Below are 57,671 nucleotides of genomic sequence, written 5' to 3' on the forward strand. Positions count from 1 at the left end.
GTACAAGGAGCCCTTGCCGTGGACGACCTCGTCGTGGCTGATCGGCAGGACGAAGTGCTCGGAGTACGCGTAGACCATCGAGAAGGTGATCTCGTGGTGGTGGTACCGGCGGTTGATCGGCTCCTCGCGCAGGTAGCGCAGGGTGTCGTTCATCCAGCCCATGTTCCACTTCAGGCCGAAGCCCAGGCCCTGCGCGGAGGTCGGCGCGGTGACACCCGGCCACGCGGTCGACTCCTCGGCGATCATCATGATGCCCGGCGTGCGGCGGTAGGCCGTCGCGTTCGCCTCCTGGAGGAACGAGATCGCGTCCAGGTTCTCCCGCCCGCCGTGCTCGTTGGGACGCCACTGACCCGGTTGGCGCGAGTAGTCGAGGTAGAGCATCGACGCGACCGCGTCGACGCGCAGGCCGTCCACGTGGAACTCCTCGAGCCAGTACGTGGCGTTCGCGACGAGGAAGTTGCGCACCTCGGGGCGGCCGAAGTTGAAGACGTACGTCCCCCAGTCGGGGTGCTCGCCCAGCAACGGGTCCGGGTGCTCGTAGAGCGCCGTGCCGTCGAAGTGGGCCAGGGCCCACTCGTCCTTCGGGAAGTGCGCGGGGACCCAGTCGACGATGACGCCGATCCCGGCGCGGTGCAGGCAGTCGACCAGGTACCGGAAGTCGTCGGGGTGACCGAACCGCGCGGTCGGCGCGTAGTACGACGAGACCTGGTAGCCCCACGACCCGCCGAAGGGGTGCTCCGCCACGGGCATCAGCTCGACGTGCGTGAACCCGAGCTCGAGCACGTACTCCGTCAGCTGGTGGGCCAGGTCCCGGTACGACAGCCCCTGCCGCCACGAGCCGAGGTGCACCTCGTAGACGCTCATCGGGCCGGCGTGAGGGTCGCGCTGCGCACGGGCGGTCATCCACGCCTCGTCGGACCACGAGTACGTGGTCTCGACGACGACCGAGGCCGTCGCAGGGGGGACCTCGGTGCCCTTGGCGAGCGGGTCGGCCTTCTGGCGCCACGAGCCGTCCGCGGCGAGGATCTCGAACTTGTAGCGCGCACCGGCGTCCACGCCGGGCGCGTACAGCTCCCAGATCCCGCTGGCACCCAGCGAGCGCATCGCGTGCGTCGCGCCCTGCCAGTGGTTGAAGTCGCCGATGACCCGCACGGCGCGCGCGTTCGGGGCCCACACGGCGAACGACGTGCCGCGGACCTCGCCGAGCTGGCCGGGGTAGGTGCGGACGTTGGCGCCGAGCACCTGCCACAGCTGCTCGTGCCGTCCCTCACGCACCAGGTGGCGGTCCAGCTCCTGCACGGTGGGCAGGAAGCGGTAGGGGTCGTCGACGACGCTCGTGATGCCGGCGTACGTGACCTCGAGACGGTAGTCGGGGACGGTCGCGCCCGGGACCAGCGCGTACCAGATGCCGTCCAGCTCGTGCTGGGCCTCGAAGCTGCCCTCGGCGGTCACGACGGCGACCCGGTCCGCGAGCGGACGCAGGGTCCGCACGGTGACCGCGCCGTCGCCGACGTGCGGGCCGAGGACGGTGTGGGGGTCGTAGTAGGCGCCCGCAGCGACGGAGCGCAGCGTGTCGGCGTCGACGGGCACGGGGGATGGTGCAACCGCTGTCATGCCCCTACCCAATCACCCTTGGGGTGTCGCCGCAGGTGGTCACGCACGACGCGCGACGTGAGGGATCAGGCGCTCAACGGGGACGACACAGGGCCGAGTCGTCCCGGGTGAGGAGCGACACATCACCCGGACCGCCAGCCCCGTCTCGTCGGCGACACCGAACGCAGCGACGGCCATGACGTCGTTGTCGAACACGAGGGCAGGGCCAGCTCCCGGCCCCCGACCACGACGGTGGGGATCGCCAGCTCGCGCAGGACCGCCAGGCGGGGGTCCGCGTCGACGAGGTTGACGAGCACGACGGCGTCGACGCGGTGGCCCTGGCCCCAGCGCCGGTAGGCGGCGATCTCGGCGTCGTGGTCGGGAACCACGTGCAGCAGCAGCGACCGGTCGGCGCTCGACAGCGCCTCCTCCATGCCGCCGATGAGCTCCTTGAAGAAGGGCTCGAGACGCAGGAGCCGAGCCGGACGTGCCAGCACCAGTCCGATCGCGTCGGCGCCCGCGGCGGTCAGCGTGGCGGCCGGTGTCGCCACGCCCTCGGGTCGACGACTCGGGCGCGCGGCGTTGCGCGGCGGGTCTGCGGGACCTGGAGCCGAGGGACACTGTTTGTGTCCCGAACTAAGTAGGTCAACATCGTAGGGTGGGCTCGATCCCCTGGAGGTGAGCGGTGCCCCTGCGTCCCGACGACGAGACGACCACCACGACGAGCGCCCGACCGGACCATGCCCCGCCCGGGGTACCCGCGGACCTGCTGCACCTGCGTGCCGCCGGTGTCAGCCTCGTCCTCGACCTCGCGGGACTGCCCCGCGTCCTGCACTGGGGCGCCGACCTCGGCGACCTCGACGAGACAGGGCTGGCCGACCTGCGGCGTGCCGCACGTCCCGCAGGCATGGGCTCCCCGGTGGAGGGCGGGGTCGGGCACACCGTCCTGCCCCCCCAGGCGGATGGGTGGCTCGGGACCCCGGGCCTCACCGGCTCGCGCGCGGGCCGTGCCTGGTCCGCCGCGTTCGTGTCCGGTGCTCCGGCGCTCACGCGGACCACCGACGGCGGCTCGGTCCTCGTCGTCCCCGCGGCCGATCCCGCGGCCGGGCTGCAGCTCGAGCTCGTGCTCGAGCTGACCCCGCAGGGGCTCGTGCGGCAGCGCGCCACGCTCACCAACACCGGCGACGACGTGTACGAGGTCGGGAGCCTCACGCTGACCCTCCCGGTGCCCGCGCGCGCGACCACGCTCCTGGACTTCGGCGGGCACTGGGCGCGAGAGCGCGCGCCGATGCGCACGGCCTTCACGCACGGCACGCGGTTGCGGGAGAACCGGCGGGGGCGCACCGGGTTCGACACCCCGTACGTGCTCGTCGCCGGCACCGACGACCTCGCGCACCGTCGGGGGGAGGCCTGGGGCTGGCACGTCGCGTGGTCCGGCAACCACCGCAGCCTCGCCGAGCGCCACCACGACCACCCCGGCCTGCTCGGCGGGGGCGAGCTGCTCGCCCCCGGCGAGGTGCGGCTCGCGCCGGGGGAGGCGTACACGAGCCCCTGGGTCTACGCGTCGTACGGCGAGCAGGGCCTCGACGCGCTCGCGGACCGCTTCCACGCCTGGCTGCGCGCCCGCCCGCAGCACCCGAGCAGCCCGCGGCCCGTCACGCTCAACACCTGGGAGGCCGTGTACTTCCACCACGACCTCGCCCGGCTCGTCGAGCTCGCCGACGCGGCCGCGGCCGTCGGTGCCGAGCGGTTCGTCCTCGACGACGGCTGGTTCGGCTCGCGCCGCGACGACACGAGCGGGCTGGGGGACTGGTTCGTGTCCGACGAGGTCTGGCCCGACGGACTGCACCCGCTGATCGACCACGTCACGGGCCTCGGGATGCAGTTCGGGCTCTGGGTCGAGCCCGAGATGGTCAACCCGGACTCCGACCTGGCACGGGCACACCCGGACTGGATGCTGCAGCTGCCCGACCGCCTGCCGCGGCCGGTGCGGCACCAGCAGGTGCTCGACCTCGCGCGGCCCGAGGCCTACGCGTACGTGCTCGGGCGCCTCGACGCGCTGCTCACCGAGAACGACATCGCGTACCTCAAGTGGGACCACAACCGGGACCTCGTCGACGCGGGGCACGGACCCGACGGCGTCCCCGGGGTCCACGGGCAGACGCTCGCGGTGTACCGGCTGCTCGACGACCTGCGCGCACGCCACCCGCGGATCGAGATCGAGTCCTGCTCGTCGGGGGGTGCACGGATCGACCTCGAGATCCTGCAGCGGACCGACCGCGTGTGGGCGTCGGACTGCATCGACGCGCTCGAGCGCCGGTCCATCCAGCCGTGGACCAACCTGCTCATCCCGCTCGAGCTCATCGGCGCCCACATCGGCTCCGGCACCGCGCACAGCACGGGCCGCAGCGCGTCCCTCGGGTTCCGCGCCGGCACCGCGCTGTTCGGGCACCTCGGGATCGAGTGGGACCTGCGGGAGGCCGACGACGCGCAGCGCGTCGAGCTCGCCGCGTGGGTCGCCCTCTACAAGGAGGTGCGCGGCCTGCTCCACACCGGCGTGAGCGTCCACGCCGACACCACGGACCCCGCGATCCAGGTGCACGGCGTCGTCGCGCAGGACGGCTCGGACGCCTTGTTCGCCGTCGCGGCCCTCGGCTCGTCGGCGCAGATGCCGCCGGACGCCGTCCTGCTGCCCGGGCTCGACCCCGACGCGACGTACCACCTGCGCCCGCAGGCGCCGGGCGACGTCGTCACGCACGGGCAGCCCGTGCCGTGGTGGGGACCGGAGGGGATCAGGGCCACCGGGCGCGTGCTCGGCCGCCTCGGCGTGCGGCCGCCGCAGCTGTCGCCCGAGCGGCTCGTGCTGCTGCGCGCGACACGCGTCGGGTGAACCTGCGGCGGGCGGGCGGCAGCGGGACCCGCCGCCCTCCCGCCGGGTCGCCGTCGTCAGGCTCGGCAGGTCGCCCCCCGGTGGACCGCACGTCGACGGGAGCAGCAGTGAACGCAGGCACGCACGGCTCCGGCGTGGCGCGCACGAGCAGCCGCAGCGCGGTCCTCGACGTCAGCGCGTGACGATCCCCTCGCAGGCCTCTGCGGCCGCCGCGGTGGGCGGCGCGGCGCTCGTGCTGCAGGCCGAGCTCTCGCCCCGGCAGGCGGGCCTGCGGATGGTCGTCGACACGCTGACGGAGGCCCCTGCGGGCTCGGGCGTCGCCTGAGGCTCAGCGCAGCAGACGTTCCAGCCCGGCCTGCGGGATGGGCGCCCACGCGGGACGGTTGCGCGCCTCGTACACCGCCTCGTACAGCGTCTTGTCGAGCTCGAGCGCGCGCAGCAGCAGGGTGCTCGTCGGGTCGTCCAGCACGCCGTAGCCGGCCAGCAGGCCCGCACGCGCGTCGGCGGTCCAGGCCGCCGCGGCGTCACCCGTGAGCCCCCCGACCGCCGCCGCGTAGTCGAACGACCGCAGCAGTCCCGCGACGTCGCGCAGCGCCAGGTCCGGCAGCACGCGGGCCGCAAGCGGCGCCAGGGGCTCACCCTCGAAGTCGATGACGAACCAGCGGCCCGTCGACCGCAGCACCTGGCCCAGGTGCAGGTCACCGTGCACGCGCTGGCGCGGCGGCGTGGTCGCCAGGCCGGCGACCTCGTCGGCCAAGGCGCGTACGGCGTCCGCGTAGCCGCCGAGCGACGGCACGCCGGCGGTGGCCCACGCGAGCCGGTCGACGAGGGAGCGGGCCAGCACGGCGCCGCCGTCCGTCACGGCGTCCGCACCGAACGCCTGCACCAGGGCGGTGTGCATGCCCGCGACGGTGGCACCCAGCTCGGCGGCCGGCTCCCGGAACGCGCGGCCCTCGCCGGCCCAGGTGCAGGCGAGCTCGAAGCCGTCCTGGGCGCCGGGCACGAAGGCGCTGAGCACCCCGAGGTAGCCGAGCTCCGGGGCCCCCGTCGGTGACGTCCACCGCGCCTGCGACCACGCGAGCGGCGCCGGGACGCCGTCCCAGCCGGCCTCGACGAGGCGACGCGGCACGTCGATGTCGGGGTTCTCGCCGCCCGCGACCGTCCGCAGGACCTTGAGGATCGCCGTCGGGGCCCCGTCCGCGCCCGGCAGGACGACGGAGGTGTTCGACTGCTCGCCCGTCACCACGCGCGCGGACGACACGTCGACGTCGGCGCCCGGTCCGTCCGCGGCCGCGAGCCACGCCGCGAGGAAGCGCGGATCACCCGTGGCGTCGAGCACGCTGCGGCCCCCGACCTCCCCGACGACGGCCGCGGGGTCCGTGCCGGCGGGCGCCGTGCCCGCGAGCAGCCGCACGGGCACCTGCAGCACGACGTCCACGGCGTCCGTGCGCGCCCGGACCAGCAGCACACGCACGTCGTCGGCCAGGTGCAGCGTCCCGACCGGCGTGAGCTCGGCGTCCGCGCCCTTGGCCGGGTACCAGCGTCGCTGCGGCAGCCAGGTGCCGAGCAGCCCCACCACCTCGCGGTCGACGTCGTCCGGTGCGAGCGCGTCCAGGATCACGGTGCCGTCAGCTCCAGCCAGTAGAACTCACGCGACCCGAGCGTGAACGTCAGGGTCTCGTCGCCGCGGACGTCCGGGAAGTGGGCGCCGCCGAACACGTCGCGCGTGGACCAGCCCGCCCGTCCCGGCAGCGTCACCGTCGCCGCGCGGGCCGTCGCCGCGAGGTTCGCCACGACGAGGATCGTCTCGTCGTCGGTGCGCCGCAGGAACGTCAGCACCGACTCGTTGTCGCACGGCACGACCTCGAAGACGCCCAGCCCGAGCGCGGGGTGCTGCCGGCGCACCGCGAGCATGCCGTGCACCCAGTGCAGCAGCGACGTCGGCTGCGCCAGCTGCGACTCCACGTTGACGTTGCCGTAGTGGTACACGAGCGACTGCACGAGCGGCAGGTAGAGCTTGCCCGGGTCCGCCGTCGAGAAGCCCGCGTTGCGGTCCGGCGTCCACTGCATCGGCGTGCGGACGGCGTCGCGGTCGGCGAGCCAGATGTTGTCGCCCATGCCGATCTCGTCGCCGTAGTACAGGCAGGGGCTGCCCGGGAGCGACAGGAGCAGCGCGTGCGAGAGCTCGATCTCCTTGCGCGAGTTGTCGAGCAGCGGAGCCAGCCGCCGCCGGATGCCGACGTTGGCGCGCATCCGGGAGTCGGGGGCGTACCACCCGTACATCGACGCGCGCTCCTCCGTCGAGACCATCTCGAGCGTGAGCTCGTCGTGGTTGCGCAGGAAGGTGCTCCACTGTCCGCTCGCGGGGATGGGCGGCGTGTCCGCGAGGATGTCGATGATCTGCGTCGCCCGCTGGTCCCGCAGCGCGTAGTAGATGCGGGGCATCACCGGGAAGTGGAAGCACATGTGGCACTCGGGCTCGTCGTCCGTGCCGAAGTAGTGGACGACGTCCTCGGGCCACTGGTTGGCCTCGGCCAGCATGATGCGGCCGGGGAACTCCTCGTCGATGACCCGGCGGACCTTGCGCAGGAACTCGTGGGTCTCCGGCAGGTTCTCGCAGTTCGTCCCCTCGGCCTCGAAGAGGTACGGCACCGCGTCCAGCCGGAAGCCGTCCACGCCCAGGTGCAGCCAGAACCGTGCGACGTCGAGCATCGCGTCGACCACGCGCGGGTTCTCGAAGTTCAGGTCCGGCTGGTGGCTGAAGAACCGGTGCCAGAAGTACTGGCGCCGGACGGGGTCGAACGTCCAGTTGGACGTCTCGGTGTCGACGAAGATGATGCGCGCGTCCTGGTAGCGCGTGTTGTCGTCGCTCCACACGTAGAAGTCGCCGTACGGGCCGTCGGGGTCGGACCGCGAGGCCTGGAACCACGGGTGCTGGTCGCTCGTGTGGTTCATCACGAGGTCGACGACGATGCGCATGCCGCGGCGGTGGCACTCGGTGACGAGCGTGCGGAAGTCGTCGAGCGTGCCGTACTGCGGGGCGACCGCCGTGTAGTCGGACACGTCGTACCCGCCGTCGCGCAGCGGCGAGGGGTAGAACGGCGGCAGCCACAGGCAGTCCACGCCCAGCCACTGCAGGTAGTCCAGCCGCTGGATGAGGCCCGGCAGGTCGCCGCTGCCGCTGCCGGCCGAGTCGGCGAACGTGCGCAGCATGACCTCGTAGAACACGGCCGTGCGGTACCACTCCGCGTCGGCGTCACGCCCCCCCGAGCTCAGGGGGACGGGGACGTCGGGCCGGCGCCGCTCGGGCAGGCCGCGCAGCGCGATCGCGGCCGTCGTCGGCGGGGGCTCGCGGTGAGACGCCCCCGACGCCGAGGACGGGACCCCTGGCACCGCGTCGGGGGACGGGGACGACCCCGGCGGCGGCGTCCCCGGGGGGGAGCCGGTCGACGGGGTGCCCAGCTGGGGCGTGGCCGGCGCGCGGACGTCACCTGCTGCGGAGGAGTCGTCCCCCGCAGACGGGAAGGGCCGCCTCATCGTGCACCCGGGGCGTGCTCGAGGTGCACGACGTGCGCGACGCGGACCTGCGGGTCGAGGCGGACGTACACCTCGTCGGACCACCCGTACGACTCGCCCGAGAGCACGTCGTGCGCCACCACCCCGCGGTCCGGGGGCAGCCCGAACGCCGTGAGGTCCAGGTGCACGGCACCCTCGCGCGCTGCGAAGGGGTCGATGTTGACGATGACGACGACGGTGTCCGCCCGGCCCGTGGGGGAGTGCTCCGCGTCCAGGTGCCGCGAGAAGGCGACGAGCGCGTCGTCCGTCGTGGGGTGGACCCGGACGTTGCTCAGCTGCTGCAGCGCCGGGTGCGCGCGCCGGATCTCGTTGAGCCGGCCGATGAGCAGGGCGATCCCCAGCTCGTCCGCGCGGGCCCAGTCCCGCGGCCGGAACTCGTACTTCTCGTTGTCGATCTGCTCCTCGACGCCCGGCCGCGGCACGCTCTCCGCGAGCTCGTACCCGGAGTAGACGCCCCACGTCGGGGACCCCGTCGCCGCGAGCACCGCGCGGACCGCGAAGGCGCTGGGGCCGCCCTGCTGCAGGTAGGGCGGCAGGATGTCGTGCGTCGTCGGCCAGAAGCTCGGACGCAGCCACGGCGCTTCGTCGCCGCCGACCCGGGCCAGGTACTCCTCGAGCTCCGACTTGGTGTTGCGCCACGTGAAGTACGTGTACGACTGGTGGAAGCCGATCTTGGCGAGCGTGAGCATCATCGCCGGCCGCGTGAACGCCTCCGACAGGAAGATGACCTCCGGGTGGGCGGCGTGCACCTCGGCCAGCAGGCGCTGCCAGAACGACAGCGGCTTGGTGTGCGGGTTGTCGACCCGGAACGCCGTGACCCCGTGGTCGATCCACACCTGCAGGACGCGGCGGATCTCCGTGTAGATGCCCTCGGGGTCGTTGTCGAAGTTCAGGGGGTAGATGTCCTGGTACTTCTTCGGCGGGTTCTCGGCGTACGCGATGGTCCCGTCGGCGCGCGTCGTGAACCACTCGGGGTGCTCGGTGACCCACGGGTGGTCGGGCGAGGCCTGCAGCGCGAGGTCCAGCGCGACCTCCATGCCGAGCGAGCGGGCTCGTGCGACGAACGCGTCGAAGTCGTCGAACGTGCCCAGCGACGGCTCGATGGCGTCGTGCCCGCCGTCGGGCGAGCCGATCGCGTACGGCGAGCCGGGGTCCCCGGGCAGGGCCGTCAGCGCGTTGTTGCGGCCCTTGCGGTACGTGGTGCCGATCGGGTGGATCGGCGTGAGGTAGACGACGTCGAAGCCCATCGCGGCGATGCGCGGCAGCTGCGTCGCGGCGGTCCGCAGGGTCCCCGACGTCCACCGCTGGGTGGCCTCGTCGAACGTCGCGCCGTGCGAGCGCGGGAACATCTCGTACCAGGAGCCGGCCAGCGCCAGGCGCCGGTGCACGACCAGGGGGTACGTGCGCGAGGTCGTGACGAGGTCGCGCAGCGGCGAGCGCTCGAGGACCTCGCGGACCTGCTCGGACAGGGCCGCCGCGAGCCGTGCCAGGGGCGGTCGGGACGTGTCGCGCAGAGCGGCGACCGCGTCGAGCACGACGCGTGCGTCGCGCCCCGGCATCGCGTCGTCGCCCGTGCGCGCCGCGGCACGCTCGAGCACGAGCGTGCCCTCCGTGAGCATGAGCTCGACGTCCAGCCCGGCCTCGACCTTGATCGCGGCGTCGTGGGCCCACGTGCCGTACGGGTCCGACCAGCCCTCGACGCGGAACGACCAGTCGCCCTCGGCGTCGGGCACGAGACGCGCCTCGTACCTGTCGAGCCCGGGGGCGACGTCGACCATGCGCGCCGACGCGTGCACCGAGCCGTCCGGGCGCAGCAGCACCGCGGTCGCGCCCAGCGCGTCGTGGCCCTCGCGGATGACCGTCGCGCGGATACGCACGGCCTCGCCGACGGTCGCCTTGGCGGGGAATCGGCCCTCCTCCGCGACGGGGAAGACGTCGAGCACGGGGATGCGGCCCACGGGCAGCGCCGGGACGGCGGAGGCAGGGGCCGCGGGCGGTGCCGCGGCGGCGGGCACCGACGGTGCCGCGGCGGCGGGGGGCACCGGCGGTGCCGCGGCGGCGGGGGGTGCCGCGGGAGCTCCGGGGGTGGCGGTCGGCTGCTCCGGCGCGGGCACGGGGACATCGGCACGTGGGCGGCCCGGGGTGCTGGCCGGTGACGTGCGACGAGGGCGGCGGGGAGTCGTCACGGTCCCGAACCTATCCGCCCGGAAGGGGTGGTGGCATCCGCTGGCGGCGCGTCGGGCGACGCGCCCCGGGCCGCCCTCGTCCGGTCCGGCAGGGATCAGGACGATCGTCCGGATCTCGACGCTGAGGAGGGCTGTGGGACGCGTCCGTTCTGCGTAGTCTGCGCCCGTGAGAGCGATCCGTCGATTCACCGTCCGCACCGTCCTGCCGCCGTCCCTCGAGGGTCTCGACGAGCTCGCGCACAACCTGCGCTGGTCGTGGCACCCGAGCACCCGGGCGGTCTTCGAGGAACTCGACACGGCCGTCTGGGAGCAGGTCGGCGGCGACCCCGTGGCGTTCCTCGGGGCGCTGGGCCGGGAACGTCTCGACGAGCTCGCGGCCGACGCCTCCCACGTCGCGCGCGTGCGCGCCGCCACCGCTGACCTGCGGGGGTACTGCGAGCAGCCGCGCTGGTACCAGCGGCAGACCGCGCCGACGATGCCCGCGTCGATCGCGTACTTCTCGCCCGAGTTCGGCGTCGCGGCGGCGCTGCCGCAGTACTCGGGCGGCCTCGGGGTGCTCGCCGGTGACCACCTGAAGGCCGCCTCCGACCTCGGCGTGCCGGTCGTCGGCGTCGGCCTGCTGTACCGCGCCGGCTACTTCCGCCAGGCGCTCGACCGCTCCGGACGTCAGGTCGAGACGTACCACGCGCTCGACCCGGACGGTCTGCCACTGTCGCTGCTGCGGGAGCCCGACGGCTCGCCCGCGGTGGTCGAGCTCGCGCTTCCCGGTGGTCGCGCACTGCACGCCCAGGTCTGGGTCGCGCAGGTCGGGCGGGTCCCGCTGCTGCTCCTCGACTCCGACGTGCCGGCAAACGACGACGCCGCGCGCGCCGTCACGGACCGCCTCTACGGCGGCGCCGGCACGCACCGGCTCGAGCAGGAGCTCCTCCTGGGCGTGGGCGGCGTGCGCGCGCTGCGCACCCACGCTCGCCTCACGGCAGGCGCCGCCCCCGACGTCTTCCACACCAACGAGGGGCACGCCTGCTTCCTCGGCGTCGAGCGGATCCGTGAGCTCGTCGCCGACGGTGCGACCTTCGCGACCGCGCTCGAGCTGGTGCGCGCGACCACCGTCTTCACGACGCACACGCCCGTGCCCGCCGGCATCGACCGGTTCGAGCGGCGGGACGTCGAGCAGTACGTCGACGCCCTCGCCGACTCCGCCACGCTCCCCGTCGCCGACGTCCTCGCGCTCGGTACCGAGGACCACCCCGGCGGGGACCCGCGCCTGTTCAACATGGCGGTGATGGGCCTGCGCCTCGCGGGCCGCGCCAACGGCGTCTCGCGGCTGCACGGGCGCGTCTCGCGCGAGATGTTCGCCGGGCTCTGGCCGGGGTTCGACCCCCAGGAGGTACCGATCGGGTCGATCACCAACGGTGTGCACGCACCCACGTGGGTCGCGCCCGAGGTGACCGCGCTCGCGGCCCGGCGGATGACCGCGCACGACCTGGCGACCGGGGCCGGCTGGGAAGCGGGCGGGACGATCGGCGACCGCGAGCTCTGGGAGCTGCGCCGGCGCCTGCGGTCCCGGCTCGTCGAGGACGCGCGTCGACGCGTGCGCGCGTCGTGGCTGCGGCGCGGTGCGCGGCCCGGGGACCTGCGCTGGGTCGACGACGCGCTGTCGCCCGACGTGCTGACGATCGGGTTCGCGCGGCGCGTGCCGACGTACAAGCGGCTGACGCTCATGCTCACGGACCCGGACCGGTTCGCGGCGCTGCTGCTGGACCCGCAGCGGCCCGTGCAGGTCGTCGTCGCGGGCAAGGCGCACCCCGACGACGAGCCCGGCAAGCGGCTCGTCGCCGAGCTGGTCGCGTTCGCCGACCGGCACGACGTGCGCCACCGCGTCGTCTTCCTGCCCGACCACGACATGGGCATGGCCGCGACGCTCTACCCGGGGTGCGACGTGTGGCTCAACAACCCGTTGCGCCCGCTCGAGGCCTGCGGGACCTCCGGCATGAAGGTCGCGCTCAACGGCGGTCTCAACCTGTCGGTCCTGGACGGCTGGTGGGACGAGTGGCACGACGACGACAACGGCTGGGTCATCCCCAGCGCGGGCGGCTGCGACGACCCCGACGTGCGCGACGAGGTGGAGGCCGCCGGCCTGTACGACGTGCTCGAGCAGCAGGTCGTCCCGACCTTCTACGACCGGGACAGCGAGGACGTCCCGCGCCGGTGGCTCGCCATGGTGCGGCACACCCTCGTGACGCTGGGGCCGAAGGTGCAGGCGACGCGCATGGTCGCGGACTACGTCGCGCACCTCTACGTGCCGGCGGCCGCCGCAGGTGCGGCGCTCGCGGCGGACGACCTCGCCGGTGCGACCGCGCTCGCGGACTGGCGGGCCCGGGTGCACAAGGCGTGGCCCCAGGTGGGCGTCGACCACGTCGACTCCGGCGGGATGGGGCCGTCGCCGCAGGTCGGCGACCGGCTTCACGTGCAGGCGTGGGTGGCCCTGGGCGACCTGACGCCCGACGACGTCCAGGTGCAGGTCCTGCACGGACCCGTCGGCCCCGACGACGAGCTCGTGGAGCTCCACGTCACCGAGCTGGTCCTGGACGACACGTACGAGGCGGACCGCTACGGGTACGGGGGCGATGTCGAGCTCACCGCGACGGGCCCGTTCGGCTACACGGTCCGCGTCGTGCCGCGGCACGAGGCCCTGACGTCGGTGGCGTCGACGGGCCTGGTGGCGACGGCTTCCTGACCCCGGGGCGGCGAACGCGGCCTTCTGCCGCCACAGGGATCTTCGGAGCGGAGGAAGGCCGCGTTCGACGGAGGGTCACCTCCTTCCGTGAGCCGACCACGGCTCGGGTGAGTGCGGCCGTGTCCACACGCGGCTGGGCGGCGCGGGCCGTGGGCTCTCCGGGGCGCTGGGATGGTGCGGTGCGCCGCCCCGGACCGGTCCCCGATGCGCTGCTGCAGCTCGCCCGCGTGCAGGAGGGGCTCGTGTCGACGCAGCAGTGCGACGCCGCGGGCCTGGGGCGGCACCGGCGGGCGACCCTGCAGCGGGACCGTGTCCTCGTGCCCGTCGTGCGGGGTGTGCAGGACCTCGCTGCAGCGGTGGAGCGGCGATGGGGCCCCGGGGTGTTCGGCGTACCGCCGCCGCCGGCGGTGACGCGTCGAGCCGCGGTCGACCGCGACCCTGACCATCTCCGGCGGCGGTCCGCGTGGACGGCGCTGCTCATGCTCGGACCGGACGAGGCGGTCGCGGTCGGTGCGTGCGCTCTCGCGCTGCACGGTGTGCAGGGCCTGCCGCGCGACATCCGACCGGAGGCCGCCCTGGAGCGGGCCGGTGGGCGGGACCCGCGCGGTGCCGCGCGGGTCCGCCGGTTCCGGGTGGGCGACGTCCGGACCGTTCGCGGCGCGCGTGTCGTCGCTCCCGATGTGGCGCTGGCGCAGGCCGTGTGCGAGCTCTCGCGCGAGCACGCGGTCGCCGTGCTGGACTCCGCCGTCCAGCAGCGACTGGTGGCGCCGGACCTCGGGTCGGTGCGCGCGCTCGCACGTGGTCGGCGGGGCGCCGCACGAGCCGCCGACTGGTGGCCACTGGTCGACGGTCGTGCGCAGTCACCGCTCGAGACGCGCGCCCGTCTGCAGTGCGTCGACCTCGGCATCCCGCCGGACGGGCTCCAGGTCGCGGTGCGCGACGCCCGGGGGCGTGTCGTCGCGCGTGGTGATCTCGGGTGGCGTCTTCCCGACCATCGGCTGCTCGTGGTCGAGATCGACGGCGCCGGCCCGCACTCGGCCCCCGCGGCGCTGTTCCGCGACCGCGCACGGCAGAACGCGATCGTCGCGTCGGGTGCGCTGCTCCTGCGCTTCACGGCCGCCGACGTCCACACCCACCGAATCGCCCCCGAGATCCGACACCACCTGGCCGGCGCCCACCGTCGAACGCGGACTTCTGCCGCTCCCGCGGTATGAAGAGCGGCAGAGGTCCGCGTTCGGCAGACGGTCAGAGGGTGTCGACGAGGGCGCGGCCCGTGACGCGGCCCGTGTGGAGGCAGCCCGCGAGGAACGTGCCCTCCAGGGCGCGGTGGCCGTGGACGCCGCCACCGCCGAATCCGGAGGCCTCGCCGACGGCCCACAGCCCGGGCAGCACCTCGCCGTCGGGGCGCAGGACGCGTCCCTCGAGGTCGGTCGCGAGCCCGCCGAGGGTCTTGCGCGTGAGCACCGACAGGCGGATCGCGTACAGCGGCCCGTGCGCGGGGTCGAGGAGCCGGTGCGGCGGTGCGACGCGGATCGCCCGGTCGACGACGTAGCGCCGGGCCATCGCCGTCGCGGTGACCTGCAGGTCCTTGCCCAGGCCCGTCGTGACCTGCGCGTCGCGCGCGGCGATCGTGCGGGCGAGCGCGTCGGCGTCGATCCGCGACGTCCCCGTCAGCGCGTTCATGCCGGCGGCCAGCTCGGCCGGCGTCGCGGCGGCGACGAACTCGGGGGAGCGGTCCGCGAACGTCTCGACGGGCCCGACGGCGCCGCGCCGCACGCGCTGCAGCAGCAGCCCCACGTCGCGGCCCGTCAGGTCCGGGTTCTGCTCCGAGCCGGACAGCGCGAGCTCCTTGCCGAGGATCGTGCGGTCGAGGACGAACCACGAGTGGTCGTCGCCGCGCGACGTGACGTGCCGCAGCGCACCGAGCGAGTCGAAGCCGGGGAACAGGGGGACGGGCAGGCGCTGCCCGTCGGCGTCGAGCCACAGCGAGCTGGGACCGGGCAGGATCCGGATGCCGTGGGCCGTCCACACCGGCGTGTGGTTCGCGATGCCCTCGGGGTAGTGCCACATCCTGTCGGTGTGCGCGACGTGCGCACCTGCGCCCCGCGCGGCCTCGATCCCGGAGCCGTCGACGTGGTCGGGGACGCCCGAGAGCATCCGGTCCGGCAGCCGCCCGGCGGTCGGCGGCCAGGTCGCCCGCACCAGTGCGTGGTTCGCGCCGATGCCGCCCGTCGCGACGACGACCGCCGGCGCGTCGACGTCGAACGTGCGCACGACCTCACGCGACGACGGCGCGCCGCGCCCGGCGACGTCGGGTGCGAGCACGTCACCCCGCACGCCGGTCACGCGTCCGTCGGTGGTCGTCACCGCCGTGACGCGGTGCCGGAACCGGACCTCGACGCGTCCGTCGCGGTGCGCCGCCAGCAGGGACCGCACGAACGGCTCGAGCAGCCCGGGGCCGGTGCCCCATGTGACGTGGAACCGCGGCACCGAGTTGCCGTGCCCGTCGGCGAGGTACCCGCCGCGCTCGGCCCACTGCACGAGCGGGAACCAGCGCACCCCCTGGCGGTGCAGCCAGGGCCGCAGCCCGCCGGCGGCGAACTCCACGAAGCCCTCGGCCCAGGCACGTCCCCACCGGTCGGAGCCGTCGTCCGCGAACGCCGCGGAGCCGAGCCAGTCGGCCAGCGCGAGCTCCGCGCTGTCCCGCACGCCGAGGCGACGCTGCTCGGGGGAGTCGACGAGGAACAGGCCGCCGAACGACCACCACGCCTGGCCGCCCAGGCTCGCGGCGGGCTCGGCGTCCAGGAGCAGCACGCGGCGACCGGCGGCGACCAGCTCGGCGGTGGTGACCAGGCCCGCGAGGCCGGCGCCGACGACCACGACGTCGTGGGAGTGCGTCATGCGCGCACGCTACCGCCGGGTACCGCGTGGCGTCAGGGCCGGACGTACACCCGCATGCTCAGCGGCTCCATGGTCGTCATGGTGCCCACCGCCTGGTGCAGGCCGCCGGAGATGGCGGCCGTCGAGACCTCCGACGGGCGTTCCCACACCGAGTCCCACGCCAGGGTCCAGGGCTCGCCGGCACCGCCGGCGAGCTCCACGTGCACGGCGTCCAGCGCGCCGTTGACGACGAGCAGCACCTGGTCGTCGTCCGGCGGGGCCGCGGAACGGAGCATCTGGAAGGTGCGGATCCCCGCGTCGTGCCAGCGCGCGTGGTCGAACGGCGCGCCGTCCGGGCAGTACCAGCCGAGGTCGGGCGGCGCCCCGTCGGTCCGCGGACGCCCGGTGTAGAAGGTGCTCGTGCGCAGCGCCGCGTGGTCCCGCCGCAGCGCGAGCAGGTGCCGGGCGGTCGCGAGCAGGTCGGTGCGCCACGGCGAGAGGTCCCAGGAGACCCAGGAGATCTCGTTGTCCTGGCAGTACGCGTTGTTGTTGCCGCGCTGGGTCCGCCCCGTCTCGTCGCCCGCCGTGATCATGGGGGTGCCCGTCGCGAGCACGAGCGTCGCGAACAGGTTGCGGATCGAGCGGCGCCGCAGGGGCACGATGTCGGCGGCCGGGGAGTCGCGCTGCACCGGTCCCTCGACCCCGTGGTTCCACGACCGGTTGTCGTCCGAGCCGTCACGGTTCTGCTCGCCGTTGGCGGCGTTGTGCTTGTGCTCGTACGCGACGAGGTCGGCCAGCGTGAACCCGTCGTGGGCGGTGACGTAGTTGACCGACGCGTACGGGCCGCGACCGAGCGGCGGCGTGCCGTGCCCGAACAGGTCGACCGAGCCCGCCAGCCGCGTCGCGAGGTCCCGCACCCGGTGCCCGGGCAGGCCGTGGGCGGCGCGGCCGGGGTCGGCGAGCCAGAACGAGCGGACCGCGTTGCGGAACCGGTCGTTCCACTCGGCGAAGGGCGCCGGGAACTGCCCGGTGCGCCACCCGCCCGGTCCCACGTCCCACGGCTCGGCGATGAGCTTGAGGCCGGCGAGCGACGGGTCGGTCGCGGCGGCGACGAGCGTCGCGTGGTCCTGGCGGAACCCGTCGGTGCTGCGCCCCAGCGTGACGGCGAGGTCGAAGCGGAACCCGTCGACCCCGACGACGTCCGCCCAGTACCGCAGCGAGTCGAGCGTCATGGCCACGACGCCCGTGCGGCGGAAGTTGAGCGTGTTGCCGGTCCCGGTCACGTCGACGAGCGTCGCGGGCACGGCGCCGTCGTGCGTGTAGTAGTACGCGTCGTCCAGGCCGCGCCACGACACGTGCTGGCCGGGCAGCCCGCCCTCGCACGTGTGGTTGTAGACGACGTCGAGCAGGACCTCGAGGCCGGCCTCGTGCAGCGCGTGCACGGTCGCGCGCAGCTCGTCCAGCACGGCCGCCGGGCCGGCCGCGCGCGCGGCGGCGGTCGCGTACGCGGCGTGCGGCGCGAAGAAGCCGAGCGTCGAGTAGCCCCAGTAGTTCGTCAGCCCCTTCTCGACGAGGTGCGTCTCGGACGTGAAGGCGTGGACGGGCAGCAGCTCGACCGCGGTGACGCCCAGGCCCAGGAGGTGGGCGACGACGGCCGGGTGCGCCAGCCCGGCGTAGGTGCCGCGCAGCTCGGGCGGGAGGTCGGGGTGCAGCCGGGTCAGCCCCTTGGTGTGCGCCTCGTAGACGACGGTGCGCGACCACGGGGTCCACGGCCGGTTGGCGGCGGGGTCCGGGCCGGGCAGGGCACGCGTGTCCACCACGACGCCGTGGGGGACGTGGCCCGCGGAGTCACGCTCGTCGCGCGGCCCGTACGGGTCGCCGACGAGGTCGTCGCCGACGACGTGGCCGTAGGTCTCCGGGACGTAGCGCAGCTCCCCGACCAGACCGCGCGCGTACGGGTCGACCAGCAGCTTCGCCGGGTTGTAGCGCAGACCGTACGCGGGCTCCCACGGGCCGTGGGCGCGCAGGCCGTAGCGCTGACCGGGCCGGACGCCGGGCACGGACGCCGACCACACCCCCAGGTGCGGCCCGGACAGCGGGACGCGTCGCTCCGTCGGTGCGTCGAGCGGGCCGTCGAGCAGGCACAGCTCGACCGCCACGGCGTGGGGGGCGAGCACCGCGACGTCGATCCCCACGTCGGTGACGTGGACGCCGAGGCAGTAGGGGCCACGGCGCGGTCCGGTCGTCACGGTGTCGCTCACGCCTCCATGGTGCCAGGACGCACGTCCGAGTCGTGTCACCGGTGTTTCCACCAGGCGAACACCCCGAGCGAGGTGCGGCGGTGCGGACGGTAACGTTCGCGGGGTGAGGATCGTCGTCTGCGTGAAGTTCGTCCCCGACATCCAGTCCGACCGGCAGCTCGGTCCCGACGGGCGCGTCGTGCGCGACGGCGGTGACGGCACCCTCAACGAGCTCGACGAGAACGCCGTCGAGGCCGCGCTCGTGCTCGCCGAGGAGCACGACGGGCAGGTGGTCGTGCTGACCGTCGGGCCCGACGACGCGGTCGACGCGGTCCGCAAGGGCCTGCAGATGGGCGCCGACGAGGCCGTGCACGTGCTCGACGACGCCGTCGCCGGCTCGGACGCGATCGGGACCGCGACGGTGCTCGCGGCCGCGATCCGGCACCTGTCGGCGGACGCACCGGTCGACCTGGTGATCACGGGCATGGCGGGCCTCGACGGGCTGACGTCGCTGCTGCCGACCGCGATCGCCGAGGTGCTCGACCTGCCGGCCCTGCCCCTCGCGTCGACCCTCACGGTCGACCCGTCGGCCCGCACCGCGACGGTGACGCGCCGGCTCGACCACGCGACGGAGACCCTCACCGCCGACCTGCCGGCCCTGGTGTCGGTCACCGACGGCCTCAACGACCCGCGGTACCCGAACTTCAAGGGCATCATGGCCGCCCGCAAGAAGCCGGTGACGACGCTGACCCTCGCGGACCTCGGCGTCGACCCCGCGACCGTCGGCACGGCGGGTGCCCGCACCCAGGTGCTCGAGGCCGCGCCCCGACCGCCGCGCGAGGACCGTGTGCTCGTCACCGACACGGGTGACGCCGGTACCCGGCTGGCCGCCTGGCTCGTCGAGCGCAAGCTCGTCTGACGCCGGCCCACCCACCCCGACTGCTCGCACCCTCCCGGAGGACCGTCGTGACCGCCAGCCCCGTGCTCGTCCTGCTCGACCACGCACCCGACGGCTCCCTGCGTCCGCCGGTCCGTGAGCTGCTGACCCTCGCGCGCGACCTCGCGGGCGACGCGGGCGTGCACGGCGTGTGGGCCGGTGGCGAGGACCTCGTCCCGGCGCTGCCCGTGCTCGCCGCGCAGGGCGTGACGACCGTCCACCGGCTCGTCACGGACGCCGACGTCCACCTCTCGGCCGTGCTGGCCGACGGCCTGGAGGCCGCGACCGCCGCGTCGGGGGCGTCGCTGCTGCTGCTCGTGTCGTCGTTCGACAACAAGGAGACCGCCGCACGCCTCGCGGTGCGCACGGGTGCGGGCGTCGTGACGGACGTGGACGGGCTGACGCTCGAGGACGGGCGCGTCGTCGCGCACAAGACGGTCCTGGCCGGCACGTGGACGACGCGGTGCGCCGTCACCGCGCCGCACGCGGTCGTGACGGTGAAGGCGAACGCCGTGACCGCGCAGGACGCGGCCGCGCCGTCGTCGCCCCAGGTCGTGGACCTGCCCGTCGAGGCGCGCGCCGGCTCGACCCGTGTGCGGCTCGTCGAGCGGACCGAGCACGCCGCGTCGGGGCGGCCCGACCTCGGCTCAGCGAACGTCGTGGTCGTCGGCGGGCGCGGCACGGAGGGCGACTTCGCGGTCGTCGAGGAGCTCGCGGACGTGCTCGGAGGTGCGGTCGGCGCGACGCGCGTCGCCACCGACGAGGGCTGGATCGGGCACGACGCGCAGATCGGCCAGACGGGCGTGACGGTCTCGCCGCGGCTCTACGTGGGCGCCGGCGTCTCCGGCGCCGTGCACCACCGCGGTGGCATGCAGGCGTCGGGGACGATCGTGGCCGTCAACTCCGACCCCGACGCGCCGATCTTCGAGATCGCCGACTTCGGTGTCGTGGGCGACCTGTTCACCGTGCTGCCGCAGGCGGCCGCCGAGCTGCGCAGGCTGCGCGGCTGACAGCGGTCCGGGGCGGCGTCGCCGGCCGGGTGCGTCAGGTCAGGTCGCGCAGCCAGCGCAGCGTCGCGCCGGCCTGGGCGGCCTGGAACGCGCGCAGGTTCGGGATGCCCGTCGGTGCCGGCTGGCCCGACGACCATGCGAAGTAGCCCGCGAGCCCCGCGAGCGCGGCCCGCAGGTCGTCGGTGCTGACGCCCTGGGACGCCTCGCTGTTGGAGAAGAGCCACGCCGGGTCTCCGGCGCCGCCCTGCAGGGCGACGCTGGGCAGCATGAACGCCAGGTCGATCCACGGGGCGCCGACGCTCGCGTGCGGCCAGTCGATCAGCCACACCCGGTCGTGACCGTCCTCGATCATGACGTTGTCGGCGCGCAGGTCGCCGTGGACGAGCGTGTCCCCGGCGAGGACGCGCGGCGACTGCTCCTCCCACCGGGCGAGGTCCGCGAGGTGCTCGACCGCCCAGCGGCCCGGCTCGTCGACCAGCTGGGCGACGCGCTCGCGCTGCTCGGGCGTCGCCTGCAGCATCGAGCGCCACCCCGTGAAGTCGTCGCGCAGCAGGTCCTCGGTGCGCGGCAGGGCGTGCCCGGGCGTGGGCGTGCAGCGCGCGAGGTCGTCGAGCGCCGCGAGCACGAGCGCGAGGTCGTCGGCGCGCCACGGCAGCTCCGGGGAGCGGCCGTGCACGGCGTCGAACCCCAGCAGGACCCAGTCGCCGTCGTCGTCCCACCACCGCAGCGCCGGTGCCGGGACGCCCGGGGGCAGCGCGTGCGACGCGCGGATCTCGGCCCGGGCGAGCTCGGGCGAGTGCGGGTTCTGGTCGGTCGAGACGGCCTTGACGAAGACGGCGCGCCCGTCGGTGAGCTCCAGCACGGCGCAGAAACCGGGGGAGAAGCCGCTGGTCGCGGACATCTCGGCCGTCACGCGGGCGCCCGCCAGCGTCTCGATGCGCTCGCGCACCGTCCGGGGCAGGTCACGCCAGTCGAGCCGCTGACCCCCGAAGGCGAGCGGCAGCGCCATGACGTCGTCGGCACTCACGCCTTCATCCTGCCAGCATCCCGCCGCTCCCCGCGGCACCTCGGGCCGCACCGGTGCGCGGGGGAGACGTGGAGGTACCCGTCGCAGGACGTGCGCGCGTCCGGGGGTCGGACGCGTTCGTAGACTGTCGGTGTGAGCGCTCCCCGCCCCCGTGCGGTCTACCTCGACCATGCGGCCACCACGCCGATGCGCCCCGCGGCGCTCTCCGCGCTGACGGCGGCGCTCGCGCACACCGGCAACCCCTCGTCCCTGCACACCGCCGGCCGTGCCGCGCGCCGCACGGTCGAGGAGGCCCGGGAGCGGCTCGCCGCCGCGGTCGGTGCGCGGCCCAGCGAGGTCGTGTGGACCGCGGGCGGCACCGAGGCCGACAACCTCGCGGTCAAGGGGCTGTTCTGGGCGCGGCGGACGGGGGACACCGCGCGACGCCGGGTCGTCGTGTCGGCGGTCGAGCACCACGCCGTGCTGGACCCGGCGTTCTGGCTCGCGGAGCACGCCGGTGCCGAGCTCGTGCTGCTGCCCGTCGACCGCGACGGCGTCGTCGAGGTCGAGGCGCTGCGCGCCGAGCTCGAGGCGCACGCCGACACGGTCGCGCTCGTGTCGGTCATGTGGGCGAACAACGAGGTCGGCGCCCTGCAGCCGCTGGACGAGGTCGTCGCGCTCGCGCACCGCCACGGCGTGCCCGTGCACGCGGACGCGGTCCAGGCGGTCGGGCAGGTCCCGGTCGACCTCGCGGCCTGCGGCGTGGACGCCCTGACCCTCAGCGGGCACAAGGTCGGCGGGCCCGGCTCCACGGGGGCGCTGCTGGTGCGCCGCGGCCTCGAGCTCACACCCGTGCTGCACGGCGGTGGGCAGGAGCGCGGCGTGCGGTCCGGCACGCTCGACCCGGCGCTGCTCGCGGCGTTCGCGGCGGCCGTCGACGAGGCGGTCGCCGAGCGCGAGACGCACGCCGCGCGTGTCGGCGCCCTGCGGGACGACCTCGTGCGGCAGGTGCTGGTGCAGGTGCCGGGCGCGACCCTGCGCGGTCCCGCCGACCCGGCGCGCCGGCTGCCCGGCAACGCGCACCTGACCTTCGCGGGGTGCGAGGGCGACTCGTTGCTGTACCTGCTGGACGCCGCGGGCGTCGAGGCGTCCACGGGCTCCGCGTGCCAGGCCGGGGTGCCGCGTCCGTCGCACGTCCTGCTGGCCATGGGGGTGGGGGAGGACGACGCGCGCGGTGCGCTGCGGTTCTCGTTCGGTGCCACGTCGAGCGCCGACGACGTCGACGCGGCGGTCGCGGCCCTCCCCGGCGCGGTCGAGCGCGCGCGCGCCGCCGGCCTGTCGACGCTGGTGGGTGCCTGATGCGGGTGCTCGCGGCGATGTCCGGCGGTGTGGACTCGGCGGTCGCGGCCGCGCGGGCCGTGGAGGCGGGGCACGACGTCGTCGGTGTGCACATGGCGCTGTCCCGCACGCCCGCGCAGGAGCGCAGCGGCTCGCGCGGGTGCTGCTCGATCGAGGACGCGTCCGACGCCCGCCGTGCGGCGGACGTGCTCGGCATCCCGTACTACGTGTGGGACATGTCCGAGCGGTTCGAGGCGACGGTGGTGGCGGACTTCCTCACCGAGTACGCCGCGGGCCGCACGCCCAACCCCTGCGTGCGGTGCAACGAGCACGTGAAGTTCGCCGCGCTGCTCGACAAGGCGCTCGCCCTGGGCTTCGACGCCGTGTGCACCGGCCACTACGCGCGCGTCGTCGAGCGCGACGGCCGCCGCGAGCTGCACCGCGCCGCCGACGCCGCCAAGGACCAGTCGTACGTCCTCGCCGTGATGGGCCCGCAGCGCCTCGCCCGGGCGATCTTCCCCCTGGGCGACGTCGCGTCGAAGGCGGAGGTCCGCGCCGAGGCCGTCGCGCGCGGCCTGTCCGTGGCGGCCAAGCCCGACTCGTACGACATCTGCTTCGTCGCCGACGGCGACACGCAGGGCTTCCTGCGCCGTGCGCTCGGTGAGCAGCCGGGCGAGATCGTCGACGAGACGGGCCAGGTCGTGGGGGCGCACGACGGCGCGTACGCGTACACGGTCGGGCAGCGGCGCGGGCTCGCGCTGGGCCGCCCGGCGCCCGACGGCCGCCCCCGGTACGTGCTCGCGGTCGAGCCGGTGCGCCGTCGCGTGGTCGTCGGACCGGCGCAGGCGCTGGACGTCGCGGACGTGCGCGGTGACGCCGCCGTGTGGTTCGGCGACGTCCCCGCGGTCGGCACGACGTGCACGGCGCAGGTCCGCGCGCACGGCGCGGACGTGCCGGCGCGCGTCCTGGCCGCCGACGCGGGCTCCGTGACGGTGGACGTCGCCGGCGCCGGGCTGCGCGGCGTCGCCGCCGGGCAGTCGCTCGTGCTGTACGACGGCACGCGGGTGCTCGGCCAGGCGACCGTGGCGGCGACGCGCGCCGCCTCCCGGGCGGTCACCGACCCCGAGGACGCCGGTCCGGTCCCCGCCGGTCCGGTCCCCGCAGCGGAGGGTCGCTCGTGACCGCCGTCAGCGGCGTCGGGCCCTGGCCCGGGACCGACGCGCTCGAGGCAGCGACCACCGTCGTCGGCGACCTCGTGGACACGCCCGAGGAGGTCGACGGCCTGCCGTTCACGGTCCTGCTGCCCGCGCGCGGTCCCTGGGGCGACGCGACGGGCGCCGCCGTCGCACTGGCGACGGACCTGCCCGCCGAGCTCGGGCCCCACGGCTGGAAGCTCGCCGACCGGCCTGGTCGCGACCTCGAGCGCGCCCGGGCGTTCGCACGCGAGGACCTCGACGCGCTCGCCGTCGCCGCCCACGGCTACGAGGGCGGCCTGGTGCTGCCGGTGCTCGGGCCCTTCACGTTCGCCGCCCAGGTGTACCTGGCCCGCGGCGACAAGATCCTGTCCGACGCGGGGGCGCTGCGTGACGTCGTCGCGTCCGGTGCCGAGGGCATCGCCGCGCGGGTCGCCGACGTGCGCCGCGTCGTGCCCGGCGCCGACGTGCGCGTGCTGCTGCGCGAGCCGCTGCTGGCCCCGGTGCTGGCGGGCGCCGTGCCCGGGTTCTCCGGCCGGTCCCCGCTGCGGCGCGTCCCCGGGCCGGTCGTCGCCGAGGGGCTGAGCGCGCTCGCCGACACCGTCCGGGTGGCCGGCGCCTCGGCCGTCGTGATGCACGGCGGCAGCGCCTGGTCCGCGCTCGCGGCCGTGCGCGCGTCGTCGCTCGACGGTGCCGCGCTCGCGGTCGGCGGGATCGGGGAGCGCGGTTGGGAGGAGGTCGCGGGTCTCGTCGAGGCGGGCCGGTCCCTGTGGGCCGAGCTGCCGCCGCAGGCGTCGTCGCAGTGCGCCGGACCCGACGTCGCCGGGCAGGCCGACGTCCTGCTGCGGCCCTGGCGGACCCTGGGCCTGCCCGCCCACCGCCTGCGCGAGGTCGTGCTGCTCGCCGCTGCCCCGCCCGAGGGCGCCACCCCCGACCACGCGCGCGGTGCGCTCGCGGGCCTGGTGCGCGCCGCGGGCATCGTGGCGGAGCGGGCCGAGGGATGAGCGTCGTACCGCCCACCCGCCGCCGCGGCCGCTCGCGCCGGCGCACGCTCGCGCTGCTCGTCGCCTCCGGGCTGGCTCTGGTCGGGGTCGTCGTGCTCGGGGTCGGGTGGGCCGGCATCGGCATCACGACCCTGCGGGCGTCCGCCGCGGGCAGCGAGCCGTGCCTCGCGGCGTACGAGGTCGGGTCGGGCGTGGAGATCCGGTACGAGCTGCTGCCGGCGCGGGCCGTGTGCGTGCGGGACGTCGACGGGACGCGGCAGGAGGTCGTCGTGGCGTCCGTGCCGACCGCCGTCACGGTCGGCGGGCTCGTCCTCGCGCTCGGCGGCATCGCCGGGACGGTCGCGGCGCTGCTGCCCGCGCGTGGGGCGCGCGACGCGGCTCCGCTCGACGCGGCTCCACCCGGCGCGGGCGGCCCGGTGGCCCCCGCACCGCCCGCCGGCACGCCATGATGTCCGCCGTGAGCGACGCACCCGTCACGGCCCCGGCACCGGCTCCCGGTCTGCGCGCCTGGTTGCGCGACGTGGGGTCGGTCGTCGGGGTCGGTGTCCGGCTGTGGGTGCGAGCGTGGCCCGTGCTGCTGTGCCTCGCGCTGCTGGCGGTCGCGGGGCGCCACGCGGCCGGCTGGGCGGCCGTCAACGTGGCGTCGGTGAACAGCACCCTGGGCTGGGCCGTGCTCGTCCTGGCACCGCTGAGCATGGTGGCGGGCATCGTCGCGATGCTGCACGTGCTGCGGCGGGACCTGCCCGCGCTCGCGCGGATCGGGAGCACCCGGGGGCCCGACGACGCGACGTCCGGGCACGAGCGGGGGCTCCTCGACGTGCTCGCGTCCGTGTTCGTGCCGTTCCTGGCGCTGTACGCGTCCTACGGGATGGTGGCCGAGGACCGGTCGCGGTTCCTCAACACCGCGGCGTACCGCGAGTTCGCCGAGGGCACCTGGTTGCTGGGGGAGTCGGCGGACTTCTCGTTCACGCAGCTGGCCACCGGGTGGACCCTGGTGGCGGTCGTCGTCGTCGCCGTCGTGCTGCGCTGGCTGCTCGGGCGGTGGGAGGGGCGCAGCCACCGTCGTGCGCTCGCCTTCGCCGGTGCGTACGTCGAGGCGTTCTGGCTCCTGGCCGTCGCGGCCTTCGCGACCGAGCTGCTCGACGGCCTGTGGCAGTGGGTCGAGAGCCGGCGGGCCGTGGCGATCGTCCTCGACGGGTGGCTGCGGCTGCTCGAGGCGCTGGGGCCGGTCGCCGGACCCGTCGACACGGTCGTCGACGCGGCCGCGGGCGTGCTCGGCAACCTCGACGACCTCGTCGTCATCCCGCTCGCGTGGCTGACGGTGGGCGCGGTGGTCTACGGGCACAGGCTCGCCGACCTGCCGAAGCCCCGGCGACGGGTCCCGGCCGCGTGGCAGCGGGTGCCCGCTCCGGTCCGGCGGTGGACCACCGAGGCGGCCGCACCGGTGATCGGGGACGTGCGCGGACGGTTCACGGCGCTCGTCAGCGGGCTGCGTCGGCTCGCGATCGCCGGGCTCGGGCCGATGCTCGTGTTCGCGCTCGCGTTCCTCGTCGCGACGCGGCTCGAGGAGGGTGTCCTGCTGCTCGGCCGGGCGATCAGCGGGCCGCAGGACGTCGACACGTGGCTCGCGTTCGCGCCGGCGGTCGAGGCGGTGGCGACGGCCCTGGGCCTGACGGTGACGATGGCGCTGCTCGCGGCGGGCGTCGACCGCGTCCTCGCGGGTCAGGCGGACGCCGCGGCGCGCGCGGCCACGGTCGAGGCGGACGCGATCTAGCGGCCGACCTCGAGGCGCACGTGCTGCGGCAGCTGCCACCAGAGCACCACGTCGGTGACCTCGACGTCCTGCGGCACCACGACGACGGGCGAGACGGACCAGGTGGCGGGCCGCGGTGCCTGACCGGCGTCGCCGGGCGACACCCCGTCGTCGAGGTCGCCGAGCGACGGCCACGGCCCGGTGGTGTCCTGCGGGACGCAGGGCGACACCGGCTGCCAGGCCCCCCACGCGGAGGCCACGTAGTCGTAGCGGGTCCCGTCGGCGTCCCGCACCGCGAGGGAGCAGCCGACGAGCACGACGTCGGGATCGGCGCTGAGCGTGAGGTCGACCCGGACCGCCCGTGTGCCGGTGGGCAGCTCCATGCCGTCGGGCAGGGCTGCCGCGTCCGCGACACCGTCGAGGCCGACCTCGACGGCGAGCGGCACCGTGCCGCCCAGCCCGTCGCGGACGTCCTGCTGGAACGCGACGGTCGCGCCCGGCTCGACCACGGTCGGGCGGCGCAGGTCCTGCTCCCACCACAGCGTGCGCACGCGGTCCCCGGACGCGACGAACGTGAGCGCGAGGGCGACGGGCAGGGCCGCGAGCGCCCAGCGGTTGCGCCGCCACCAGCCGGGTGCGCGGACCGGCGCGGGTGCGGTCGGCGGCGCGACGGGTGGCGTGCTCACGAGTCCTCCGGCGGTGCGTCGGACGGTGCGTGCGCGACGACCGGGGTGCTCTCCGCCGCCCACGCCTCGGCGTCGGCCTGCGTGAGGCCCAGGTCGATCTCGGCGACGTCGTCGCGGCGCTGGTCCTTGAGCTCCAGCCCCACGCGCAGGCGCGCCCCGGGCACGGCCTGCGGCGGCACCTCGACGCGCAGGGTCGCGTACCGCGGGACGCCGGGCTGCGTCGTGCCGGGGAGGAAGGCGGACCGGCCGCTCGTGAAGACCGTGTACGTGCGCCCGTCGCCGCCGCGCAGCTCCGCGAAGCCGAGCGCGCGCGGCTGCCCGAGCGCCTCGATCGTCAGCGGCACCGTGAGCCACACGCCGGGCGTGGCCAGCAGGGTGCCGTCGTCGCCGTCGAGGACCGTGGACCCGGTGGGCCGCCCGGCGGTGAGGCGCGCGTAGCGCAGCTCGACGGGCTCACCGACGGTGGCGGTCCGCACGAAGGGTGCCTGCACGCGCTCGTCGACGGGGAACGCCGTCACCACGACGTGGCCCACGGCGAGGGCGGCCAGCACCGCCGCACCGGCGCCGAGGGCCTGCGGGCGTGGGCGCCGCACGCGGGGCGGCGGCTGCTGGTCGGAGGTCCCCGGGCCTCCCGGGTCGCGGTCGTCGGGCGACGCCGGGAGCGCGTCGGGCGCGCTCACGCGTCCTCCTCCGGCGCGTCGGAGACGGCCTCGCGCACGTCGAGCGCACCGCGCAGGACGGTCGTGGGGAAGCGCCAGCCCGGGGTGGGGTCCATGGTGCCGCCCCGCCAGGCGTGCTGCTGCAGCTGCACGGCGGCCGTGGTCGGCGGCGCGACCGACCCGTCCTGCTCGAACAGGAACGCCGCCTCGTACGTCAGGCCCGGCTGCACGGGGCTCAGCGACGAGCCGTCGTCCAGGACGACGACCGACGTGGCCCTCACGCCGAGGTCGGTGGGGTCGGCCACGAGGCCGTCCACGCCGTCCAGGGTCAGCGCGTCGCGCAGCGTGACGCCCAGCAGACCGGCGTCGCTCGTGTTGCGGACGGTCGCGACGACGCCGACCCAGCGGTTCGCGTCGTCGGACAGGTGCTGACCGGGCAGGTCCGTGGTCCACACGACGCGGTGCACGGTCAGCTCGAACGGCGCGAGGGTGACGGGCGTCCCGACGACGAGGGCCTCGGGACCGTCCTGCGTCTGCTCCTCGAGCCCGCCGAACGCCGCGGTGCCCGCGAGCAGCACGACCGCGCCGAGGACCCCGATCCGCTGCAGCGGCTGGTCGAGCACCCGCCGGGCGACCTTGCTGCCGCCGGCGCGTGCGCGGGCACGCAGCGCGGGCGGGGCGGCGGGTCCGGGCACGCGCCCGAGTGTAGGGGCGCGGGAACGCGCTCCCGCGACGCGCGTCACCCGCACGTGGCGCGGGCGGTCCGTGTGGGTGCCGCACGCCATGATGAGGCTGTGAACGACGCGACCCCCGTGACCGACGAGCAGGACGTGCCGGCCGAGGCCCGGCACCGCTGGACGCAGCTGGCCGAGCAGGTCCGCGCCGACCAGTTCGCCTACTACGTCCGCGACGCCCCGAGCTCGTCCGACGCCGAGTACGACGAGCGGATGCGCGAGCTCGAGCGGCTGGAGGACGCGCACCCGGGCCTGCGCACGCCGGACTCGCCCACGCAGCGCGTCGGCGGCACGTTCTCCACCGAGTTCACGGCGGTCGACCACGTCCAGCGCATGCTGTCGCTCGACAACGCGTTCTCGCGCGACGACCTGGTCGCGTGGGCGGACCGCGTGCACCGCGACCTGGAGAGCGCCGCGCCGGTCGAGTACCTGTGCGAGCTGAAGATCGACGGTCTCGCGATCGCGCTGCTGTACGAGAACGGGCGGCTGGTCCGCGCGGCCACGCGGGGCGACGGGCGCACGGGCGAGGACGTGACCCTCAACGTCCGCACGATCTCGACGATCCCCGACGTGCTCGGCGGCGACCCCGCGACGCACCCCGACCTCATCGAGATCCGCGGCGAGGTGTTCCTGCCCGTCGAGGCCTTCCGCGAGCTCAACGAGGCGCAGGTGGCCGCGGGGAAGGCCCCGTTCGCGAACCCGCGCAACGCGGCCGCGGGCTCGCTGCGGCAGAAGGACCCGCGCGTCACGGCGTCGCGGCCGCTGCGCATGTACGCGCACGGCATCGGCGCGCTGACCTGGGGCGAGGGGCGCGGCACGGGCATCGAGCGCCAGTCGCAGGTGTACGACCTGCTGGCGGGCTGGGGCGTGCCGACGTCCACGCACACGCGCGTGGTCGCCGGGCTCGACGAGGTCTGGGAGCGCGTCACGTACTTCGGTGAGCACCGGCACGCCGTCGAGCACGAGATCGACGGCATCGTCGTCAAGGTCGACGACATCGCGCTGCAGCGCCGGCTGGGCGCGACGAGCCGCGCACCGCGCTGGGCCATCGCGTACAAGTACCCGCCGGAGGAGGTGAACACGCGGCTGCTGTCGATCGAGCTCGGCATCGGCCGGACCGGTCGCGCGACGCCGTTCGCCGTCATGGCCCCCGTGCTCGTCGCCGGCAGCACCGTGCGGCAGGCGACCCTGCACAACCAGGACGTCGTCCGGGTCAAGGGCGTGCGCATCGGCGACATGGTGGTGCTGCGCAAGGCGGGCGACGTGATCCCGGAGATCGTGGGGCCCGCGCCGCAGGCGCCGGACGACGACGTGCCCCGCGTCGAGTGGCACATGCCCGCCGACTGCCCGGAGTGCGGGACGCCCCTGCGCCCGATGCGCGAGGGCGACGTGGACCTGCGGTGCCCGAACGCCCAGGGGTGCCCGGCGCAGGTGCGCGGCAGGCTCGAGCACATCGGGTCGCGCGGGGCGTTCGACATCGAGGTGCTCGGCGAGGTCACCGCCGCCGCGCTCACGCAGCCCGAGGTCCCCGCCACGCCGCCGGTCCCGAACGAGGCCTACCTGTTCGACCTCGTGGGCTACCCCGCGGACGCGTCGTCCGACGAGGTCGAGCGCGTGCGGACCGCGAGCCTCGCACGGCTCGCCCAGGTCGAGGTGGTGGTCCGCGACGCCGAGACCGGCCTGCCCAAGGAGGACGCGGACGGCACCGTGCGCCGTCGCACGCCGTTCCGCCGCACGCTCAAGCACACCCGCGCGCAGCGCGCCGCCGCCGAGGCGGACGGCCGGACGCTGCCGGACTGGGAGCCGTCGGAGGCGGCGCGCACGCTGCTCGACCAGCTGGACCTGGCGAAGACCAAGGAGCTGTGGCGCGCGATCGTCGCCCTGAGCATCCGCAACGTGGGGCCCACGGCCGCCCGGGCGCTCGCGCAGGAGTTCGGGTCCATGGCGGCGCTGCGCGCCGTCGCCGACCCCACGGTCCAGGACGACGGTGCGTTCGACCCCGCGGCCGCGGTGGCACGCCTCGCCGGCGTCGAGGGCGTGGGACCGACCATCGCCCAGTCGCTGCTGGACTGGTTCGCCGAGCCGTGGCACCGCGAGATCGTCGACCGGTGGGCCGACGCGGGCGTGCGGATGGCGGACGCCGCCGACGAGTCGACGCCCCGCACCCTCGAGGGGGTGACGGTCGTCGTCACGGGGAGCCTCGAGCGCTTCAGCCGGGACGGCGCGAAGGAGGCGATCCTCGCGCGGGGCGGCAAGGCGTCGGGCTCGGTGTCGAAGAAGACCGACTTCGTGGTCGTCGGCGAGAACGCCGGGTCCAAGGAGGCCAAGGCACGCGAGCTCGGGCTCCGCATCCTCGACGAGGCGGGGTTCGAGACGCTGCTGGCCGAGGGTCCCGCCGGCGTCCCGGCGGCTACGGACACGTCCCCCGGGGACGACACGACCGGCGACACCGCCGACGAGGAGGCGACCGCCCCCGGGGAGGACCGGTGAGCGCGGCGGTCGTCGCCGGTGCGGCCACGGTGCGGCGCGCGACCGCGGCCGACCTCGCGCAGGTCGGCGCCGTCACCGCGCACGCGTACCTCGCCGACGGGCTCGTGGACGCGGACCCCTGGTACGTCGACGAGCTGCGGGACGCGACCGCCCGGGCGGCGGCGGCCACGGTCCTCGTCGCCGTCGCGCCCGACCCGGACGCACCGTCCGGACGCGTGATCGGCAGCATCACCCTGGCCGAGGCCGGTTCGCCCTACGCCGAGGTCGCGCGCGACGGCGAGCTCGAGCTGCGGATGCTCGCGGTCGACCCCGCGGCACGCCGGTCGGGCGTGGCCGAGCAGCTCGTCGGGGCGGCGCTGCGCGAGGCGGTCGGCCGGGGGGCGCGGGACGTCGTGCTCTCGACGCTCGAGACGATGCACGCGGCGCACCGGCTGTACGCGCGCCTCGGGTTCGTCGCCCCGGCCGGAGCGCGACTGGACCGACGAGCTGACGATGCGCGTGCACACGTGGCGGGCGCCGGAGCCCCCTGCCGTGCTGACCGAGGCCGCGTCGTGGCCGCCGCCGCGTGTCGTCGACCTCGACGGCTGGCGGGTCGGGCTGTCGGCAGGCGTCACACGGCGCGCCGGCTCGACGCTCGCGCTGCGGGACGTCGAGGACCTGCCGGGCGCGGTCGACCGCGTCGAGCGCCTCTACCGCGACGACGCGGCGCCCGCCGTGTTCCGCGTCGGCGACCCCGGCAACCCCGCAGGGCTCGCGGCCGAGCTCGACGCGCGCGGGTACGCGGTCGCCGCCGTCACGGACGTCCTGGTGCGGGACCTGCCGGTCGCGGACGCGGACGCTGCGGGTGACCGCCTGCGGGTCCGTGTCACCGACGCCCCGGACGAGGCGTGGCTCGACCTGTGGCTCGACGGCAAGGGCGGTGCGCGCGAGCCGTCCCGCACGATCGTCACGGGCGTGCCTGCCCTGTACCTGACCGCCACCGACGACGACGGCGCGGACGTCGCCGTCATCCGGGCCGCGCTCGTCGAGGACTGGGTCGCGCTGTCGTGCCTGCAGGTCGTGCCGGCGGCGCGCCGGCGCGGGCTGGGACGCGGGCTGACGCTGCGGGCGCTCGCCGCGGCGGCGCAGCGCGGTGCCCAGCGCGCGTTCCTCCAGGTCGAGGCGGACAACGTCGCGGCCCTCCGGCTGTACGGCGCCCTGGGGTTCCGTCCGGCGCACCGCTACGCCTACCGCGTGCAGCCCGGCGACCGCACGGGCACCGGTTGCTGACGGCGTGGCGCGCCGCACGACCGGGCGGCCGATCTCCTGCGCACGACCGATACTGGTCGCATGCTCTCGACGGACAACGCGGTGGCCCTGGAGGCCGCCGGGCTGCAGTGGCACCCACGGGCCGGCGACCGGTTCGTGATCCGCAGCGCCGACATGGCGGGCGAGGTCTTCACGATCTCCGAGATGGTCGTCGAGGCGCACGAGTACGAGACCGGCACGGTCCTGGGGTTCAACGGGACGACCGAGTGGGCCCTGGACTCGCTGCGCCAGGAGGACGCGCTGTGGATGCCGCGCGAGGACCAGATGCGTGAGCTGCTCGGCGGGACGTTCCGCAGCCTCGCCCGGTCCACCGACGGGCGCTACCAGGTGCTCGTGGAGGTCGCCGGCCGGCCCGAGCGCGTCTTCACGGCCGACGACGCGGCCGACGCCTACGCCGAGGCGCTGCTCGCCCTCGTCAGCGCGGCGACGTCGCAGGTCGGCTGACCGCGGGCAGGTCCAGCGTCGCGATCTTCTGCCAGATCTTGGTCGACATGCCGCCCGTGACGTTCTCGACCGTGCTGACCGTGTCGAGCACGACCGCGTCGGTCGACTCCTCGGCGCACAGCGCCGCGGCCTTGGCGACGAGGCTCAGCAGCTCGGTGCAGTAGTCGAGGTAGGCGGCGAGGCCGTCGGCGTCCAGCCCGATGTCGACGGACTGCGACGTGGCCCGGAACCCCGGGCGCAGCCGCTCGGGGTCCTTGGTGAGCTGGTGCATGTCGATGACGTGGGCGAGCGAGCGCAGCCGGTGCAGCCGGCGCAGGGTCGCCGCGCGCTGCAGCCGGGCCGGTACCGCGAGCAGGAACCACACCGCGATCCCGGCGAACACGGTGTCGTTGATGGCGCTCTCGAGGACCGGCAGCCACTCGAAGGCGCGCAGCGACGTCGCCGCGGCCACCGCGTCGCGCACGGCCATGACCAGGGCGAACACCGTCGCGCCGACGACGAGCACGGCGGCGACCAGCGACGCGACCCGGGCCGCGTGCTCCTGACGTCGGGTGCGCGCCTCCTGCTCGCCGACCTCGCTCACGAGCCCGACGAGCTCCGCCGCGACGTGGCGCAGGTTGCGGTCGGGGAACCGGGCGGCGATGCGCGCGTGCAGCCGCTCGACGGTGGAGTGCACCGCCGCGGGGTCGAGGCGCTCGTAACGTCGGGTCACGGGCGTCACGGTAGCGGCCGGGCGGACAGGGGCCGCCTGCCCGCGACTAGACTCACGGACCATGTCCACCCTCTCCCGCGACGAGGTCGCGCGCGTCGCCGTGCTCGCCCGGATCGACCTGACGCCGGCCGAGCTCGACCGGCTGGCGGGCGAGCTCGACGTCATCGTCGAGTCCGTCGCCCGCGTGTCCGAGGTCGCCACCCCGGACGTCCCCGCGACGAGCCACCCCCTGCCGCTGTCCAACGTGTTCCGTGCCGACGAGCCGGTCCAGCCGCTCGACCGCGACGAGGTGCTCGCCCAGGCCCCCGCGGCCCGCGACGGCAAGTTCCTCGTCCCGCAGATCCTCGGGGAGGAGTGACATGACCGACCTGACCCGGCTGACCGCCGCCGAGCTCGCCGACCGGCTCGCCGCACGCGAGGTGACCAGCGTCGAGGCGACGCAGGCGCACCTCGACCGCATCGCGGCGGTCGAGCCCGCCGTCCACGCCTTCCTGCACGTCGCGGGCGAGGAGGCGCTGGCCACCGCGGCCGACGTCGACGCGCGCCGCGCCGCGGGCGAGGACCTGCACGTGCTGGCGGGCGTGCCGATCGCCGTCAAGGACGTCGTCGTGACGCGCGGCCTGCCCACGACCGCCGGCTCGCGCATCCTCGAGGGCTGGGTGCCGCCGTACGACGCGACGCTCGTCCAGCGACTCAAGGCCGCGGGCCTGCCGATCCTCGGCAAGACGAACATGGACGAGTTCGCGATGGGCTCGTCGACCGAGCACTCGGGCTACGGCAACACGCACAACCCGTGGGACCTCGACCGGATCCCCGGCGGGTCGGGCGGTGGGTCCGCCGCCGCGGTCGCCGCGTACGAGGCGCCGCTCGCGATCGGCACGGACACCGGCGGCTCGATCCGCCAGCCCGCGGCCGTCACGGGCACGGTCGGCGTCAAGCCGACCTACGGCAGCGTGTCGCGCTACGGCCTCATCGCGCTGGCCAGCAGCCTCGACCAGGCGGGCCCGTGCACGCGCACGGTGCTCGACTCGGCGCTGCTGCACGAGCTCGTCGGCGGGCACGACCCGCTCGACTCGACGTCGCTGCCGGACCCCGCGACGGGGTACGTCGCCGCCGCCCGCGCGGGCGCCGGTGCCGACCTGCGCGGCACGCGGGTCGGTGTCATCCGCGAGCTGCAGGGCGAGGGCTACCAGCCGGGCGTGCTCGCGCGGTTCGAGGAGTCGCTGGACGCGCTGCGGGGTGCGGGCGCCGAGGTCGTCGAGGTGTCCTGCCCGTCGTTCGCCTACGCCCTCGCGGCGTACTACCTGATCCTGCCGGCCGAGGCGTCGAGCAACCTCGCGAAGTTTGACGGCATGCGCTTTGGGCTGCGCGTCGAGCCGTCGCAGGGGCCGGTCACGGCCGAGCGCGTCATGGCGGCGACCCGCGGCCAGGGCTTCGGTGACGAGGTCAAGCGGCGCATCATCCTCGGCACGTACGCGCTGAGCGCCGGCTACTACGACGCCTACTACGGCTCGGCGCAGAAGGTCCGCACGCTCATCCAGCGCGACTTCGCGGCGGCGTTCGAGGCGGCCGACGTGCTGGTCTCCCCGACGGCGCCGACCACGGCGTTCAAGCTCGGCGAGAAGCTGGACGACCCGCTGGCGATGTACCTCAACGACGTCGCGACGATCCCGGCCAACCTCGCCGGGGTGCCGGGCATGTCGCTGCCGAGCGGCCTGTCCGACGACGGTCTTCCGGTGGGCTTCCAGATCCTCGCGCCGGCGCGCGAGGACGCCCGCCTGTACCGGGTGGGAGCGGCGCTCGAGGCGCTGCTCGAGACGAGCTGGGAGGGCCCGCTGCTGGGCCGCGCCCCCGAGCTGACCGGAGGGGCAGCCTGATGAGCACGACGACCGACGTCGACCTGGTCGACTACGACGACGCGGTGGCCCGGTTCGACCCGGTCATCGGCATCGAGGTGCACGTCGAGCTGGGCACGCGGACCAAGATGTTCGACGGTGCGGAGCAGTTCTTCGGCGAGGAGCCGAACACGCAGATCACGCCGACGAGCCTGGGCCTGCCCGGCGCGCTGCCCGCGGTCAACGGCACCGCCGTCGAGTACGCCATCCGCATCGGGCTCGCGCTGAACTGCTCGATCGCGCAGTCCTGCCGGTTCGCGCGCAAGAACTACTTCTACCCGGACGTGCCGAAGAACTTCCAGACGTCGCAGTACGACGAGCCCATCGCGTACGAGGGCTTCGTCGACGTCGAGCTCGAGGACGGCACGGTGTTCCGCGTCGAGGTCGAGCGCGCGCACATGGAGGAGGACGCCGGCAAGAACACGCACGTCGGCGGCGCCACCGGGCGCATCCACGGCGCCGAGTACTCGATGGTGGACTACAACCGCGCGGGCGTGCCGCTCGTGGAGATCGTCACCAAGCCGATCACGGGCGCCGGTGAGCGGGCGCCCGAGGTGGCGCGTGCGTACGTCCAGACGCTGCGGGACATGTTCCGTGCGCTGGGCGTCTCCGAGGCCCGCATGGAGCGCGGCAACGTGCGCGCCGACGTCAACGTGTCGCTGCGCCCGACGCCGACGTCACCGCTGGGCACCCGCACCGAGACCAAGAACGTCAACTCGTTCCGGTCGGTCGAGCGGTCCGTGCGCTACGAGATCAGCCGCCAGGCGGCCATCCTCGACGCGGGCGGCACGATCGTGCAGGAGACGCGGCACTGGCACGAGGACACCGGCATCACGACCGCCGGACGCGTGAAGTCCGACGCCGAGGACTACCGGTACTTCCCGGAGCCGGACCTCGTCCCGATCGTGCCGGACCGCGCCTGGATCGAGGAGATCCGCGGCGCGCTGCCCGAGCTCCCCGCAGCGCGCCGCCGCCGCCTGCAGGGCGAGTGGGGCTACGCCGATGCCGAGATGCGCGACGTCGTCAACGCCGGTGCGATCGAGCTCATCGAGGCCACGGTCGAGGCGGGCGCGAGCCCGGCCGCCGCCCGCAAGTGGTGGATGGGCGAGCTCGCCCGGACCGCCAAGCAGCAGGAGGTCGAGCTCGCGGACCTGCCGATCACGCCCGCGCAGATCGGCGCGCTGCAGCAGCTCGTCGACGCCGGGCGCATCAACGACAAGCTCGCGCGGCAGGTGCTCGAGGGCGTCCTGGCCGGCGAGGGCGACCCCGAGCAGGTCGTCGTCGCCCGCGGGCTCGAGGTCGTGTCCGACGACGGCCCGCTGCTCGAGGCCATCGACGCCGCGCTCGCGGCCCAGCCCGACATCGCGGAGAAGATCCGCGGGGGCAACCTGGGACCCGTGGGCGCGATCATCGGCTCGGTCATGAAGGCGACGCGCGGGCAGGCGGACGCCGGGCGCGTGCGCGAGCTGGTGCTGGAGCGCCTGCAGGGCTGAGCACGCGAGCACCGACCCGCACGCAGGGCGTGCGTCGTGTCGCAACCTCCCGGTCACACGGGATTTGTACGATGCGACGCACGCCGGAGGGCAGTCGGTGGTGGTGCCCCGCGCGGAGGCACCGGTGGTGAGCCGACGGAGGTCACGATGCAGAAGCCGAGCCTGCAGGGCGAGATGATCGTCCTGCGACCGATCCGGCCCGACGACGCCGACGCGATGTGGGACATGCTCGCGGACCCCGAGGGCAACCGTCTGACGGGGACGACGCGCGTGTTCACCCAGGACGAGGTCCGCGCGTGGTGCGCGAGCCGCGAGGAGGCGCAGGGGCGCTACGACTTCGCGGTCACCACCAGCGCCGACGACGAGTACCACGGTGAGATCGTCCTCAACGACGTCGACGAGGACGTCCAGTGCGCCGGGCTCCGGCTGGCCATGCGTCCCGCCTACCGGGGCCGCGGCTACGGCACCGAGGCGATCGAGCTGGTGCTCGGGTTCGCGTTCGACGGGCTGGGGCTGCACCGCGTCGAGCTCGAGGCGCTGAGCATCAACACGCGCGCGATCTCCCTGTACGAGAACATCGGGTTCCGCCGCGAGGGCCGCCGCCGGGACGCCTACCGCGACGGTGCGGGCTGGTGCGACGCCGTCGTGATGTCGATGCTCGAGGACGAGTACCGCGCCGGCCGCACGGGCGGCTGACGACGACCGTGCTGACCGCCACCGTCCCTGACGACGACCTGCTGCACCGTCTGGACGACCTCGCCGCCGCGCACCCCGACGACCTGCGGCTGGTCCGCTGGGACCTGAGCGAGCCGCTCGACGCCGCCACGGCGCGCGAGGTCGACCTCGTCGTGGTCCCGCACTACTTCGTGCGGCCGGGCGGGTTCGACGTGCTCCGCGACCTGCCGCGGCTGCGCTACGTGCAGCTGCCGAGCGCGGGCTACGAGCACGCGCGCCCGCACCTGCCGCCGGGCCTGGTGCTGTGCAACGGGCGGGGCGTGCACGACGCAGGGACCGCGGAGCTGGCCGTCGGGCTGACGCTCGCGGTGCAGCGCGGCCTGCCCCGCGCGGTGCGCGCCATGGGGGAGGGGCGCTGGGACAACCCGTTCGGGCCGTCGCTGGCGGACCGGCGCGTGCTGGTCGTCGGGCAGGGGTCCGTCGGGCAGGCGATCGTGGCGCGGTTCGGGCCGTTCGAGGTCGACCTCGTCCGCGTCGCCCGCACGGCCCGCGACGACGTCCACGGCCACGTGCACGGTGTCGACGAGCTGCCGGACCTGCTCCCCGGCGCCGACGTGGTGGTGCTGGCGGTCCCGCTGGACCGCACGTCGTACCACCTGCTCGACGCCCGGATGCTCGCCCGGATGAAGGACGGTGCGCTGCTCGTCAACGTCGCGCGCGGCAAGGTCGTGGACGGCGACGCGCTGCTGGCCGAGCTCACGGCGGGGCGGCTGCGCGCAGCGCTGGACGTCACGGACCCCGAGCCCCTGCCGTCGGACCACCCGCTGTGGCACGCACCGAACGTGCTGGTCACCGCCCACCAGGGCGGCAACACGGACGCCACGGCCCCCCGGGTGGCCGCGCTCGTGCGGCGCCAGCTGACGGCGCTGCTCGCGGGGGAGCCGCCGGTCAACGAGGTCGCGCGGACCTGACGGGCCGGGCAGATCCGCGCCACGCGGCACGCTCACCCGCGGGCGCGGGCGGGCGCGTCGGGACGCGCGGTCAGGGCACCGGCAGGGCGTCCGGTGCGGCCGCACGGCGTGCGTGCGTCCGGGCGAGCCGTGCGACGTCGCGGCGGGCCAGCCGTGCGGCGTCGGCGAGCCACCGCTCGCGACGCGCCGGCGTCGAGGTCCGGACGGCCGGGAAGGTCGTGCGACCCACGAGCCGGTACCCGCAGAACGCGAGCGTCGCCTGCCCGAGCGACGCGCCTGCGGCGTCCCGGTACGCGAGCACGTTCCAGGCACGCGGCGCGTCCATCGTCATGAAGGTGCGGGCCGTGCGGCCGCGCAGCAGGCGGTGGGGGAGCAGGCCGGTGCCGTAGCGGAAGGCGATCCCGGCGAGCAGCACCCGGTCGAGGAACGCCTTGAGCACAGCCGGGTAGGAGCCCCACCACTGCGGGTGCAGGACCACGAGGTGGTCGGCCTCGCGGACCTGCGCGACGAGCGCGGCGACGACGGGGTCGAGGTGGTCCGTGTTCCCGTCGTGCGCGGCGAGGTCGGCGCGGCTGACAGGGTCGTGCGGGAAGGGCGTCGTGGCGAGGTCGAGGACGCGCACGTGCGCGCCCGCTGCCCGGGTGGCGTCGGCGTACGACTGGGCCAGCGCGTGCGTGAAGGACCCGCTGAGCGGGTGACCGACGAGGACGAGGACGTGCACGGGACCTCCGGGTGGTGTCAGACGCGCGGGGAGTCCGGGACCCGCGCCGCGAGAGCGCGGCGCATCGCCTCCAGGACGGTCGTCAGGTCGGTGTGCAGGGCCGGCAGGTCGACCTGCGGGACGTGCGCGAACGCCGCGGTGACGTCGTGCTCGAGCCGCTGCCCGGCGACGTCGACGAGGGCGCGTCCGGCGGGGGTCAGGTCGAGCACGACGCGCCGCGCGTGGGCGGGGTCGCCCAGTGTCCGGACCCAGCCGGCGTCGACGAACGACCCCACGCGCTTGCTGACGGCCGCCTTGGTGACGCGCAGGCAACGGGCGAGGGTCGTGATGTCGGGGCGGTCGAGGTTCGACAGCGTGGCGAGGAAGACGTACTGGCTGAGGGTGAGGTCGTGCTCGGCCCGCAGCAGGTCGTCCGCGTACTCGTCGATGACACCGACGAGCTGGTGCAGCGTGACGGTGAGCCGGTCACCGAGCGGGTGGTCGTCGGAGATGCTCACGACACGGGAGTCAACCGGTTGACACGAGAAGTGTCAACGGGTTGACCAGGGCGTCGTCGCCCCGGGGTGCGCGACGGTCGGGGCGAGGTCACGATGGTCCGATGAGCGAAGCCGCGGACATCCAGGCGAGCGACGACGCTCCCGGCCTCGCAGCCCGCCCGGCCAGGGAGTTCTTCGGGCACCCGGTCGGGCTGTTCACGCTCTCCACGACCGAGCTGTGGGAGCGGTTCAGCTACTACGGCATGCGGGCGATCCTCTTCTACTTCCTCACCGACACGCTCGCGAACGACGGGCTCGCCCTCGACGACGCGACGGGCGCGGCGCTCGTGGCCGTGTACGGCTCGGCCGTCTACCTGGTGACGGTCGTCGGCGGCTGGATGGCCGACCGCGTCATGGGGGCCCGGCGCGCCGTGCTCGCGGGCGGCGTCGTCATCGCGGCCGGGCACGTGAGCCTCGCCGTTCCCGCGCACTGGACCGCCTACCTGGGCATCGTCCTCGTCGCGCTGGGCACCGGCCTGCTCAAGCCGAACGTGTCGAGCATGGTCGGTGAGCTGTACCGCCGCGACGACCCGCGCCGCGACTCCGCCTTCTCGATCTTCTACATGGGCATCAACATCGGCTCGTTCTCCGCGCCGTTCGTCGTGCAGATCGCCCGCGAGATCGGCGGGTACCACGCAGGTTTCGCGGTCGCGGCCGTCGGCATGGGGCTCGCGCTGGTGGCGTTCGTCCTCGGGCGCGGCGCGCTGCACGGCGCGGGCGACACCGTGCCGAACCCGCTGACGCCCGCCGACCGCCCGCGGGTCGTGCGCATGGCACTGCTGATCGCCCTGGCCCTCGCGGCCGCGACGGGGCTCGCGTGGGTCGTCGCCCGGGCCGGTTCGCAGGACGCCGGCGTCCTGGACGTCGTCATCGACGCGCTGTCCTACCTCGCGTTCGCGGCACCGGTCGTGATGTTCCTCGTGATGTTCCGCTCGCCGCGGGTCAACGCGGCCGAGCGCTCGCGCCTGACGGCGTACATCCCCCTGTTCGTCGCGGCCATGCTCTTCTGGATGATCTTCGAGCAGGCCTCGAACACGCTGTCGCAGTACGCCCGCGATCACACCGACACGAACGTCCTCGGGTTCACGATCTCGCCCGTGCTGTACCAGTCGGTCAACCCGGCGAGCATCATCGTGCTCGCGCCCGTGTTCGCGTGGCTCTGGGTGCGGCTGGGGGACCGGCCGTCGACGGCCGTGAAGTTCGCGATCGGCCTGACCCTCGCGGCGCTGAGCTTCGTGTTCCTGGCGGTGGCGTCCGCCGTGGCCGGAGACGGGCGCTCGCCGTGGTGGGTGCTCGTGGTCGTCTACGTCGTGCAGACGCTCGGGGAGCTGTGCCTGTCACCCGTCGGGCTCGCGGCCACGACGCTGCTCGCCCCCCTGGCGTTCCGCGGCCAGGCCATGGCGCTGTGGTTCCTGGCGCCCGCGGCGGGCCAGGCGATCACGGCGCAGCTCATCACGGCGACCGACGGGATGAGCCGGACCAGCTTCTTCGGCGGCATCGGGCTCGTCACGCTCGTGGTCGCGGGAGTGATGTTCGCGCTCGCGCCGTGGGTGACCCGGCGCATCCGCGAGGGCGCGGAGACCGACGAGGAGATCGCGGCACGTCACTGAGCAGGGGCGCCGACGGAGCCGTGAGAAGTTCACCCGGTCGTGGTGCCGGTCCGGGCGTGTCGGTCAGCCGTGGCGGGGCGGGCCCGTGGAGGCGCGCGGCACGAGCTCGGTCGGCAGCCGACGGTGCGTCTGGACGTCGGTACCCGCGATGAGGTCGACCAGCAGGTGCAGCGCGGCCGCCCCCATGGCCTGCAGCGGCTGCGACACGGTCGTCAGCGGCGGCGTGCTGAGCGCCGACTCGGGGACGTTGTCGAAGCCGATCACGGACAGGTCCTCGGGCACCTCGAGCCCCAGCGCCTGGGCCACGTCCAGGACGGCCAGGGCCGACAGGTCGTTGGCCGCGAACACCGCGGTGGGGCGGTCCGGACGGTCCAGCAGGACGCGCGCGGGCTCCTGCGACGCGCCCCGGCGGTAGTCGCCCATGCCCACGAGGCTCTCGTCGACCGGAACTCCCGCGGCGGCCATCGCGCTGCGGAACCCCTGGTCACGCAGGCGCGCGGACGCGAGATCGGGGCGTCCGCCGAGGAACGCGATCCGGCGGTGGCCCAGCTCGAGCAGGTGCCGGGTCGCGAGCACCGCACCTGCGAGGTTGTCCGAGTCGACGGTGGGCAGGCCGGTCGGGCCGGCGTGCGGGTCGACCGCGACGACCGGCACGCCGGGGCGCGCCTCGACCACGGTCGGCGTCACGATGATCGCGCCGTCGATGAGCGTCCCGGACAGCCGGGACAGGTAGCGCCGTTCCCAGCCGACCTCGGCCGAGCCGCCGCCCCCGGAGTAGGCGAGCAGCTCGTACCCGGTGGTGGTGACGGCGTTGCCGGCGCCCTTGAGGAGCTCGGCGGAGAAGGGCTCGAACTCCGCGACGAGGATGCCCAGGACGTTGGTCCGGTACGACCGCAGCGACCGCGCGCCGAGGCTCGCCTCGTAGCCCAGGTCCGCGATCACCTCCTGAACTCGCTCAAGTGTGCGCTGCGAGACGCCGTAGCGGCCATTGACGACCTTGGAGACGGTGGCGACGGAGACCCCAGCAGTTCGGGCGACATCGGCCATCTTGACGCGGGGGAGCGAATCCACGCGGTGATCATAGGACATCGTGTCGATAACGTTATCGACATCGATTGACACCGCTCCTGGACCACTGTCAACCTGGGCGCCGTCCGACCTCTCAGCGACGACGAGGAGATTCAAAGATGAAGAGGACTGCGGCACTGCGCGCGGTCGCGCTCGGCGCAGCGGTAGCGATGATCGCCACCGCCTGCAGCTCCGGGAGCGGCAGCGACGACGCCACTGAAGGCCCCGGCGAGAACGTCACCCTCTCGTGGTGGCACAACTCCAACACCGGTGCCGGCAAGGACTACTACGACCAGCTGGCCGACGAGTTCGAGTCGGACCACCCTGGCGTGACGATCGAGGTCACCGCCCTCCAGCACGAGGACATGCTGATCAAGCTCGACGCGGCGTTCCAGTCGGGTGACGCACCCGACGTGTACATGGAGCGTGGCGGTGGCGAGCTGAAGGCGCACGTCGCTGCCGAGCTCACCAAGGACATCACCGACGACGCCGCGGACACCATCGCGGCGATCGAGGGCTCCGTCGCCGGTTGGACCGTCGAGGACCGCGTGTACTCGCTGCCGTTCTCGATGGGCGTGGTCGGCTTCTGGTACAACAAGACGATGTTCGCGGAGGCGGGCATCACCGAGCCGCCCAAGACGATGACCGACTTCTACGCGGCCGTCGACGCACTCAAGGCCGTGGGCATCGAGCCTGTGTCGGTCGGTGCGGGTTCGGCGTGGCCGGCAGCGCACTACTGGTACTACTTCGCGCTGCGTCAGTGCTCGCAGGACACCATCGCCGAGGCGTCGCAGACGCTCGAGTTCACGGACGACTGCTGGGTCAGGGCCGGTGAGAGCCTCGAGGAGCTCGTGTCGAAGGCGCCGTTCAACACGGGCTTCCTCGGCACCGAGGCCCAGGGCACGCCGGAGTCGGCGTCCGGTCTCCTCGCGAACCGCAAGGTCGCCATGGAGCTCGCCGGTCACTGGGAGCCCGGCGTCATGCAGGGCCTGACGGAGGACGAGCAGGGCCTCGGCGAGGACACCGCCTGGTTCCCCTTCCCCGAGGTCGAGGGTGGCGAGGGTGACCCCGCCGCGCAGCTCGGTGGCGGCGACGCGTGGGCCTGCTCGCAGGACGCGCCCGACGTCTGCGTGGACTTCATCGAGTTCATGCTCTCGAACGACGTGCAGAAGGGCTTCGCGGAGCTCGACATGGGTCTCCCGACGCTCCCGGCGGCCACGGCCTTCGTCGCAGCGCCCGAGCTGGCCCAGCTCCTGTCGTTCCGTAACGACGCGCCGTACGTCCAGCTGTACTTCGACACCCAGTTCGGCGAGAGCATCGGTGGCGCCATGAACGAGGCCATCGTGTCCGTGTTCGCGGGGAGCGGGACGCCTCAGGGCGTCGTCGACGCGACCCAGGCCGCGGCTGACCTCGAGAAGTGACCGACGTGGCAGGAGACCTGACCCCCCGCGGGGGGCGCGCAAACAGGGCTGCTGCCGCCACCGCAGTGAACCCGGGTGCCACCGGCCAGGCCACGGCCTGGTCGGTGGCCCCTGGGCCGCGGGGGCGCGGAGCGTCGTCCAACGAGTGGCGCAAGCGCCTCGAGATCCTCTTCTTCGTGGCCCCGGCGCTGCTGCTCTTCGCCATCTTCGTCGTGGTGCCGGTCGTCCAGGCCGCCCGCTACTCCGTGTTCCGGTGGAACGGCCTCGGGCCGATGGAGAACTTCGTCGGTCTCCAGAACTACGTCACGGCGCTCGGCGACATGATCTTCCAGCGTGCCGTGACCAACAACCTCACGATCGCGGTCCTCTCGATCGCGATCCAGCTCCCGATCGGCCTGCTGATCGCTCTGCTGCTGAACCGCAAGTTCCCCGGGCAGACCGCGATGCGCGTCATCGTGTTCGTGCCCTACGTGCTGGCCGAGGTCGTCGCCGGTGTCATCTGGAAGCTGCTGCTGCAGCCGCAGGGTGGCGTCAACGCGTTCCTCGAGGCCATCGGGCTCGGCGGGTTCGCCAAGGCGTGGGTCGGTGACCCGAACGTCGCGCTGTGGACCGTCATGGGTGTGCTCACCTGGAAGTACTGCGGTCTGGCGATCGTCCTGCTCCTCGCCGGCCTCCAGGGGGTCCCCGAGGAGCTCCACGAGGCCGCGTCGATCGACGGCGCGAGCTGGTGGCAGACGCAGCGCAAGATCACGATCCCGCTGCTCGGCCCGACCATCCGCACCTGGATGTTCCTGTCGATGATCGGATCGCTGCAGCTGTTCGACATGGTGTGGATCCTCACGAAGGGCGGTCCGGACAACGCGACCGTCACCATGGCGACCTACCTGATCCGCCAGGGCACCGAGCGCAGCCAGTACGGCTACTCGTCCGCGGTCGCGATCATCCTCTTCGTCATCTCGTTCGTGCTGGCGGGCCTGTTCCAGGCGTTCGTCCTCAACCGCGACTCGGGCGACGACAAGCCGAAGCAGCGCCGGAAGAAGGTGTCCCGATGACCTCCGTCGTCGCCCCGCCGTCACGCGGCTCGCGAGGAGCGGCCCGGTCCGGCTCCCAGCGCCGTCGTTCGATCAGCCCGTGGGTCTACGTCGCGTCCGTCCTGGTCGCCGGGATCACGCTGGCACCCGTCGTGTACGCGGTGCTCAGCGGCTTCCGCTCGAACGGCCAGCTGGGTGCGAACCCGGTCGGCCTGCCGAACCCGTGGGTCTTCGAGAACTACGTCGGCGTCCTGACCTCGGGGAGCTTCTGGCAGTACGCGGTGAACTCGGTCATCATCGCCGGTGTCACCACGGCGCTCGTCGTGATCGCCGGCGTCATGGCGGCGTACCCGCTCGCGCGCTACCGCTTCAAGGGCCGTCAGGCGCTCTTCAACGTGTTCGTCATGGGTCTGATGTTCCCCCTGACGGTGGCCATCATCCCGCTGTTCCTCATGGTCCGTGAGCTCGGGCTGACCAACACCTACTGGGGTGTGGCACTGCCGCAGGCGGCGTTCGCGCTGCCGATGACGATCGTCATCCTGCGGCCTTTCCTCATGGCGTTGCCGGACGAGCTCGAGGAGGCCGCGATGCTCGACGGTGCGTCGCGCATCGGGTTCTTCTGGCGGATCCTGGTCCCGCTGTCGGGCCCGGGGATGGTGACCACCGGTGTGCTCGCGTTCGTGGGCTCCTGGAACGGCTACCTGCTGCCGCTGCTCTTCCTCAACAACCCCGCGCTCAAGACGCTCCCGCTCGGCGTCGCGGACTTCTCCACCGAGCACTCGGCCGACACGGCCGGTGTGCTCGCGTTCACCTCGCTCGCGGTCATCCCGGCGCTGGTGTTCTTCCTGACGATGCAGAAGCGGATCGTCAGTGGCCTGCAGGGGGCCGTGAAGGGCTGAGCCCTTCCCCCTGACGTCCCCACCCTGGCGTGTCCGGGGCCTCGCGCGAGCTGTGCGCGGGGCCCCGGGCCGTCCGTGCCCGCATCGTGGCGGGCGCGCACGTGAAGGAGAGCAGTCCAGTGACGCAGATCGAGCTGTCCGGAGGCCCACGCGTCTCGCAGCGGGTGCGGGATCTCCTGGCTCGCATGACGCTCGACGAGAAGCTCGCCCAGATCGTCGGCTTCTGGGAGAAGAGCGAGGGCGAGGCCGTCGCCCCGCTCCAGGGCGAGTTCGAGGCGCCGCGCGGGCTCGACGACGCGATCCAGGACGGGCTCGGCCACCTCACGCGCGTCTACGGCACACGCCCGGTCGACGCGGCGGAGCGGGCCGCCTGGCTCTGGGCCAAGCAGCGCTGGTTCGTCAACGAGACCCGCCTCGGCATCCCCGCTCTCGTGCACGAGGAGTGCCTCACCGGGCTCTCCGCGTGGGGTGCGGCGACCTTCCCGACCCCCCTGGCCTGGGGCGCGTCCTTCGACGCCGACCTCGTCACGCGCATGGGCGAGCTCATCGGCGGGTCGATGCGCGAGCTGGGCATCCACCAGGGCCTGGCCCCCGTGCTGGACGTCATCCGCGACCCCCGCTGGGGTCGCGTGGACGAGTGCATCTCCGAGGACCCCTACCTGGTCGGCACGCTGGGCACGTCGTACGTCCGCGGCCTGCAGTCGACAGGCGTCCACGCCACGCTCAAGCACTTCGTCGGGTACTCGGCCTCCCAGTCCGGCCGCAACTTCGCCCCGGTCCACATCGGCCGTCGTGAGCTGGCCGACGTCCTGCTCGTGCCGTTCGAGATGGGTGTCGTCGACGGCGGGGTGCGCTCCGTCATGCACTCCTACGCCGGCATCGACGGCGTGCCCGTCGCGGCCGACCCCGACCTGCTGACCGGTCTGCTGCGCGAGCGCTGGGGCTTCGACGGCACGGTGGTCGCCGACTACTTCGGCGTCGCGTTCCTCCAGCTGCTGCACCACGTCGCCGCCGACCTCGGTGAGGCTGCCGGCCAGGCGCTCGCCGCCGGCGTCGACATCGAGCTGCCGACGGGTGACGCGTACCTCGAGCCGCTCGCCGCCGCCGTCCGCGCGGGCACCGTCGACGAGGCGCTCGTCGACCGCGCGGTGCTGCGGGCGCTCGCCCAGAAGGAGGCGCTGGGCCTGCTCGACGCGACCTTCGAGGACGAGCCGCCTACCGACGTCGACCTGGACTCGCCCGAGCACCGCGAGGTCGCGGCCCTCCTCGCCGAGCGCTCGCTCGTGCTGCTCACGAACGACGGCACGCTGCCCCTCGCGCGGGACGCCCGCGTGGCGGTGATCGGCCCGAACGCCGACCGGGCCGCCGCGCTGTTCGGCTGCTACTCGTTCCTCAACCACGTGCTCGCGCACCACCCGGACGCGGTGGTCGGGATCGAGACGCCCACCGTGCTCGAGGCCCTGCGCCGCGAGCACGGCGGCGACGTCTCCTCCACGCCCGGCTGCGCGGTGGACGACGACGACCGTTCGGGCTTCGCCGCGGCCGTCGCCGTGGCGAGCGCCGCGGACGTCGCGGTGCTCGTGGTCGGCGACCACGCCGCGCTGTTCGGCCGTGGCACGGTCGGCGAGGGCTGCGACCGGGACGACCTCGAGCTGCCCGGCGTCCAGCGTCAGCTCGTCGAGGCCGTCCTGGCGACCGGCACGCCCGTCGTGCTCGTCATGCTCACGGGCCGCCCCTACGCGGTGGACTGGGCGCTCGAGCGCTGCGCCGCAGCGGTGCAGGCCTTCTTCCCGGGGGAGGAGGGCGGCAACGCGGTCGCCGGTGTCCTCACGGGCCGCGTGAACCCGTCGGGCCGGCTGCCGGTCTCGCTGCCACGCTCCGCCGGCGCGCAGCCCTACACCTACCTGCACCCGACGCTGGGCGGCGACGGCGACGTCACCAACCTCAGCACCGTGCCGACGCTGCCGTTCGGCCACGGGCTGTCGTACACGTCCTTCACCCGCACGGACCTGCGGGTGGCGCCCGGCGCCACCACCAGCGCCGGTCTGACCGTCACCGTGACCGTCACCAACACCGGGGACCGGGCAGGTGCCGACGTCGTGCAGCTCTACGGCAAGGACGTCGTCGCGAGCGTCACGCGCCCCGTGGCTCAGCTGCTCGGCTACCGCCGGGTCGAGCTCGCGCCCGGCCGGTGCGTCGAGGTCGAGCTCGCCGTGCCCGCCGCGCGCCTCGCGTTCACCGACCGCACGGGTCGCCGCGTCGTCGAGCCCGGAGCGCTCGAGGTGTGGGTGGGGCCGTCGTGCGCGCAGCGCGAGACCCAGGCCGTCGTCGACCTCGCCGGCCCGACCTACCCCGTGACGATCGACGACCCCCGCTGGACCGGCGTCACGGTCCGCTGAGCCGTCCGCCGGCGGTCGGAGCAGCCGCCGCCGGCGGATCACTGGACGGACGTCCGACGTGCGTGCCGCTGCGCGGGCGTAGCGTGTCGAGGTCGTCACCCCGGAGGTGACGTCGTGCCCCCGTGCGAAGGAGATCCCACGTTGAGCCGTCCGCTGCGCTCTCGTACCTCGACCCACGGCCGGAACATGGCCGGTGCGCGTGCGCTGTGGCGTGCGACGGGCATGACGTCCGAGGACTTCGGCAAGCCGATCATCGCGATCGCGAACTCCTACACGCAGTTCGTCCCCGGGCACGTGCACCTCAAGGACATGGGTGACCTCGTCGCGGGCGCGATCCGCGAGGCGGGCGGCGTCGCCAAGGAGTTCAACACGATCGCGGTCGACGACGGCATCGCGATGGGCCACGGCGGCATGCTCTACTCGCTGCCGAGCCGTGACCTCATCGCCGACTCGGTCGAGTACATGGTCAACGCGCACTGCGCCGACGCGATCGTCTGCATCTCCAACTGCGACAAGATCACGCCCGGCATGCTCAACGCGGCGCTGCGGCTGAACATCCCGGTGATCTTCGTGTCCGGCGGGCCGATGGAGGCCGGCAAGGCGGTGGTCGCCGACGGCGTGGCGAAGACGCACCTGAACCTCATCAACGCGATCAACTACTCGGCCGACGACAACGTGTCCGACGAGGCGCTGGGCCGCGTCGAGGAGAACGCGTGCCCCACGTGCGGCTCGTGCTCGGGCATGTTCACGGCCAACTCGATGAACTGCCTGACCGAGGCCCTCGGGCTCTCGCTGCCGGGCAACGGCTCGACGCTCGCGACGCACACGGCCCGGCGCGAGCTGTTCCTCGAGGCGGGACGCACGATCGTCGACCTCGCGCGCCGCTACTACCAGGACGAGGACGACAGCGTCGCGCCCCGGTCGATCGCCAACCGTGCGGCGTTCAGCAACGCCATGACGCTCGACGTCGCGATGGGCGGCTCCACCAACACCGTGCTGCACATCCTGGCGGCCGCGCAGGAGGCCGAGCTCGAGTTCACGCTCGAGGACATCGACACCATCAGCCGCCGGGTGCCGTGCCTCTCGAAGGTCGCGCCCAACCACCCGGACTTCCACATGGAGGACGTGCACCGCGCTGGCGGCATCCCCGCGCTGCTGGGCGAGCTGGACCGTGCCGGCCTGCTCGACCACGACGTCACCAGCGTGCACACCCCGACCCTGCGGGCGTGGCTGGACGACTGGGACATTCGCAGCGGCACGGCGACGCAGCGCGCGCTCGACCTGTTTCTGGCGGCGCCGGGCGGCGTGCGCACGACGCAGGCGTTCTCCACGTCGAACGTGTGGGAGTCGCTCGACACGGACGCGGCCGCGGGCTGCATCCGCGACGCCGCGCACGCCTACACCGTCGAGGGCGGTCTCGCGGTGCTGCGGGGCAACCTGGCGCCGGACGGCGCGATCATCAAGACCGCGGGCATCGACCCCGACGTCTTCCACTTCGTGGGTCGCGCGCTGGTGTGCGAGTCGCAGGACGAGGCCGTCGACAAGATCCTGCGCAAGGAGGTCCAGCCCGGTCACGTCGTCGTGGTGCGCTACGAGGGCCCCGCGGGCGGGCCCGGCATGCAGGAGATGCTCTACCCGACGTCGTTCATCAAGGGCCGCGGCCTGGGCAAGGTGTGCGCGCTCCTCACCGACGGCCGGTTCTCGGGCGGGTCCAGCGGCATCTCCGTGGGTCACGTCAGCCCCGAGGCGGCCGCGGGCGGCACCATCGGGCTGGTCGAGGACGGCGACGAGATCGAGATCGACGTCGAGGCGCGGGTCATCCGGGTCAACGTCCCGGACGCCGTGCTCGCGGAGCGTCGCGCCAAGATGGAGGCGAGCGAGAACCCGTGGCAGCCGGTCGACCGCGACCGCTACGTGTCGCCCGCGCTGCAGGCGTACGCGGCGATGGCGACGAGTGCCGACCGCGGCGCGGTGCGCGACGTGAGCCGGCTGCGGCGGCGCTGAGCGATCAGCACTCCTCCTGCGAGCGCTCGTCCAGCAGCCAGTGCCCCGGCCCGGGGCGCAGGACGACGCGGCCGCAGCTGCCCGCCGCGTAGGTGACGTGCAGGACGGCGCGGTCGGCCGACTCCTCGCGCACCTCGACGACCGTCTCGGGCGGCTGGCCGGCCGCCGCGAACAGGGCGGCGGTCATCGTGATGAGGCTCGCGCAGTCGGTGACCCCAGGGACGCCCTGGGCCGTGAGCTGGTCGAGCATCCGCTGCGACAGCTCGGGCGTCATGTAGGCGCAGGCGGTCGCGGCGTCGGGTGCCCGGCTCGCGGCGAGCCAGGTCCGGAAGCTGCCCTCGGGGCCGGCCGGGTCGGCGGTGGCCGCGGGCGCGGACTCGGGGCCGGAGACGGGTGCCGACGTGGTGGGGCTCGGCGCGTCGGCCGCGGCGCTCGCGCTCGGGCTGCCCGACGCGTCGGGCGCGTCGGACGAGCACCCGGACAGGAGCGCGGCGCACAGCAGGGGCGCGATCAGCCACGACGGACGGCGGGTGGTGCGGAGCATGGTCACCTGCTCATCCTGGCACCGCCGCGGCGGGCGGCGTCCGGCGCGCTGCGTGGCTATGGTCGCGACATGACTTCATCGCACGACGCGCCGGCACCGGGCATCGACATCAAGCCCCGCTCCCGGCAGGTGACGGACGGGCTCGAGGCGACGGCCGCGCGCGGCATGTTGCGTGCCGTCGGGCTCGGGGACGACGACTTCGCGAAGCCGCAGATCGGTGTCGCGAGCTCGTGGAACGAGATCACGCCGTGCAACCTGTCGCTCGACCGGCTGGCCAAGGCCGCCAAGAACGGTGTGCACGCGGCAGGCGGGTACCCCCTGGAGTTCGGCACGATCTCGGTGTCCGACGGCATCTCGATGGGCCACGAGGGCATGCACTACTCGTTGGTCAGCCGCGACATCATCGCGGACAGCGTCGAGACCGTGATGATGGCCGAGCGGCTCGACGGCTCGGTGCTGCTGGCGGGCTGCGACAAGTCCCTGCCCGGCATGCTCATGGCGGCGGCGCGGCTGGACCTGGCGTCGGTGTTCCTCTACGCCGGCTCGATCATGCCCGGCTGGGTCAAGCTGTCGGACGGCACCGAGAAGGAGGTGACGATCATCGACGCGTTCGAGGCCGTCGGGGCGTGCGCGCGCGGGCTGATGTCGCGCGAGGACGTCGACCGCATCGAGCGCGCGATCTGCCCGGGCGAGGGCGCGTGCGGCGGCATGTACACCGCCAACACGATGGCGTCCGTCGCCGAGGCGATCGGCATGTCGATCCCCGGGTCGGCCGCGCCGCCCTCGGCGGACCGGCGCCGCGACCAGTTCGCGCACCGGTCGGGCGAGGCCGTGGTCGAGATGCTGCGTCGCGGCATCACGGCCCGCCAGATCATGACGAAGGAGGCGTTCGAGAACGCGATCGCCGTCGTCATGGCGTTCGGCGGGTCGACCAACGCGGTGCTGCACCTGCTGGCCATCGCGCACGAGGCGGAGGTCGACCTCACGCTCGACGACTTCAGCCGGGTCGCGTCGCGCGTGCCCCACCTGGGCGACCTCAAGCCGTTCGGCCGGTACGTCATGAACGACGTCGACCGGGTCGGGGGCGTGCCCGTCATCATGAAGGCCCTGCTCGACGCCGGGCTGCTGCACGGCGACTGCCTGACCGTCACGGGCCGCACGGTCGCCGAGAACCTCGCCGAGATCGCCCCGCCGGACCCCGACGGCAAGATCCTGCGCGCGCTGGACAACCCCATCCACCGCACGGGCGGCATCACGATCCTGTCCGGGTCCCTCGCCCCGGAGGGGTCGGTCGTGAAGTCCGCGGGCTTCGACTCCGACGTCTTCGAGGGGACCGCGCGCGTCTTCGAGCGCGAGCGGGCCGCGCTGGACGCGCTCGAGGACGGCACGATCCAGGCCGGTGACGTCGTCGTCATCCGGTACGAGGGCCCCAAGGGCGGGCCCGGGATGCGCGAGATGCTCGCCATCACGGGGGCGATCAAGGGCGCCGGCCTCGGCAAGGACGTCCTGCTCGTGACCGACGGCCGCTTCTCGGGCGGCACGACGGGCCTGTGCGTGGGGCACATCGCACCCGAGGCCGTCGACGCCGGCCCGATCGCGTTCGTCCGCGACGGCGACCGCATCCGGCTCGACGTCGCCCACGCGACGCTCGACCTGCTGGTGGACGACGCCGAGCTCGCGCAGCGCCGTGCGGGCTGGTCGCCGCTGCCGCCGCGGTACACGCGCGGCGTGCTCGGCAAGTACCAGAAGCTCGTGCAGTCGGCCTCGAAGGGCGCCGTCCTGTACTGAGCGGCGCCCTCGAGCACCGCTGCGCGGGCGTGCTTCGGACTTTCGGTGCGAAGCCTGAACGTTTCGTGGTCCAGACGGGACGGGCGTCAGCCGCTTCCCTGGTCCCGTGTGCGGGCAGCACACGGGACGAAGGAGCAACGATGCGACGAGGAACCACGGCCGCAGCGGTCGCCGGGCTGATCGTGACGAGCCTGGTCGGGACCGCCCCCGCAGCCGGTGCGGCGGAGCCGGCGGTGGAGGAGGCGCTCGCCGGCCACCTGCCGGTGCACGCCACCGCCCACGTGCTGGACTGGGACGCGGGCAGCGAGACGACGATCGGGCTGACGGGCTCGTCGGCGGTCGTGACCGGTGACGGCGCGAGCGCGGACGGGGGCACGGTCACCATCACCGCGCCGGGCACGTACCGCGTCAGCGGCGCGCTCGCGGACGGCGCGCTCGTCGTCGCGTCGGCGGGTGACGGCGTCGTGCGGGTGGTGCTCGACGGTGCCTCGATCACGTCGGCCACGACGTCGCCGCTGCAGGTGCAGGACGCGGGCGAGGTGGCCGTGGTCCTCGCCGACGGCTCGACGAACACCCTGACCGACGCCGCCACGTACACCTACCCCGAGGGTGTCGACGAGCCGAACGCCGCGCTGTTCTCCTCGGCCGACCTCACGATCGCCGGGGGCGGTGCCCTGACCGTGGTCGGCAACGCGAACGACGGGATCGCGTCCAAGGACGGCCTGGTGCTCGCGGGCGGGAGGCTCACGGTGCGCGCCGCCGACGACGGCGTCCGCGGCAAGGACTACCTCCAGGTGACAGGGGGCACCCTCGACGTCACGGCGACCGGCGACGGCCTGAAGTCCGACGACGACGCACCCGAGGGCGGGTTCGTGCACGTCGCCGGCGGCAGCACGACCGTGACGTCCGGGGACGACGGCGTCACGGCCGCGTCCGACGTGGTCGTCTCGGGCGGGGACCTCGGGGTGACCGCCGGCGGCGGCGCCGCGGGGACGGGACAGGGCGCGAAGGGCCTCGTCGGCGACGCGTCGGTCGTGCTGGGCGGCGGCGCGCTCGTGGTGGACGCGATCGACGACGCCGTCCACTCCGACGGCACGATCCGCGTCGCGTCCGGCAGCGCGACGCTCGCGACCGGCGAGGACGGCATCGACGCCGGTGAGCGGCTCGCGGTCTCGGGCGGTGCGCTGGTCGTCAGGACGTCCGTCGAGGGGCTGGAGTCGAAGGTCGTCGAGATCTCGGGTGGCCTGGTCGAGGTCACGGCGACGGATGACGCGATCAACGCCGCCGACCCCGCGGCGCCCGACTCGATGGACGTGCTGCCCGGGGTCCACGTCGCTGTCAGCGGCGGCCGGCTCGTGCTGCACTCGGCCGTCGGTGACGGCCTGGACTCCAACGGGACGGGCGCGATCTCGGGCGGCACGATGTACGTCGACGGCTCGACCGAGTGGGTCAACTCCGCCCTGGACGTCACCGGGGACTTCCAGGTCACCGGCGGGACCGTCGTCGGGACGAGCCACGGCGGTCACGTGGCCACGCCGGCGACCACGTCACCCCAGACCTGGGTGTCGCTCAGCTCGCAGCAGCCCGCCGGCACGCTGATGCACGTGCTCGCGCCCGACGGCACGGTCGTCGTCTCGTTCCGGACCATGAAGGCCCAGGGCAACGTCCTGGTGTCCAGCAGCGCCCTCGTCGCGGGAACGCAGTACCGGCTCGCCGTCGGCGGTGCCGCCGCGGGGCCCGTGCTGGGCGGGTACTACGAGATGCCGGGCGACGCGTCCGCGGCGACCGTCGTCGCGACCGCCACCGCGGGCACCGCGCCGGCGCCGGGCGGCTGGGGAGGGTGGCCGCCGCGCTGACGAGGGCGCGCTGACCAGGACGCGCACGAAGGGGGCGCCCGGGAGGGCGGACGTGCGGCTGACCGGGTGAAACGTGTCCGCAGGGTGCGCCCGCCCTCCCCGGTGCGTGCGCGATCGGCGATGGTGTGCGCATGACCACCGACCGACGTGATCCCCTCGTCCGGCCGGGGACCACACCGCGCGCGAGCGCGGTGCGGCAGGCCGCGCTGCGGATCGCCACGTGGGGTGTGACCACGGTGTACCGCGCCTACCGCCTGCACCCGGCGCTGTGGCGGTTCACGGCCCGCAACTACCACCCGGCGATGGAGCGGTTCGCCCGGCTCAACGCCTGGATGATCTGCCAGCACGCGTACCTCGACGTCCCGGCGTACCGGCACTACGTGGACGAGGCGGGGTTCCGGTTCCGGTGGTGGGACCTGACTGCCTACCGGCCGACGTCGAAGCACGAGTACGTCGACCGGTACCCCGAGGACGTCCGCTGCTGGGACGGGCTCATCGAGACCGTCGGGACCGTCGTCGACGAGTCGAGCGGCTCGTCGGGCACGCCCTACAACTGGATGCGCTCGCGGCGCGAGCTGGTGACCGTGCACAAGAACGTCGCCGGGTACGTGACGTCGCTGTTCGGCACGCGGCGGCTGTTCGCGATCAACGCGTTCTCGATGGGCGCGTGGGCCACCGGCACCAACACCGGCATCGCGATGTCGCGCATCGCGATGGTCAAGAACACCGGCCCGGACATCGACAAGATCGTCGACACGCTGCGGCACTTCGGCCCCCGGTACACCTACCTGGTCTGCGCCTACCCGCCCTTCCTCAAGCACCTGCGCGACCGGCTCGACGCCGACGGCTTCGACTGGGACGCCTACGACCTCAACGGGTTCGTCGGCGGCGAGGCGCTGACCGAGGGCCTGCGCGACTACCTGGAGGACCGGTTCGGCCGCGTCTACTCGGGCTACGGCGCGTCCGACCTGACGATCGGCATGGCGGGGGAGAGCGATCTCGCCGTGTGGGTGCGGCGCACGCTTGCCGCGGGCGGGCCGCTGCGCGACGCGCTGCTCGGGGCCGACGAGACGCGCACGCCGATGGTGTTCCAGTACAACCCGCTCGAGACGTACATGGAGACCACGGCGGACCGGCACCTGCTGGTGACGCTCAACTCGGCCGACATCATGAGCCCCAAGCTGCGGTACGACATCGGCGACGAGGCGCAGATCGTCACGTTCGACGCCATGAAGGCCGCGATCGCGGCGCTGCCGGAGCCGCAGTGCGACCGGCTCGCGTTCGGCTTCGAGCGCGCGTACGCGGTCCAGCGGATGCGCCTGCCGTTCCTGCTGCTGTACGGCCGCAAGGACTCCACCGTCTCGTACATGGGCGCCAACCTGTACCCCCTCGACGTCGAGAACGGCCTGTACCTCGACAACCCGCACGCGGCCGTCATCGAGTCGTTCAAGCTGGCGCTCGTCGACGTGGGTGACCACGAGCAGCGCCCGGCGATCCACCTGCAGCTGCGGGCGGACGCGGACGTGACCGCCGACGAGCGGGCGGACCTCGCCGAGCGAGCCGCCGCAGGCGTCCTGGCGCACCTCGCGTCGGTGTCGCGTGACGTCGCGCAGTCGCTCGAGGAGGACCCGACGTCGGGCGACCTGCGGGTGCACGTCCACGACCACGGCACGGGCCCCTTCGCGGGCGGCAGCACGAAGATCAAGAACGTGTACCTCGTCGACGCCGCCGACAGGGACCCGTCGACGACCCACCCCGGACGCACGGCCTGATGCGCACGCGCGACTTCTCCCGGGCGCCCGCCCCGGCCCGTGCGGACGCGCTCGTGGTCGTGGAGCGGCCGGGCGCCGGTGCGGCGTGGGTGCGTGCGACCCGGCGCGCGGCGCGCGCCGCGGACGGCCACCTCTGGAGCGTCGGGCTGCGGGCGCGCGACGGTGCGGGTGCGGTGCGCGGCCGTGTGGTGTGCTTCGCGACGGTGGCGCACGCGCAGCGGTTCACGGCGGGTCTCGACCTCGCGCGGGACCGCGTCCGCACGTTCTGCGCCGACCCCGACGGCTACGCCAACGGTGTGTGGCGTGCCGAGGGTGACGTCATGGCGCACGTCGAGCGGTTCTCCCCGACGAGCAGCGAGAGGGCGCAGGGCCGGCTCCCCCCGAGCGTCGCGCCGGCCCCGCCGCGTCGCGACCGTCGTGCACGCACCCCCGGGCCCGCGTCGTCTCCCGCGCCGGTCGCGGGTGCGCGCGGCACCCCGGCCCGGGCCGGGGCGATGTTCCTCGGTGCCACGCGCTACCGCGGGCCCCACTCGTGGGCCGTGCTCGCGCGCGAGTGGTACCCCATGGTCGCCGCCATGCGGCGCATGACGGGCTACGTGTGGCACCGCGTGTACTGGGAGCCCCCGTTCACGCTCGGGACGCTCGCGTTCTTCACGGACCGGGACGCGCTGATGGTCTTCGCGCGCATCCCCGCCCACCGGCGCCTCATGACGTGGATCACGCGCGACCGCAGGCACGGCACCGGCGGGTACATCCGCGTGCACCTCGCCGACGCGGGCCGCCCGGGCGAGGTGCCGTGAGCGGCCTCGCCGTCGTGCCGGTCGCCTCGCGCGCGGACCTGCGCGACTTCCTCGACCTGCCCCTGCGGCTGCACCCCCGCCACCTGGCGGTGCCGCTGCTCGCGTCGACCGTGGAGTCCTGGTGGCGCGGGACGTCGCCGCACCCCGAGCCGGTCGAGCTCCTGCTCGTGCGCGACGCGGCCGGGCGGGCGGTGGGTCGCACCACGGTCCACACCGACGCGCGGCTCGACGCGCGGCTGGGGGCCCGGTCGCTGCTGTTCGGTGCGACCGAGTTCAGGGACGCCGACGCCGCGCGTGCGCTCGTCGCCGCGCTCGAGGCGCGCGCCGCCGGCCACGCACAGCTGTTCGGTCCCGTGGCGCTGCTGCCCAACCAGTCCGGCGGGGTCGTCACGTCGGGCTTCGAGCACCGCGGGTTCGTCGACTCGCCGTGGAACCCGGCCTGGGTCCCCGCGACGTACGAGGCCCTGGGCTTCGCGCGCTGGGGCGAGTCCGACACGTGGGTCGTCGACGTCGCCGCGTCGTCCGCGGGGGACCTGCCGTCGCAGGACGAGTGGCGCGCGGCGGGTCTGCGCCTGGAGCGCGGGCGACGCTCGCAGCTCGCGCGTCTCGTGCCCGAGGTGCTCGCGGTGCTCAACCGCTCGTTCGCCGCGCTGCCGTACTACACGTCCATCACCGAGCAGGAGATGGCGGCGGCGACCGACGGGCTGGGCCACCTCGTCGACGAGGACCTGCTGCTGCTCGCGCGCGACGCCGCGACCGGCGCGCTCGTGGCGTTCGTGCTGGTGGTCCCGGACATCACGGCCTACGTGCAG

46 protein-coding genes and 1 pseudogene (2 of these 47 only partly in view) are annotated in these 57,671 nt (G+C 74.3%); 31 read left to right on the plus strand and 16 right to left on the minus strand.

Features of this window, described 5'->3' with window-relative positions; all coding sequences use genetic code 11:
* A protein-coding gene (gene glgB / locus KKR89_RS05380; RefSeq protein WP_208197323.1) for a 1,4-alpha-glucan branching protein GlgB crosses the window boundary here: on the minus strand, positions 1–1,614 show its 5' portion. It extends 609 nt beyond the left edge of the window; the window shows 1,614 of its 2,223 coding nt (coding positions 1–1,614); its start codon is at positions 1,612–1,614; the stop codon falls past the left edge of the window.
* A gap of 122 nt (positions 1,615–1,736) precedes the next feature.
* The gene (locus KKR89_RS05385) at positions 1,737–2,144 is read right to left on the minus strand and encodes a type 1 periplasmic-binding domain-containing protein (RefSeq protein ID WP_208197324.1); all 408 of its coding nucleotides are present in this window, start codon (positions 2,142–2,144) and stop codon (positions 1,737–1,739) included.
* 134 nt (positions 2,145–2,278) lie between these two features.
* Here KKR89_RS05385 and KKR89_RS05390 point away from each other — a divergent pair, with 134 nt between their 5' ends.
* A complete protein-coding gene (locus tag KKR89_RS05390; RefSeq protein ID WP_372438585.1) occupies positions 2,279–4,483 on the plus strand; it encodes an alpha-galactosidase in 2,205 nt (734 codons plus the stop codon).
* Between the two features lie 178 nt (positions 4,484–4,661).
* A complete protein-coding gene (locus KKR89_RS05395; RefSeq protein ID WP_208197325.1) occupies positions 4,662–4,808 on the plus strand; it encodes a hypothetical protein in 147 nt (48 codons plus the stop codon).
* Positions 4,809–4,811: 3 nt separating this feature from the next.
* Here the strand turns inward: KKR89_RS05395 and KKR89_RS05400 are convergent, their stop codons facing one another.
* The 3 genes from KKR89_RS05400 to KKR89_RS05410 form a co-directional block, all read right to left on the minus strand.
* The gene (locus KKR89_RS05400) at positions 4,812–6,104 is read right to left on the minus strand and encodes a maltokinase N-terminal cap-like domain-containing protein (protein ID WP_208197326.1); all 1,293 of its coding nucleotides are present in this window, start codon (positions 6,102–6,104) and stop codon (positions 4,812–4,814) included.
* Positions 6,101–7,795 carry a maltose alpha-D-glucosyltransferase gene (treS, locus tag KKR89_RS05405; protein ID WP_443623118.1) on the minus strand — a complete coding sequence of 565 codons (1,695 nt, stop codon included), beginning with the start codon at positions 7,793–7,795 and terminating at the stop codon, positions 6,101–6,103. The genes KKR89_RS05400 and treS overlap by 4 nt, the downstream gene beginning before the upstream one ends.
* A 221-nt stretch (positions 7,796–8,016) precedes the next feature.
* Positions 8,017–10,173, minus strand: coding sequence for an alpha-1,4-glucan--maltose-1-phosphate maltosyltransferase (locus KKR89_RS05410; RefSeq protein WP_307802233.1), 2,157 nt, complete (start codon positions 10,171–10,173; stop codon positions 8,017–8,019).
* Between the two features lie 238 nt (positions 10,174–10,411).
* Here KKR89_RS05410 and glgP point away from each other — a divergent pair, with 238 nt between their 5' ends.
* Together glgP and KKR89_RS05420 are read left to right on the plus strand one after the other, a co-directional pair.
* Positions 10,412–12,982 carry an alpha-glucan family phosphorylase gene (glgP, locus tag KKR89_RS05415; RefSeq protein WP_208197327.1) on the plus strand — a complete coding sequence of 857 codons (2,571 nt, stop codon included), beginning with the start codon at positions 10,412–10,414 and terminating at the stop codon, positions 12,980–12,982.
* A 179-nt stretch (positions 12,983–13,161) separates the two neighbouring features.
* Positions 13,162–14,196: a hypothetical protein gene (locus KKR89_RS05420; protein ID WP_251141028.1), complete on the plus strand. Its 1,035-nt coding sequence runs from the start codon at positions 13,162–13,164 to the stop codon at positions 14,194–14,196.
* Between the two features lie 31 nt (positions 14,197–14,227).
* Here the strand turns inward: KKR89_RS05420 and KKR89_RS05425 are convergent, their stop codons facing one another.
* Together KKR89_RS05425 and glgX are read right to left on the minus strand one after the other, a co-directional pair.
* Positions 14,228–15,883: an FAD-binding dehydrogenase gene (locus tag KKR89_RS05425; protein ID WP_208197328.1), complete on the minus strand. Its 1,656-nt coding sequence runs from the start codon at positions 15,881–15,883 to the stop codon at positions 14,228–14,230.
* A gap of 32 nt (positions 15,884–15,915) precedes the next feature.
* On the minus strand, positions 15,916–18,123 hold the full coding sequence (gene glgX, locus KKR89_RS05430; RefSeq protein ID WP_251141029.1) for a glycogen debranching protein GlgX: 2,208 nt from the start codon (positions 18,121–18,123) through the stop codon (positions 15,916–15,918).
* Between the two features lie 103 nt (positions 18,124–18,226).
* Between glgX and KKR89_RS05435 the strand changes: the two genes are divergently transcribed.
* Both KKR89_RS05435 and KKR89_RS05440 read left to right on the plus strand, forming a co-directional pair.
* Positions 18,227–19,021: an electron transfer flavoprotein subunit beta/FixA family protein gene (locus KKR89_RS05435; protein ID WP_208197329.1), complete on the plus strand. Its 795-nt coding sequence runs from the start codon at positions 18,227–18,229 to the stop codon at positions 19,019–19,021.
* A gap of 47 nt (positions 19,022–19,068) precedes the next feature.
* Positions 19,069–20,049 (plus strand): electron transfer flavoprotein subunit alpha/FixB family protein, encoded by a 981-nt coding sequence (locus tag KKR89_RS05440; protein WP_208197330.1) that lies wholly within the window; start codon positions 19,069–19,071, stop codon positions 20,047–20,049.
* A gap of 34 nt (positions 20,050–20,083) precedes the next feature.
* Here KKR89_RS05440 and KKR89_RS05445 read toward each other — a convergent pair whose 3' ends face one another.
* Complete coding sequence (locus KKR89_RS05445) at positions 20,084–21,076, minus strand: phosphotransferase family protein (protein WP_208197331.1); 993 nt, start codon at positions 21,074–21,076, stop codon at positions 20,084–20,086.
* 132 nt (positions 21,077–21,208) lie between these two features.
* Between KKR89_RS05445 and KKR89_RS05450 the strand changes: the two genes are divergently transcribed.
* The 5 genes from KKR89_RS05450 to KKR89_RS05470 are packed head-to-tail and all read left to right on the plus strand — an operon-like array spanning position 21,209 to position 26,364.
* Positions 21,209–22,414: a cysteine desulfurase family protein gene (locus KKR89_RS05450; protein ID WP_208197332.1), complete on the plus strand. Its 1,206-nt coding sequence runs from the start codon at positions 21,209–21,211 to the stop codon at positions 22,412–22,414.
* Complete coding sequence (gene mnmA / locus KKR89_RS05455; RefSeq protein ID WP_208197333.1) at positions 22,414–23,574, plus strand: tRNA 2-thiouridine(34) synthase MnmA; 1,161 nt, start codon at positions 22,414–22,416, stop codon at positions 23,572–23,574. Before KKR89_RS05450 ends, mnmA begins: the two co-directional genes overlap by 1 nt.
* On the plus strand, positions 23,571–24,590 hold the full coding sequence (locus tag KKR89_RS05460) for a uroporphyrinogen decarboxylase/cobalamine-independent methonine synthase family protein (RefSeq protein ID WP_208197334.1): 1,020 nt from the start codon (positions 23,571–23,573) through the stop codon (positions 24,588–24,590). The genes mnmA and KKR89_RS05460 overlap by 4 nt, the downstream gene beginning before the upstream one ends.
* A complete protein-coding gene (locus tag KKR89_RS05465; protein WP_208197335.1) occupies positions 24,587–25,039 on the plus strand; it encodes a hypothetical protein in 453 nt (150 codons plus the stop codon). Before KKR89_RS05460 ends, KKR89_RS05465 begins: the two co-directional genes overlap by 4 nt.
* Before the next feature lie 8 nt (positions 25,040–25,047).
* Positions 25,048–26,364, plus strand: a complete 1,317-nt coding sequence (locus KKR89_RS05470; protein ID WP_208197336.1) for a hypothetical protein — start codon at positions 25,048–25,050, stop codon at positions 26,362–26,364.
* Here KKR89_RS05470 and KKR89_RS05475 read toward each other — a convergent pair.
* Genes KKR89_RS05475 through KKR89_RS05485 form a run of 3 tightly spaced genes read right to left on the minus strand, consistent with a single transcriptional unit; the run spans position 26,361 to position 28,383 of the window.
* A complete protein-coding gene (locus KKR89_RS05475) occupies positions 26,361–27,029 on the minus strand; it encodes a hypothetical protein (protein WP_208197337.1) in 669 nt (222 codons plus the stop codon). The two genes, KKR89_RS05470 and KKR89_RS05475, sit on opposite strands and share 4 nt — an antisense overlap.
* Complete coding sequence (locus KKR89_RS05480) at positions 27,026–27,709, minus strand: hypothetical protein (protein WP_208197338.1); 684 nt, start codon at positions 27,707–27,709, stop codon at positions 27,026–27,028. Before KKR89_RS05480 ends, KKR89_RS05475 begins: the two co-directional genes overlap by 4 nt.
* Positions 27,706–28,383, minus strand: a complete 678-nt coding sequence (locus KKR89_RS05485; protein ID WP_208197339.1) for a hypothetical protein — start codon at positions 28,381–28,383, stop codon at positions 27,706–27,708. Before KKR89_RS05485 ends, KKR89_RS05480 begins: the two co-directional genes overlap by 4 nt.
* A 99-nt stretch (positions 28,384–28,482) precedes the next feature.
* Here KKR89_RS05485 and ligA point away from each other — a divergent pair, with 99 nt between their 5' ends.
* The 4 genes and pseudogenes from ligA (at position 28,483) to KKR89_RS05500 (ending at position 32,664) form a co-directional block, all read left to right on the plus strand.
* Complete coding sequence (gene ligA / locus KKR89_RS05490; RefSeq protein ID WP_251141030.1) at positions 28,483–30,912, plus strand: NAD-dependent DNA ligase LigA; 2,430 nt, start codon at positions 28,483–28,485, stop codon at positions 30,910–30,912.
* A 215-nt stretch (positions 30,913–31,127) separates the two neighbouring features.
* Positions 31,128–31,310 (plus strand): annotated as a pseudogene (locus tag KKR89_RS18205) (GNAT family N-acetyltransferase); the annotation flags it as partial.
* A gap of 94 nt (positions 31,311–31,404) precedes the next feature.
* On the plus strand, positions 31,405–32,181 hold the full coding sequence (locus KKR89_RS18210; protein WP_243883226.1) for a GNAT family N-acetyltransferase: 777 nt from the start codon (positions 31,405–31,407) through the stop codon (positions 32,179–32,181).
* A 60-nt stretch (positions 32,182–32,241) separates the two neighbouring features.
* A complete protein-coding gene (locus KKR89_RS05500; RefSeq protein ID WP_208197340.1) occupies positions 32,242–32,664 on the plus strand; it encodes a pilus assembly protein CpaE in 423 nt (140 codons plus the stop codon).
* Here the strand turns inward: KKR89_RS05500 and KKR89_RS05505 are convergent.
* The gene (locus KKR89_RS05505; protein ID WP_208197341.1) at positions 32,636–33,376 is read right to left on the minus strand and encodes a hypothetical protein; all 741 of its coding nucleotides are present in this window, start codon (positions 33,374–33,376) and stop codon (positions 32,636–32,638) included. The two genes, KKR89_RS05500 and KKR89_RS05505, sit on opposite strands and share 29 nt — an antisense overlap.
* 61 nt (positions 33,377–33,437) lie before the next feature.
* Here KKR89_RS05505 and gatC point away from each other — a divergent pair, with 61 nt between their 5' ends.
* The 5 genes from gatC to KKR89_RS05530 all read left to right on the plus strand — a co-directional run bounded on the left by gatC (position 33,438) and on the right by KKR89_RS05530 (position 38,410).
* The gene (gene gatC, locus KKR89_RS05510) at positions 33,438–33,734 is read left to right on the plus strand and encodes an Asp-tRNA(Asn)/Glu-tRNA(Gln) amidotransferase subunit GatC (protein WP_208197342.1); all 297 of its coding nucleotides are present in this window, start codon (positions 33,438–33,440) and stop codon (positions 33,732–33,734) included.
* A gap of 1 nt (position 33,735) precedes the next feature.
* Positions 33,736–35,253: an Asp-tRNA(Asn)/Glu-tRNA(Gln) amidotransferase subunit GatA gene (gene gatA, locus KKR89_RS05515; protein WP_208197343.1), complete on the plus strand. Its 1,518-nt coding sequence runs from the start codon at positions 33,736–33,738 to the stop codon at positions 35,251–35,253.
* Positions 35,253–36,764: an Asp-tRNA(Asn)/Glu-tRNA(Gln) amidotransferase subunit GatB gene (gatB, locus tag KKR89_RS05520; protein WP_208197344.1), complete on the plus strand. Its 1,512-nt coding sequence runs from the start codon at positions 35,253–35,255 to the stop codon at positions 36,762–36,764. The genes gatA and gatB overlap by 1 nt, the downstream gene beginning before the upstream one ends.
* A 147-nt stretch (positions 36,765–36,911) precedes the next feature.
* The gene (locus KKR89_RS05525; RefSeq protein WP_208197345.1) at positions 36,912–37,460 is read left to right on the plus strand and encodes a GNAT family N-acetyltransferase; all 549 of its coding nucleotides are present in this window, start codon (positions 36,912–36,914) and stop codon (positions 37,458–37,460) included.
* An 8-nt stretch (positions 37,461–37,468) separates the two neighbouring features.
* Positions 37,469–38,410: a 2-hydroxyacid dehydrogenase gene (locus tag KKR89_RS05530; protein WP_251141031.1), complete on the plus strand. Its 942-nt coding sequence runs from the start codon at positions 37,469–37,471 to the stop codon at positions 38,408–38,410.
* 70 nt (positions 38,411–38,480) lie between these two features.
* Here the strand turns inward: KKR89_RS05530 and KKR89_RS05535 are convergent, their stop codons facing one another.
* Positions 38,481–39,131 carry an NAD(P)H-dependent oxidoreductase gene (locus KKR89_RS05535; protein WP_208197346.1) on the minus strand — a complete coding sequence of 217 codons (651 nt, stop codon included), beginning with the start codon at positions 39,129–39,131 and terminating at the stop codon, positions 38,481–38,483.
* Between the two features lie 17 nt (positions 39,132–39,148).
* Entirely contained in the window at positions 39,149–39,628 is a 480-nt protein-coding gene (locus KKR89_RS05540) for a MarR family winged helix-turn-helix transcriptional regulator (protein WP_208197347.1), read from the minus strand.
* Positions 39,629–39,729: 101 nt separating this feature from the next.
* Here KKR89_RS05540 and KKR89_RS05545 point away from each other — a divergent pair, with 101 nt between their 5' ends.
* On the plus strand, positions 39,730–41,277 hold the full coding sequence (locus tag KKR89_RS05545; protein ID WP_208197348.1) for a peptide MFS transporter: 1,548 nt from the start codon (positions 39,730–39,732) through the stop codon (positions 41,275–41,277).
* A 63-nt stretch (positions 41,278–41,340) separates the two neighbouring features.
* Here KKR89_RS05545 and KKR89_RS05550 read toward each other — a convergent pair whose 3' ends face one another.
* A complete protein-coding gene (locus tag KKR89_RS05550) occupies positions 41,341–42,366 on the minus strand; it encodes a LacI family DNA-binding transcriptional regulator (protein ID WP_208197349.1) in 1,026 nt (341 codons plus the stop codon).
* Positions 42,367–42,464: 98 nt separating this feature from the next.
* On the opposite strand from KKR89_RS05550, the gene KKR89_RS05555 reads away from it, so the two are divergent.
* From KKR89_RS05555 to ilvD (KKR89_RS05575), 5 genes are all read left to right on the plus strand, one after another.
* Positions 42,465–43,766, plus strand: coding sequence for an ABC transporter substrate-binding protein (locus KKR89_RS05555; protein ID WP_208197350.1), 1,302 nt, complete (start codon positions 42,465–42,467; stop codon positions 43,764–43,766).
* A 5-nt stretch (positions 43,767–43,771) separates the two neighbouring features.
* A complete protein-coding gene (locus KKR89_RS05560) occupies positions 43,772–44,818 on the plus strand; it encodes a carbohydrate ABC transporter permease (protein WP_372438586.1) in 1,047 nt (348 codons plus the stop codon).
* Positions 44,815–45,696, plus strand: a complete 882-nt coding sequence (locus KKR89_RS05565; protein ID WP_208197351.1) for a carbohydrate ABC transporter permease — start codon at positions 44,815–44,817, stop codon at positions 45,694–45,696. The genes KKR89_RS05560 and KKR89_RS05565 overlap by 4 nt, the downstream gene beginning before the upstream one ends.
* Before the next feature lie 119 nt (positions 45,697–45,815).
* The gene (locus KKR89_RS05570) at positions 45,816–48,095 is read left to right on the plus strand and encodes a beta-xylosidase/alpha-l-arabinosidase (protein WP_454972393.1); all 2,280 of its coding nucleotides are present in this window, start codon (positions 45,816–45,818) and stop codon (positions 48,093–48,095) included.
* 141 nt (positions 48,096–48,236) lie between these two features.
* Positions 48,237–50,099 (plus strand): dihydroxy-acid dehydratase, encoded by a 1,863-nt coding sequence (gene ilvD / locus KKR89_RS05575; RefSeq protein WP_208197353.1) that lies wholly within the window; start codon positions 48,237–48,239, stop codon positions 50,097–50,099.
* A 4-nt stretch (positions 50,100–50,103) separates the two neighbouring features.
* Here the strand turns inward: ilvD (KKR89_RS05575) and KKR89_RS05580 are convergent, their stop codons facing one another.
* The gene (locus KKR89_RS05580) at positions 50,104–50,643 is read right to left on the minus strand and encodes a hypothetical protein (protein ID WP_208197354.1); all 540 of its coding nucleotides are present in this window, start codon (positions 50,641–50,643) and stop codon (positions 50,104–50,106) included.
* Between the two features lie 69 nt (positions 50,644–50,712).
* Here KKR89_RS05580 and ilvD (KKR89_RS05585) point away from each other — a divergent pair, with 69 nt between their 5' ends.
* The 5 genes from ilvD (KKR89_RS05585) to KKR89_RS05605 all read left to right on the plus strand — a co-directional run.
* Positions 50,713–52,431, plus strand: a complete 1,719-nt coding sequence (gene ilvD / locus KKR89_RS05585; RefSeq protein WP_208197355.1) for a dihydroxy-acid dehydratase — start codon at positions 50,713–50,715, stop codon at positions 52,429–52,431.
* 140 nt (positions 52,432–52,571) lie between these two features.
* Positions 52,572–54,287, plus strand: coding sequence for a carbohydrate-binding domain-containing protein (locus KKR89_RS05590; RefSeq protein ID WP_208197356.1), 1,716 nt, complete (start codon positions 52,572–52,574; stop codon positions 54,285–54,287).
* Between the two features lie 131 nt (positions 54,288–54,418).
* A complete protein-coding gene (locus tag KKR89_RS05595) occupies positions 54,419–56,059 on the plus strand; it encodes a phenylacetate--CoA ligase family protein (protein WP_208197357.1) in 1,641 nt (546 codons plus the stop codon).
* Positions 56,059–56,859 carry a hypothetical protein gene (locus KKR89_RS05600; protein ID WP_208197358.1) on the plus strand — a complete coding sequence of 267 codons (801 nt, stop codon included), beginning with the start codon at positions 56,059–56,061 and terminating at the stop codon, positions 56,857–56,859. The genes KKR89_RS05595 and KKR89_RS05600 overlap by 1 nt, the downstream gene beginning before the upstream one ends.
* Positions 56,856–57,671, plus strand: the 5' portion of a protein-coding gene (locus tag KKR89_RS05605; RefSeq protein WP_208197359.1) for a GNAT family N-acetyltransferase. It continues 336 nt past the right edge of the window; only the first 816 of its 1,152 coding nucleotides appear in the window; it begins with the start codon at positions 56,856–56,858; its stop codon lies beyond the right edge, outside the window. Before KKR89_RS05600 ends, KKR89_RS05605 begins: the two co-directional genes overlap by 4 nt.

The organism is Cellulomonas dongxiuzhuiae (assembly GCF_018623035.1).
GTDB classification, from domain to species: domain Bacteria; phylum Actinomycetota; class Actinomycetes; order Actinomycetales; family Cellulomonadaceae; genus Cellulomonas; species Cellulomonas dongxiuzhuiae.

Excerpts from the sequence above, each read along its gene's own strand:
- KKR89_RS05425 (WP_208197328.1), bottom strand. The coding sequence starts at position 15,883 with ATGACGCACTCCCACGACGTCGTGGTCGTCGGCGCCGGCCTCGCGGGC.
- mnmA (WP_208197333.1), top strand. The coding sequence starts at position 22,414 with ATGCGGGTGCTCGCGGCGATGTCCGGCGGTGTGGACTCGGCGGTCGCG.
- KKR89_RS05465 (WP_208197335.1), top strand. The coding sequence starts at position 24,587 with ATGAGCGTCGTACCGCCCACCCGCCGCCGCGGCCGCTCGCGCCGGCGC.
- KKR89_RS18210 (WP_243883226.1), top strand. The coding sequence starts at position 31,405 with ATGCGCGTGCACACGTGGCGGGCGCCGGAGCCCCCTGCCGTGCTGACC.
- KKR89_RS05500 (WP_208197340.1), top strand. The coding sequence starts at position 32,242 with ATGCTCTCGACGGACAACGCGGTGGCCCTGGAGGCCGCCGGGCTGCAG.
- gatC (WP_208197342.1), top strand. The coding sequence starts at position 33,438 with ATGTCCACCCTCTCCCGCGACGAGGTCGCGCGCGTCGCCGTGCTCGCC.
- gatA (WP_208197343.1), top strand. The coding sequence starts at position 33,736 with ATGACCGACCTGACCCGGCTGACCGCCGCCGAGCTCGCCGACCGGCTC.
- gatB (WP_208197344.1), top strand. The coding sequence starts at position 35,253 with ATGAGCACGACGACCGACGTCGACCTGGTCGACTACGACGACGCGGTG.
- KKR89_RS05525 (WP_208197345.1), top strand. The coding sequence starts at position 36,912 with ATGCAGAAGCCGAGCCTGCAGGGCGAGATGATCGTCCTGCGACCGATC.
- KKR89_RS05545 (WP_208197348.1), top strand. The coding sequence starts at position 39,730 with ATGAGCGAAGCCGCGGACATCCAGGCGAGCGACGACGCTCCCGGCCTC.
- KKR89_RS05550 (WP_208197349.1), bottom strand. The coding sequence starts at position 42,366 with ATGTCCTATGATCACCGCGTGGATTCGCTCCCCCGCGTCAAGATGGCC.
- KKR89_RS05555 (WP_208197350.1), top strand. The coding sequence starts at position 42,465 with ATGAAGAGGACTGCGGCACTGCGCGCGGTCGCGCTCGGCGCAGCGGTA.
- KKR89_RS05565 (WP_208197351.1), top strand. The coding sequence starts at position 44,815 with ATGACCTCCGTCGTCGCCCCGCCGTCACGCGGCTCGCGAGGAGCGGCC.
- KKR89_RS05580 (WP_208197354.1), bottom strand. The coding sequence starts at position 50,643 with ATGCTCCGCACCACCCGCCGTCCGTCGTGGCTGATCGCGCCCCTGCTG.
- ilvD (WP_208197355.1), top strand. The coding sequence starts at position 50,713 with ATGACTTCATCGCACGACGCGCCGGCACCGGGCATCGACATCAAGCCC.
- KKR89_RS05590 (WP_208197356.1), top strand. The coding sequence starts at position 52,572 with ATGCGACGAGGAACCACGGCCGCAGCGGTCGCCGGGCTGATCGTGACG.
- KKR89_RS05595 (WP_208197357.1), top strand. The coding sequence starts at position 54,419 with ATGACCACCGACCGACGTGATCCCCTCGTCCGGCCGGGGACCACACCG.
- KKR89_RS05600 (WP_208197358.1), top strand. The coding sequence starts at position 56,059 with ATGCGCACGCGCGACTTCTCCCGGGCGCCCGCCCCGGCCCGTGCGGAC.